The following is a 54287-nucleotide window of genomic DNA, read 5'->3' as shown; positions in this document are numbered from 1 at the left end:
GAGGCGGGCCTGCCGGTACGTCCGGAGGACGAGCGGGAGGCCCGACTGTTCCTCGGTGTGCCGACAGGCCCCCAGGAACCCGGAGACCGAGATCCGGAACACCGAACGGTGGTCGTCCAGCGTCCGCAGCACCTCGGAGAGGACGTCCTCGGCCTCGTCGGAGAGCAGCAGCAGCTCGACGGACTGGGCGAGCTCGCTCTCCAGGGGCCCGGCCTTCTCGGGGTCGTACTGCTTGCGCGCCTGCACGCGAAGAGCGGCGAGCGCCTCCCGGGGGCGTTCGGCCCCCAGCAGGCCCTGGACGCGGATGCCCACCCAGGAGAGCCTCGGATCGCTGTCGGCCGTCCAGCTGTCGGCGATCCGCAGGATGTTCGGAGCCCCCACCCGGTGCGCCAGGGTCAGTGAGCTGACCGCGCCGACCCGCTGCAGGGGATTGCGGGACACCGCCCAAGGCGCGATGACGAGGGCCATCGCGGAGGGCAGGTCGGTGAAGGCGAGCGCCCCCACGGTCGCCGCGGCCCGGGTACGGACGAAGGGCCGGCCGTCGACGATGAGCTCCCCGAGCCAGGCGACCAGGGCGGGCCGGGCCGAAGGGTGACCCGTCCACACCTCGCGCAGCAGGACGAAGGCGGTCCGGCTGTCCAGGAACTCGGCCGTCAGCTGCTCCACCGGACCCCACTCGGTCATCTCCCGGGCGGGATAGGGCCGTGCGCGAGCCGTCCTCAGCCGATGGGCGATGTGGGTGCCGAACACGGGGACGGCCTTGGGCAGATCGGAGTTGGCGGTCGCCTGGAGTTCCTGGAACAGCAGGTCGCTGAGTTCGGCGGTGAGGGCGTAGGGGCCGGCGTCGAATGCGGCGAGAGCGATCAGGAAGGCCTTCTCCCGCAGGTGGAGCGTGTCCTCGTCCGCCTCGAACCACTCGCGCACCTGTTCGTCCAGCAGCTCGGCCGAGGTGTCGCGGAGCGCTTCCTCGCCGATTTCTCCCGAGGCGAAGCGCATCAGCTCGGCGGTGTACGCGACCACCTCGCGCGGCTGGTGGGCACGGGGCAGGAACTCCTGGACCTCGGCCAGCTCCAGCAGCCTGCGGGCCGTGGCCTCGCCGGTCCGGCGCTCCAGGCAGGACCGCAGCAGGACATCCGCACGGGGCGCTTCCCACATCCGGGTGCGGACGTCGTCCTCGATCCACGGCCGCAGACCCGTGGTGATCACGAGGTGGCCGCCGTGCTTCAGGAGGTGGTCCCGGAGCGACAGCAGGTGCGTCTCGCGGAGCGGCTCGTCGCGCGAGGTCATCAGGTCGCACAGCACATGACCGGGGGCCTCGCCCTTCGTGAGCTGCTGGAGCAGTGCGCTCGGGGGCGTCTCACGGTCGATCGCGTGGACCGGGGTCGCCCCCGCCCGTCGCAGCAGCATCAGAGCGGCGGTGCGGCGCCCGGTGAAAGGGACGCCGGTCAGCACCAGGACCCGCTCTTCGCGGAGCCGCTCCAGGAGCTCCTCGAAGGGGGTGCCGTCGGACACGAACGTGAGGGCCAGCCGGTCCAGTTCCGCGGCCGGGACCTCTCCGGAGGTCCGGGTGGGGCCGGAGGCGCCGTAGTAGTGGTGCTCGGTCCTGGTGACGTTGCCGTTGATCTCACCCGCGACCACGCCGTTGTTCCGCCCGGTGAACCGGGCCGAGGCCGGGGCGTGCCGGTCGATGTCACGCAGGGTGTCCCAGGCACGTTGCGGCGGGGCTTCCTCCGGCTGGGCGCTCTTCCCGTCGGAGCCCTGACCGGTGTCGTCCGGGTCTCCGGGCGCGGCCGGCTTGCCCGGGTCCGCCTTGGGGTCGGCCTGGTCGGCCGGGGCGGGAGTGGTCATCGGCGGTCACCCGGGGCCCCGTTGAAGGTGACGCCGCCGTTGATCACCCCGCCCTGGATCATCGGTCCGTCGATCCGGCCCGCGACCACCCCGCTGTTCGTGCCGTGGAACTCGACCGCGCCGCCGCCCTCCGCCGGAGCCCGGCCCTGCTGCTGTGCGGGTGCGGCGTCCCGCGAGGGCGGAGGGGCATCGGCCGCCGCGGGCACCGGGCCGTGGAGCCAGGCCTTCAGCGGACCGTTCTTGCTCTCCACCGTGACCGGGCGGAACGCGTCGGCCGGGATGCCCGTGTGATCGTGGCGCACGATCCCCGCGTGCACGGATTCGGACACGCACAGGGCGATGTCCGAGCTCCCCTGGCGCAGCGAGGCCCGCAGGACGTCGGCGTCCAGGAGGCGGCACGCGTGGTTGAGGTCGGAGCCGACCCAGCCGTCCACGGCGTCGACGCTGACGAAGCCGGTGGCCACCACCGCGCGCAGCCTGATCTGGGCGGCACTCGAAGCCATGCGGTTGACCTCCCTCAGCTGGGCCGGGGCCTCGGTGAGCAGGACGCGGAGCAGGAGGGGCAGTGAGGCGTTCGCGTCGATCATCACCAGTAGCCCGTCACCCCGGTCGGCGCGCAGGTGGAGCGTCTGGTCGATGCCGGCCGACTGCAGGACGCGTTCCACGACGTCGTAGAGCATGCGGCGCAAGTACGCCTGTTCCACGTCGTCGCGGTCGCTGAACTTCTCGATGTCGAGCAGGAGCAGGGTGCGGTTGAGCGGGTGCGTCATGTCTGCCTCTCACGGTCGGGTTCCGGTGCCGCACCAGGTTGAGGGTGGGACGGAGCACGGCGTGAGGGCAGAAGGCGCACTGCGACTGTGACGGTGTGCACTGACCGTTCAGGCGTCCAGGCGGCCGATCCGCCGCAGGACGTCCGGTCGGACGATCACCACCGTGCGGCGTCCTGTGGCGACGACTCCCCGGTCGCGGAAGTCCTTGAGCTGCCGTTGGACCATCTCGCGCGAGGCTCCGACGGCCCCGGCCAGCTCCTGTTTGGTCAGCGGCACGGTGATCTCCACGCCTTCGGCCGTGGTCCGGCCGTGCGTACGGACGAGATCGAGCAGCAGCGTCGCCAGACGTTCACGCACGCTCATCGAGGCGTGTGCCAGCTGGCGCCGGTCGGCCGCGCGGGTGCGGTCGGCGGTCAGCCCGATCAGGGTGAAGGCGACGGCGGGGCAGCGGACCAGGAACTCACGGAACCCACGGTGGTCGATGGCCACGGCCCGGACCCGCTCCAGCGCCGTGACGGTGGCCGACCGCGGGCGGCCCGTGACGGCGGCCGATTCCCCGACGATGTCGCCGGGGCCGCGCAACGCCAGCAGAGCCTGGTATCCCGTTGGGGCCGAGGCGGTGACCTTGGTCCAGCCCGTGAGGATGAGCAGGACGTGCGTCGACGGTTCGTCCTGCTGGATCAGTGGGGTGCGCGGCTCGAAGTGCAGCTCGCGTCCCAGTGCCCGTAACGCCGTGGCGTCCTCGTTCTCCAGGCGGGCCAGGAACGGGACGCGGTCGTCCAGTCCTCCGTCGCCCGGGAGGTATGCCGGATCCATGTGGCCCCCGATCCATCGCGGGCGGTCAATCTACTGACGGGAAGCCCCTCCGGTCTGCGGAAACGGCAGGATTGGCGCCCGGACGCGGGTCCCTCGGGCCGTCAGCCCCGCCCGCGCCGGCGGCGGAGGTGGGTGGTGAGGGGGACTGCGAGGAGGGTGAGGAGGGCCAAGGCGGAGGCGGCGAGGCCCGGGGTGAGGCCCTTTGGGGTGAAGGTGCAGGAGATCTTGTCGGTGCCCGGGGTGAGGGGGACCGCGAGGAGGCCGTGGAAGGGGCGGACCGGGGCGCTGCACTGCCAGCCCGGGACGGCCGTCGTGGCCAGGACCGCGGTGCCGGTGGAGCCCTTGGGGAGGGTGGCCTCGATGGAGTGGCCGCCCGCGGTGACCTTCGTGGCGCCGGTGGCGGTGAGCCGGCCGACCGCCGCGTCCAGGGCGGCGCGGTCCAGGCAGCCGATGGGGTGGGCCCCGGCGGTGGCGCCCCGGGTGTGGGTGTCGACGGTGACCTCCAGGCGGCCGGACGCGGGGACCGGGCCCAGGGGGAGGACGCCGCTCATGCGGTCCTCCAGCTGCCGCCGGGCGGTGCCGGCGTGGAGGGTGCCGTAGAGCTCGGGGGAGTACCAGTAGGCCTCGGAGCCGGGGGTGCACTGGGCCGTGTACGTCTGCGCGGTGTCGGTGCCGCCGCGGGTGACCTCGGGGACCTCGTAGACGGTGGCGCCGAGGACGGTCTCCTGGCGGGCGTAGACGCTGTCCGCGGGGTGGGGGGAGGTGTACGGGGTGGTGGGGCGGACGGTGACCAGGGGAGGGGCCGCGAACTTCGAGCCCGTCCAGGTGCCCGGGGTGCTGCCGGGGCGGACGCGGGCGCCGATGGAGAAGATCGCGTCGAGCACCGGGTTGTCGGCGCCGAAGAAGGTCCGGCCGTCGTTCTTGAAGCCGTAGCCGAGGGGTTCCAGGGCCTGGTACGTGGCCTCCGGCAGGTAGCTGCTGTAGTACTGCGGTCCCTCCGCCCGCAGGGCCAGGCCGTCGTTGTACGAGGTCTGCGGCGCGCCGGAGTCCGTCCGGTAGGCGGGCCAGCCGTCCACGGAGCGGACGGCCTCGAAGTGGTCGGTGATCGACCGGCTGGAGGTGGCGACCGGCTTGGCCCAGCGTTCGCGGGCCCGGCGGGCGTCGGCGTTGGCCGCGGCGACGGTGGACTCGGCGAAGACCACCGCGACCATCAGCGCCGCGGCGACCGGGACGAGCACCCGGCGCCGCTCCCCGAGCGCGAGCAGTGTCAGCGCCAGCAGGGAGACGGCTCCGCCGCCCAGGACCGCCGGCCAGGTCCAGCCGCCGAAGTCGTCGGTGTGGCGCAGCACGAAGGTGGCCGTGACCAGGAGGGCGGCGGCCAGCGCCAGGTGCAGCGGGCGCGGCCGGTTGGCCAGCGCGAGCCAGGCCACGATGACCACCATGCCGCTGAAGACGAAGGCCTCGCGGTACGGATTGCCGTTCGGGACGGCCAGCCCGTGCCACACGTACTGGGTCGGCGGGAACTGGAAGGAGGCGACGACCAGCAGCGTCGCCGCCGCCCACACCAGGCGGGTCTTCTTCGCGATCGCGGTGTTGAAGAGGAAGCTGCCCGCCAGGATCAGCCCCAGCGAGGCCACGTACAGCCGCGGCCGGCCGCCCCACAGGTGGGTGGCCGGGAGCATCCCGGCGAGGAAGACCTCGATGCGGACGGGGTCGAAGGCGGCCGCCTTGGTGGGCTGCGCCGCCCCGCTGGACAGGAACGACGGCAGCAGGAGCGGCAGGGTCAGCAGGATGCCCACCGCCGTCGCGGAGGCGGCCCGCCACAGGGCGCGCAGGCGCTGCGCGCCGGTCAGGTCCAGGGTGATCAGGCGGACGGCCAGCAGCACGCAGGCGGCCATCGTGGCCATCATGGCGGTGTAGAAGTTCCCGAACCACGCGAGGGCGACGAACAGGGCGACGCCCGGCCAGCGCCGTTCCTCCAGGCACCACTCGACGGCGATGCCCAGGAGCGGGAGCGCGACCAGGCCCCACAGCCACATCGGGATGTACGAGGCGTCGCTCAGCGCCCACCCGCACAGCCCGTACACGGCACCGAGCACGCCCCGCTGCCACCAGGGGCCGGGCTGGAGCTTGCCGAGGTAGACGGTCATCAGCGCGGCGGCCGCGCCCATCGTGACCGGCGTGATCGCGAAGACGGCCAGGTCCACGTGTGCGCGCGGGACGAGGACGGCGAGCCAGGAGAAGGGGTTGCCGAGGTAGGTGTAGTAGTCGGACAGGAACTGCTGTCCGAAGCCTCCGCTCCAGCTGAACAGGACGTCGCCGGAGGCCTGGCCGTGGACCAGGTCCCACAGGGCGCGGTGGAAGGGCACGTACTGGTTGGCCTGGTCGTTGATGGCCCGGCCGGTGTTGCCGAAGGGGAAGCTGCCGCGCGCCGCCCAGGCCGCGCAGAAGGCGCCCGAGGTGACGAGGAAGGCCAGCAGGGGCCCGTAGAGGCGGGTCAGGCGCCCGCCGAGGCGTGGTGACCCGGGGGTCCGGCCGCCGTCCGGGGGCGGGGCGTCCGCCGTCGTCGGCTCCGAGGTGACCGTCCCCAATGTCCTGCTCCTGGCGCTCGTGCGTGTTTGTCTGACTCGCTGGGATTCGCTGGCAGTGTAGTTCGCCCCGCTCTACCACGCCGGTGCGAACAGCGCGCGGCCACCCCGGCTCGGGAGCCCGGCGCCCGTGCGGCGCCTGAGCTGTGCGGTCGTACGGGCCGGAGCGGTGCGGCTTATGTTTTGACCGGAGTGGATGCGGTGGGTACGCTCAGACCTTGTGCCTGGGGTGTGCCTGGGCTCCCGTGCGTGTCCATCAACCGCACGCGAGCCGCATCGGCCACCGCGATCCATGCGTTTCCGCGCTTGCGCGGAGGTCCGCCGGATCCGACACACCCGACCGCGTGGGTCGGCAAAGTTCCAGGTTAGCTTCACTACACGGCACACAGAAACCGGAGAAGTAGTGCCTACGATCCAGCAGCTGGTCCGTAAGGGCCGGCAGGACAAGGTCGAGAAGACAAAGACCCCCGCGCTCGAGGCTTCGCCCCAGCGTCGTGGCGTCTGCACGCGTGTGTTCACGACCACCCCGAAGAAGCCGAACTCGGCGCTCCGTAAGGTCGCGCGTGTGCGTCTGACCTCCGGCATCGAGGTCACCGCTTACATTCCGGGTGAGGGACACAACCTGCAGGAGCACTCGATCGTGCTCGTGCGTGGTGGCCGTGTGAAGGACCTGCCGGGTGTTCGTTACAAGATCATCCGCGGTGCGCTTGACACCCAGGCTGTCAAGAACCGCAAGCAGGCCCGCAGCCGCTACGGCGCCAAGAAGGAGAAGTAAGAATGCCTCGTAAGGGCCCCGCCCCGAAGCGCCCGGTCATCATCGACCCGGTCTACGCATCTCCTCTGGTGACCTCGCTCATCAACAAGATCCTCCTGAACGGCAAGCGCTCCACCGCCGAGCGCATCGTCTACGGCGCCATGGAAGGCCTCCGCGAGAAGACCGGCAACGACCCGGTCATCACGCTGAAGCGCGCGCTGGAGAACGTCAAGCCGTCCCTCGAGGTCAAGTCCCGCCGTGTCGGTGGCGCGACCTACCAGGTTCCCGTCGAGGTCAAGCCGGGTCGCCAGTCGACCCTGGCGCTGCGCTGGCTCGTGGGTTACTCCCGCGCCCGCCGCGAGAAGACCATGACCGAGCGCCTGATGAACGAGCTGCTCGACGCCTCGAACGGTCTTGGCGCTGCCGTCAAGAAGCGTGAGGACACGCACAAGATGGCCGAGTCCAACAAGGCCTTCGCGCACTACCGCTGGTAGTCCCAACCCACATCGAGACCGAGAGAAGACTGAGCCGATATGGCTACCACTTCGCTTGACCTGGCCAAGGTGCGCAACATCGGCATCATGGCCCACATCGACGCGGGCAAGACGACCACCACCGAGCGCATCCTGTTCTACACCGGTGTGTCGTACAAGATCGGTGAGGTCCACGACGGCGCTGCCACGATGGACTGGATGGAGCAGGAGCAGGAGCGTGGTATCACCATCACGTCTGCCGCTACCACCTGCCACTGGCCGCTCGAAGATGTTGACCACACCATCAACATCATCGACACCCCGGGTCACGTCGACTTCACCGTCGAGGTGGAGCGTTCGCTCCGCGTCCTCGACGGCGCCGTCACCGTGTTCGACGGTGTGGCCGGCGTCGAGCCGCAGTCCGAGACCGTTTGGCGTCAGGCGGACCGCTACGGCGTCCCGCGCATCTGCTTCGTCAACAAGCTCGACCGCACCGGCGCCGAGTTCCACCGCTGCGTCGAGATGATCAAGGACCGCCTCGGTGCGGTTCCGATCGTCATGCAGCTCCCCATCGGTGCCGAGGCCGACTTCCAGGGTGTCGTCGACCTCGTCACGATGAAGGCGTTCGTCTGGTCCGCCGAGGCGACCAAGGGCGAGATGTACGACATCGTCGACATCCCGGCCACGCACACCGAGGCTGCTGAAGAGTGGCGCGGCAAGCTGGTCGAGACCGTCGCCGAGAACGACGACGAGATCATGGAGCTCTTCCTGAACGGCGACGAGCCGTCCGTGGAGCAGCTGCACGCCGCCGTCCGTCGCATCATCCTCGGCTCCGGCAAGGGCAAGGGCGAGCCCACGATCACCGCGGTGTTCTGTGGCACGGCGTTCAAGAACAAGGGCGTCCAGCCCCTGCTCGACGCCGTCGTCCGCTACCTGCCCTCGCCCCTGGACATCGAGGCCATCGAAGGCCACGACGTCCGGGACCCCGAGGTCGTCGTGAAGCGCAAGCCTTCCGACGAGGAGCCCCTCGCGGCGCTGGCGTTCAAGATCATGAGCGACCCGCACCTCGGCAAGCTCACCTTCGTCCGGGTTTACTCGGGCCGCCTGGAGGCCGGCACTGCGGTGCTGAACTCCGTCAAGGGCAAGAAGGAGCGCATCGGCAAGATCTACCGCATGCACGCGAACAAGCGTGAGGAGATCGACTCGGTGGGCGCCGGCGACATCGTCGCCGTCATGGGCCTGAAGCAGACCACCACCGGTGAGACGCTGTGTGACGACAAGAACCAGGTGATCCTGGAGTCCATGGACTTCCCGGCCCCGGTCATCCAGGTCGCCATCGAGCCCAAGTCCAAGGGTGACCAGGAGAAGCTGGGTGTCGCCATCCAGCGTCTCGCGGAGGAGGACCCCTCCTTCCACGTTCACTCGGACGAGGAGACGGGCCAGACCATCCTCGGCGGTATGGGCGAGCTGCACCTCGAGGTGCTGGTCGACCGTATGAAGCGCGAGTTCAAGGTCGAAGCCAACGTCGGCAAGCCGCAGGTCGCGTACCGCGAGACCATCCGCGGGACCGTCGAGCGTCACGACTACACCCACAAGAAGCAGACCGGTGGTACCGGTCAGTTCGCCAAGGTGCAGATCGCGATCGAGCCCATCACCGAGGCCGACGGTCCGGCGTACGAGTTCGTGAACAAGGTCACCGGTGGCCGCGTGCCGAAGGAGTACATCCCTTCGGTCGACGCCGGTGCGCAGGAGGCCATGCAGTTCGGCATCCTGGCCGGCTACGAGATGACGGGCGTCCGCGTCACGCTTCTCGACGGTGGCTACCACGAGGTCGACTCCTCCGAGCTCGCGTTCAAGATCGCCGGTTCGCAGGCCTTCAAGGAGGCCGCGCGCAAGGCGTCCCCCGTGCTCATGGAGCCGATGATGGCCGTCGAGGTCACCACGCCCGAGGACTACATGGGTGACGTCATCGGCGACATCAACTCCCGCCGTGGCCAGATCCAGGCCATGGAGGAGCGCCACGGCGCTCGCGTCGTCAAGGGCCTCGTGCCCCTCTCGGAGATGTTCGGCTACGTCGGAGACCTCCGCAGCAAGACCTCGGGTCGCGCCAGCTACTCGATGCAGTTCGACTCCTACGCCGAGGTTCCCCGGAACGTCGCTGAGGAGATCATCGCGAAGGCCAAGGGCGAGTAACTCTTCCGAGTACACGTTTTAGGCTTGCCACCGGAGCCTCTGGGGCAACAGGAGCAACCCTCCCGTTGCCCCGGGGGAACCGGCTATCCAGCAAAGATCACCTGGCGCCGATGATTCAAGGCGTACAGAACCACTCTCAGGAGGACCCCGTGGCGAAGGCGAAGTTCGAGCGGACTAAGCCGCACGTCAACATCGGCACCATTGGTCACATTGACCACGGTAAGACGACCCTCACGGCCGCCATTACCAAGGTGCTGCACGACAAGTACCCGGACCTGAACGCGGCCTCGGCGTTCGACCAGATCGACAAGGCTCCCGAAGAGCGCCAGCGCGGTATCACCATCTCCATCGCGCACGTCGAGTACCAGACCGAGGCGCGTCACTACGCCCACGTCGACTGCCCGGGTCACGCTGACTACATCAAGAACATGATCACCGGTGCCGCGCAGATGGACGGCGCCATCCTCGTGGTCGCCGCCACCGACGGCCCGATGCCGCAGACCAAGGAGCACGTGCTCCTGGCCCGCCAGGTCGGCGTTCCGTACATCGTCGTCGCCCTGAACAAGGCCGACATGGTGGACGACGAGGAGATCCTGGAGCTCGTCGAGCTCGAGGTCCGTGAGCTGCTCTCCGAGTACGACTTCCCGGGCGACGACCTGCCGGTCGTCCAGGTCTCCGCGCTCAAGGCGCTCGAGGGCGACAAGGAGTGGGGTGACAAGCTCCTCGGCCTGATGGACGCCGTGGACGAGGCCATCCCGACCCCGCCGCGTGACACCGAGAAGCCGTTCCTGATGCCCGTCGAGGACGTCTTCACGATCACCGGTCGTGGCACCGTCGTCACCGGCCGCATCGAGCGTGGTGTCCTCAAGGTCAACGAGACCGTCGACATCATCGGCATCAAGACCGAGAAGACCACCACCACGGTCACCGGCATCGAGATGTTCCGCAAGCTGCTCGACGAGGGCCAGGCCGGTGAGAACGTCGGTCTGCTCCTCCGTGGCATCAAGCGCGAGGACGTCGAGCGCGGCCAGGTCATCATCAAGCCCGGTTCGGTCACGCCGCACACCGAGTTCGAGGCCGCCGCGTACATCCTGTCGAAGGACGAGGGTGGCCGTCACACCCCGTTCTTCAACAACTACCGCCCGCAGTTCTACTTCCGTACCACGGACGTGACCGGCGTCGTGACCCTCCCCGAGGGCACCGAGATGGTCATGCCGGGCGACAACACCGACATGACGGTCGCGCTGATCCAGCCGGTCGCCATGGAGGAGGGCCTGAAGTTCGCCATCCGTGAGGGTGGTCGTACCGTGGGCGCCGGCCAGGTCACCAAGATCACGAAGTAATTTCGTGCTCTGACCTGGTAGCTCGCGCGAGCGGGCACCATGTTCGGCAGAAGGGCCCCTTCCCCACCGCTCCGGCGGCGGGGGAGGGGCCCTTCTCCGTACCCCGGTAAAGAGCGCATAAAGGCCCTGTGAGAGGCTCACCGGCGGTTCGAGTGGAATCGCACAGGGTGAATCGCACAGGGTGGGGAAGCATGGGGCAGCAGGGCGACGGCAGACCGGAGATCTCCGACGAGGAGTGGGCCCGGTTCGGCGAGCAGGTCGCGCGGGAGTCCGCGGACGCCCCGAGGGAGCCGTCGGCACGGGCGCGGATGGTCACCGAGCGGCTGCGCCGCGAGGAGGCGGAGCGGGCGGCCGGGCAGGGGCGCGGGCGGTTCGGCCGCCGCCGGCCGGTGCGCAACGATCCGCCGGGGTGGCGGACCGGGCCGGCCTGGCAGGAGATGGAAGGCCGGGGGAAGACCCGGCGCAGGCTCAAGGCGACCGCCGCGATCGTCTTCATAGCGGGGCTCGCGCTGGTCGTCGTACGCCCGGAGCTGGTGATCGACAAGCTGACCGGCAAGAGCGAGGCCCGTGAGCGGGCCGCCACGGCCGCGCCGCTGCCGGCCGAGTCCGTACGTCCGACCGCGGCCCCGGAGGCCGTGTACCCCGACCAGCCGACCCTGGAGGAACCCTTCAGGGGTTCTCCGGCCCTCCCGTGGGGAGAGGGCGCCGCCGCCATCGAGGTGCCGGGCGCGACCGCCGTGGCCGGATGGTCGCAGGAGCAGGTCGCGGACGCGCTCGCGAAGGCGAAGGCCTTCCTGGTCGCCGCCAACCTGGACCCCGCGACCCTGCGGGGCGAGCGGCCGGAGGCGGCGCTGGCGCTCCTGGATCCCCGGCAGCCGGAGGTTCCGCAGCGCCTGGAGCGCGCCCTGGCGCAGCCCGGGGCCGAGGACGGTCCCGTCACCCTGTTCACCCGCTTCGACCCGGCCGAGGTCCGGCCCGTCGGGGGCGTGGTCAAGGTGCGCGGCAGCATGCGCGCGGAGGCGGGGGACCCCGGGGAGTTCCGGGTGGTCACCGACTACACCTTCGTGCACCCGATGACGAAGGGGGGCCGGAGCGTGCAGCGGACGATCGTGCGCCGGCAGATCACCTTCGCGGTGCTCGACCCGTCGCGCTGGCAGGCCACCGCGGGGAAGCTGCAGCTGTACCGGTACGACTCGGAGTGGTCGAACGTCCAGTGCGAGGCGACCCGCGGATTCCTGCACCCGGACTTCGCCGACGGGACGCCCCGCGGAACTCGGCCCTCCGGTGCGGTGACGGATCCGTACGACCGCAGCGGGGACGTTCACAGCGACGGGTGCAGGGTCGTGTCCCGGTCCTGACCAGGGAACCCCGTCGCGTGGTGCGGTTTGACGTGATCGCGCGGCGGGGTATTCTCTTCGGCCCGATTGGCCAGGCACGTGTCTCGTATGGCAGACTACTCAAGTTGCTCGGCTGAGTGCCGATGCTGTGCGCCTCCCGCCGGGAGGACCGGAAGCGAGTCCCACAGTACTCGTCGTCCTTAATCTGCCTTTCGGGGCAGCAATGAGGACGGACGTACGGGAATCTTCTGGGAAGTGTCAGCAGGGTGCTCACCAGGCACTCGGTGGGTGTTTCTCCCCCGATGCGCGGTCCGGGACCGCATCCCCTTGGACGAGGGAATTTCCGTATGGGAATTTTCTGTAGAGGGAGTGCGACACGCCCGACCGCGTGGGTCGGAGAGAAGCCGCGGGATCCGTCCCGCAGCCGACCGAGAGCCAGAGCGTTTCCACATACAGACAGGACTACGGAGTAGCCATGGCGGGACAGAAGATCCGCATCCGGCTCAAGGCCTACGACCACGAGGTCATCGACTCCTCGGCGAAGAAGATCGTCGAGACGGTGACCCGCACTGGTGCGTCGGTCGCGGGCCCGGTGCCGCTGCCCACTGAGAAGAACGTGTACTGCGTCATCAAGTCGCCGCACAAGTACAAGGACTCGCGCGAGCACTTCGAGATGCGCACGCACAAGCGCCTGATCGACATCCTCGACCCGACGCCCAAGACCGTTGACTCGCTGATGCGCCTGGACCTTCCGGCCGGCGTTGACATCGAGATCAAGCTCTGAGAGGCGTCGAGAAGATGGCAAAGCAGATCAAGGGCGTCCTGGGCGAGAAGCTCGGCATGACCCAGGTCTGGGACGAGAACAACCGTGTCGTCCCGGTCACCGTGGTCAAGGCCGGACCCTGCGTCGTTACCCAGGTCCGTACGAACGACATCGACGGCTACGAGTCGGTCCAGATCGCCTTCGGCGAGATCGACCCGCGCAAGGTGAACAAGCCCCTCAAGGGCCACTTCGCCAAGGCCGACGTCACCCCCCGCCGCCACCTGGTGGAGCTCCGCACCTCCGACGCCAGCGAGTACACGCTCGGCCAGGAGATCACTGCTGAGGTGTTCGAGTCCGGCGTCAAGGTTGACGTCACGGGCAACAGCAAGGGCAAGGGCTTCGCCGGTGTCATGAAGCGGCACAACTTCCGGGGCCTCGGCGCCGGTCACGGTGTGCAGCGCAAGCACCGCTCCCCCGGTTCGATCGGTGGCTGTGCCACCCCTGGGCGTGTCTTCAAGGGCATGCGCATGGCCGGTCGCATGGGTAACGAGCGCGTCACCACCCAGAACCTGACCATCCACGCGGTTGACGCGGAGAAGGGTCTGCTGCTCATCAAGGGCGCGGTCCCCGGTCCGAACGGCGGCCTCGTCCTGGTCCGTACCGCGGCCAAGGGGGCTTGAGGTAATGAGCACCATTGACATCCTTTCGCCGGCAGGCGACAAGGCCGGTACCGTCGAGCTCCCCGCGGAGATCTTCGACGCCAAGACCAGCGTTCCGCTGATCCACCAGGTCGTTGTCGCTCAGCTGGCTGCTGCCCGTCAGGGCACGCACAAGACCAAGACCCGTGGCGAAGTCCGTGGTGGTGGCCGCAAGCCGTACCGCCAGAAGGGCACCGGCCGCGCCCGTCAGGGTTCGACCCGCGCTCCGCAGTTCGCCGGCGGTGGCGTCGTCCACGGCCCGCAGCCGCGTGACTACTCGCAGCGGACCCCGAAGAAGATGAAGGCCGCCGCCCTCCGCGGTGCCCTCTCGGACCGTGCGCGTCACTCCCGCATCCACGTCGTCACCGGCGTGGTCGAGGGTGCCGCCTCCACGAAGGCCGCCAAGACGCTGTTCGGCAAGATCTCGGAGCGCAAGAACCTGCTCCTGGTCGTCGACCGCAGCGAAGAGGCCGCGTGGCTGTCCGCCCGCAACCTGCCCCAGGTTCACATCCTGGAGCCGGGCCAGCTGAACACGTACGACGTGATCGTCTCTGACGACGTGGTCTTCACCCAGGCCGCTTTCGAGTCCTTCGTGTCTGGCCCCAAGGCCGATGAGACCGAAGGGAACGAGGCCTGATGTCTGAGGCGACCGTTACCAGCAAGACCTTCACTGACCCGCGCGACCTGCTGATCAAGCCGGTTGTCTCGGAGAAGAGCTACGCGCTGCTGGACGAGAACAAGTACACGTTCATCGTCGCGCCCGGCTCCAACAAGACCCAGATCAAGCAGGCCGTCGAGGCGGTCTTCGGGGTCAAGGTCACCGGGGTCAACACGATCAACCGTCAGGGTAAGCGCAAGCGCACCAAGACCGGTTTCGGCAAGCGCGCTGACACCAAGCGCGCCATCGTGACCCTCGCTGAGGGCGACCGTATCGACATCTTCGGCGGCCAGGCCTCCTAACGGAGGTCTAGTCGTCCGGAATCGGACGAGGACTGAGAAATGGGTATCCGCAAGTACAAGCCGACGACCCCGGGCCGTCGTGGCTCCAGCGTCGCCGACTTTGTCGAGATCACGCGGTCCACGCCGGAGAAGTCGCTGGTTCGCCCTCTGCACAGCAAGGGCGGCCGTAACAACACCGGCCGGATCACCGTTCGCCACCAGGGTGGTGGACACAAGCGCGCCTACCGCGTGATCGACTTCCGTCGTCACGACAAGGACGGCGTGCCGGCCAAGGTCGCGCACATCGAGTACGACCCCAACCGCACCGCGCGCATCGCGCTCCTGCACTACGCGGACGGCGAGAAGCGCTACATCATCGCGCCGAAGGCTCTGAAGCAGGGCGACCGGATTGAGAACGGCCCCACGGCCGACATCAAGCCCGGTAACAACCTGGCGCTCCGCAACATCCCGGTCGGTACCACGATCCACGCGATCGAGCTCCGTCCCGGTGGCGGCGCCAAGTTCGCGCGCTCCGCTGGTGCCTCCGTGCAGCTGCTGGCGAAGGAGGGCACGATGGCCCACCTTCGTATGCCGTCCGGTGAGATCCGTCTCGTCGACGCGCGCTGCCGCGCCACGGTCGGCGAGGTCGGCAACGCCGAGCAGTCGAACATCAACTGGGGCAAGGCCGGCCGTATGCGCTGGAAGGGCGTTCGCCCGTCCGTCCGCGGTGTCGCGATGAACCCGGTTGACCACCCGCACGGTGGTGGTGAGGGCAAGACCAGTGGTGGTCGCCACCCGGTCTCCCCGTGGGGTCAGAAGGAGGGTCGTACTCGCTCGCCGAAGAAGGCTTCGAGCAAGTACATCGTCCGCCGCCGCAAGACGAACAAGAAGCGCTAGGAGCGGGTTTAGATGCCGCGCAGTCTCAAGAAGGGGCCCTTCGTCGACGACCACCTCGTAAAGAAGGTGGACGTCCAGAACGAAGCCGGCACCAAGAACGTCATCAAGACCTGGTCCCGTCGCTCGATGATCATCCCCAGCATGCTGGGTCACACCATCGCGGTGCACAACGGCAAGACCCACGTCCCGGTGTTCGTCACCGAGTCGATGGTCGGCCACAAGCTCGGCGAGTTCTCGCCGACTCGCACCTTCCGCGGCCACGTCAAGGACGACCGGAAGTCGAAGCGCCGCTAAAGGCGGGGTGGTTATGACTATGACTTACACCGAAGGGACAACCATGGAAGCCAGGGCCCAGGCGCGGTACATCCGCGTCACGCCCATGAAGGCCCGCCGAGTGGTGGACCTTATCCGTGGCATGGATGCCACGGAGGCTCAGGCGGTCCTGCGTTTCGCCCCGCAGGCCGCGAGCGTGCCGGTCGGCAAGGTGCTGGACAGCGCCATTGCCAACGCCGCACACAACTACAACCACCCGGACGCCTCCACGCTGGTCATCAGCGAGGCGTACGTGGACGAGGGCCCGACCCTGAAGCGGTTCCGTCCGCGTGCCCAGGGCCGTGCCTACCGGATCCGCAAGCGGACCAGCCACATCACCGTGGTCGTCAGCAGCAAGGAAGGTTCCCGGTAATGGGCCAGAAGGTAAACCCGCACGGGTTCCGGCTCGGCATCACCACCGACTTCAAGTCGCGTTGGTACGCCGACAAGCTGTACAAGGACTACGTCAAGGAAGACGTCGCCATCCGTCGGATGATGACGTCCGGCATGGAGCGCGCCGGCATCTCGAAGGTTGAGATCGAGCGCACCCGTGACCGCGTGCGTGTGGACATCCACACCGCTCGTCCGGGCATCGTCATCGGCCGCCGTGGCGCCGAGGCCGACCGCATCCGCGGTGACCTCGAGAAGCTCACGGGCAAGCAGGTCCAGCTGAACATCCTCGAGGTCAAGAACCCCGAGCTTGACGCTCAGCTGGTTGCCCAGGCCGTGGCCGAGCAGCTCTCCTCCCGCGTCTCCTTCCGTCGCGCCATGCGTAAGAGCATGCAGGGCACGATGAAGGCCGGCGCCAAGGGCATCAAGATCCAGTGTGGCGGCCGTCTCGGCGGCGCCGAGATGTCCCGCTCCGAGTTCTACCGCGAAGGCCGTGTGCCGCTGCACACCCTCCGCGCGAACGTGGACTACGGCTTCTTCGAGGCCAAGACCACCTTCGGCCGTATCGGTGTGAAGGTCTGGATCTACAAGGGCGACGTCAAGAACATCGCCGAGGTTCGCGCCGAGAACGCTGCGGCCCGTGCGGGTAACCGCCCGGCCCGTGGCGCGCAGGGCGCTGGCGACCGTCCCGCCGGCCGTGGTGGCCGTGGTGGCGAGCGCGGCGGCCGTGGTGGCCGCAAGCCGCAGCAGGCTGCTGGTGTCGAGGCCCCCAAGGCCGACGCTCCCGCCGCCGCTCCGGCCGAGAGCACCGGAACGGAGGCCTGACCGACATGCTGATCCCTCGTAGGGTCAAGCACCGTAAGCAGCACCACCCGAAGCGCCGCGGTATGGCCAAGGGCGGTACTGAGGTCTCGTTCGGCGAGTACGGTATCCAGGCGCTCACCCCCGCCTATGTCACGAACCGCCAGATCGAGGCGGCTCGTATCGCGATGACCCGCCACATCAAGCGTGGCGGCAAGGTCTGGATCAACATCTACCCGGACCGCCCGCTGACGAAGAAGCCGGCCGAAACCCGCATGGGTTCCGGTAAGGGTTCTCCCGAGTGGTGGATCGCGAACGTGCACCCGGGCCGGGTCATGTTCGAGCTGTCCTACCCGAACGAGAAGATTGCTCGTGAGGCGCTCACCCGCGCTGCTCACAAGCTTCCGATGAAGTGCCGGATTGTTCGGCGCGAGGCAGGTGAGTCGTGATGGCGACGGGAACCAAGGCGTCCGAGCTGCGTGAGCTCGGCAACGAGGAGCTCGTTGGCAAGCTGCGCGAGGCCAAGGAGGAGCTGTTCAAGCTCCGCTTCCAGGCGGCCACGGGTCAGCTGGAGAACAACGGCCGGCTCAAGTCCGTCCGTAAGGACATCGCTCGCATCTACACCCTGATGCACGAGCGTGAGCTCGGTATCGAGACGGTGGAGAGCGCCTGATGAGCGAGAAGAACGTGACTGAGACGAACGAGCGCGGCTTCCGCAAGACCCGTGAGGGTCTCGTCGTCAGCGACAAGATGGACAAGACCGTCGTCGTCGCCGTCGAGGACCGCGTCAAGCACGCGCTGTACGGCAAGGTCATCCGCCGTACGAACAAGCTCAAGGCTCACGACGAGCAGAACGCTGCCGGCGTCGGCGACCGCGTCCTCATCATGGAGACGCGTCCGCTGTCGGCGAGCAAGCGCTGGCGCATCGTCGAGATCCTCGAGAAGGCCAAGTAAGCACCTGAGGGGTTTCCCTTAGGTTCGTTCCGCCAGGCTCGGTGGGGGCGGTAGCTCTTCGGAGTGAGGCCCCCGCCGGGAACCGGCAGACAAACAGGAGATACACGTGATCCAGCAGGAGTCGCGACTGCGTATCGCCGACAACACTGGTGCCAAGGAAATCCTTTGCATCCGTGTTCTCGGTGGTTCCGGTCGCCGCTACGCGGGCATCGGTGACGTCATCGTCGCCACCGTCAAGGATGCGATCCCCGGTGGCAACGTGAAGAAGGGTGACGTCGTCAAGGCGGTCATCGTTCGCACCGTCAAGGAGCGTCGCCGCCAGGACGGCTCGTACATCCGCTTTGACGAGAACGCCGCCGTCATTCTGAAGAACGACGGCGACCCTCGCGGCACCCGTATCTTCGGCCCGGTGGGCCGTGAGCTGCGCGAGAAGAAGTTCATGAAGATCATCTCGCTCGCGCCGGAGGTGCTGTAAGCATGAAGATCAAGAAGGGCGACCTGGTTCAGGTCATCACCGGTAAGGACAAGGGCAAGCAGGGCAAGGTCATCGCGGCCTTCCCCGCCAACGACCGCGTCCTCGTCGAGGGTGTCAACCGGGTCAAGAAGCACACCAAGGCCGGCCAGACCGCTGGTGGCTCGCAGACCGGTGGCATCGTGATCACCGAGGCGCCGATCCACGTCAGCAACGTTCAGCTGGTTGTGGAGAAGGACGGCCAGAAGGTCGTCACCCGCGTCGGTTTCCGCTTCGACGACGAGGGCAACAAGATCCGCGTTGCCAAGCGGACGGGTGAGGACATCTGATGGCTACCACTCCGCGTCTCAAGACGAAGTACCGCGAGGACATCGCGGGCAAGCTGCGTGAGGAGTTCTCCTACGAGAACGTCATGCAGATCCCCGGCCTCGTCAAGATCGTGGTCAACATGGGTGTGGGCGACGCCGCCCGCGACTCCAAGCTGATCGACGGCGCCATCCGCGACCTGACGACGATCACCGGTCAGAAGCCGGCCGTCACGAAGGCCCGCAAGTCCATCGCGCAGTTCAAGCTGCGTGAGGGTCAGCCGATCGGCTGCCACGTCACCCTCCGTGGTGACCGCATGTGGGAGTTCCTGGACCGTACGCTGTCGCTCGCGCTGCCGCGTATCCGTGACTTCCGTGGTCTGTCGCCGAAGCAGTTCGACGGCCGTGGCAACTACACCTTCGGTCTCACGGAGCAGGTCATGTTCCACGAGATCGACCAGGACAAGATCGACCGTACCCGGGGTATGGACATCACCGTGGTCACCACGGCGACCAACGACGCTGAGGGCCGCGCGCTCCTTCGTCACCTCGGCTTCCCCTTCAAGGAGGCGTAAGCGAGATGGCGAAGAAGGCTCTCATCGCGAAGGCTGCCCGCAAGCCCAAGTTCGGTGTGCGTGCGTACACCCGCTGCCAGCGCTGCGGTCGTCCCCACTCCGTGTACCGCAAGTTCGGCCTGTGCCGCGTGTGCCTTCGTGAGATGGCTCACCGTGGCGAGCTGCCGGGCGTGACCAAGAGCTCCTGGTAATTCCCTCTCGTCCGCAAGGACTTGAGGAGTACCAGGCACTCTCGGTAAGCATCTGGACGGCGGGTGCCCGGCCGCGCATGCCTTAGGCTTGTGTGGTTGGGCGTCCGCCGCCCATAACGACTTACTACGCCGTAGGTCCCCGCGCCGCACCCGTCCCGCCTCTGAGTGGGGAGAGGGATGGCGCATACAGGAAACCCCGGCGAGAGAGGCCGAAGGCCACTTCATGACCATGACTGACCCGATCGCAGACATGCTGACCCGTCTGCGTAACGCTAACTCGGCGTACCACGACACCGTGGTGATGCCGCACAGCAAGATCAAGTCGCACATCGCGGAGATCCTCAAGCAGGAGGGTTTCATCACCGGCTGGAAGGTCGAGGACGCCGAGGTCGGCAAGAACCTCGTCCTCGAGCTGAAGTTCGGGCCGAACCGTGAGCGCTCCATCGCGGGCATCAAGCGGATCTCGAAGCCCGGTCTGCGCGTGTACGCAAAGTCCACCAACCTGCCGAAGGTCCTCGGCGGCCTGGGCGTGGCGATCATCTCCACGTCCCACGGTCTCCTGACCGGCCAGCAGGCAGGCAAGAAGGGCGTAGGTGGGGAAGTCCTCGCCTACGTCTGGTAGTCGGGAACGGAGGAAAAGCAATGTCGCGAATCGGCAAGCTCCCCATCCAGGTTCCCGCCGGTGTGGACGTCACCATCGTTGGCCAGACGGTCGCCGTGAAGGGCCCCAAGGGTTCCCTCACGCACACCGTCAAGGCGCCGATCGAGATCGTCAAGGGTGAGGACGGCGTTCTGAACGTCACCCGCCCGAACGACGAGCGTCAGAACAAGGCCCTGCACGGCCTGTCCCGCACGCTGGTGGCGAACATGATCACCGGCGTGACCACGGGTTACGTCAAGGCGCTCGAGATCAGCGGTGTCGGTTACCGCGTCGCCGCGAAGGGCTCCGACCTGGAGTTCCAGCTTGGTTACAGCCACCCGATCCTGATCGAGGCGCCCGAGGGCATCTCCTTCAAGGTCGAGTCGCCCACCAAGTTCTCGGTCGAGGGCATCGACAAGCAGAAGGTCGGCGAGGTCGCCGCCAACATCCGCAAGCTGCGGAAGCCCGACCCGTACAAGGCCAAGGGTGTCAAGTACGCCGGCGAGGTCATCCGCCGCAAGGTCGGAAAGGCTGGTAAGTAGCCATGGCATACGGTGTGAAGATCGCCAAGGGCGACGCGTACAAGCGCGCTGCCAAGGCTCGCCGCCACATCCGCATCCGCAAGAACGTCTCGGGTACGGCGGAGCGTCCGCGCCTCGTCGTGACGCGTTCGAACCGCAACATCGTTGCTCAGGTCATCGACGACCTCCAGGGTCACACCCTGGCGTCCGCGTCGACCCTGGACGCTTCGATCCGCGGTGGCGAAGGCGACAAGAGCGCCCAGGCCCAGGCTGTCGGCGCGCTCGTCGCCGAGCGTGCCAAGGCTGCGGGTGTCGAGACCGTCGTGTTCGACCGCGGTGGCAACCGATACGCCGGGCGCATTGCCGCTCTGGCTGACGCCGCCCGCGAAGCCGGGCTGAAGTTCTAAGCCCCGGTTCCGGGACTCACGGACGTAACAGAGAGAGGTAATCCAATGGCTGGACCCCAGCGCCGCGGAAGCGGTGCCGGTGGCGGCGAGCGGCGGGACCGGAAGGGTCGCGACGGTGGTGCTGCCGTCGAGAAGACCGCTTACGTTGAGCGCGTTGTCGCGATCAACCGTGTCGCCAAGGTTGTCAAGGGTGGTCGTCGCTTCAGCTTCACCGCGCTCGTCGTGGTGGGTGACGGTGACGGCACCGTAGGTGTCGGTTACGGCAAGGCCAAGGAAGTTCCCGCGGCCATCGCCAAGGGTGTCGAGGAAGCCAAGAAGAACTTCTTCAAGGTTCCGCGCATCCAGGGCACCATCCCTCACCCGATCACGGGCGAGCGCGCTGCGGGCGTCGTGCTGCTGAAGCCGGCCGCCCCCGGTACCGGTGTTATCGCCGGTGGCCCGGTGCGCGCCGTTCTGGAGTGCGCCGGCGTTCACGACATCCTGTCGAAGTCGCTCGGCTCCTCCAACGCGATCAACATCGTGCACGCGACCGTGGCGGCCCTCAAGGGCCTGCAGCGTCCCGAGGAGATCGCGGCTCGCCGTGGTCTGCCCCTCGAGGACGTCGCCCCCGCGGCCCTGCTTCGTGCGCGTGCTGGGGCGGGTGTCTAATGGCCCGCCTCAAGATCACGCAGACGAAGTCGTACATCGGCAGCAAGCAGAACCACCGCGACACGCTGCGTTCGCTCGGGCTCAAGCGCCTGAACGACGTCGTCGTCAAGGAGGACCGCCCCGAGTTCCGCGGAATGGTGCACACCGTCCGCCACCTCGTGACGGTTGAGGAGGTTGACTAACATGGCTGAGAGCAGCCCGCTGAAGGCCCACAACCTCCGTCCCGCCCCCGGTGCCAAGACCGCGAAGACCCGTGTCGGTCGTGGTGAGGCGTCGAAGGGTAAGACGGCAGGTCGTGGTACGAAGGGCCAGAAGGCCCGCTACCAGATCCCGCAGCGCTTCGAGGGTGGGCAGATGCCCCTCCACATGCGCCTGCCGAAGCTCAAGGGCTTCAAGAACCCGTTCCGCACCGAGTTCCAGGTTGTCAACCTGGACAAGCTCGGCGCTCTCTACCCCGAGGGTGGAGAGGTCACGGTGGCCGACCTGGTCGCCAAGGGCGCGGTTCGCAAGAACAGCCTCGTCAAGGTCCTGGGCCAGGGCGAGCTCTCCGTGGCGCTGACGGTTTCGGTTGACGCCGTTTCCGCCTCCGCCAAGGAGAAGATTGCCGCTGCCGGCGGCACCGTCACCGAGCTCGTCTAAGACGAAACCTCAGTGACAAATAGCTAGAAACCCGACCGGGGATGCCTCACATATGGGGCATCCCCGGTTGGTCGTTCCACGGGGGGCGCAGACGCCGGTAAGGTGGCCTGCACCTTTGCTCGTACGTATTCGTCGATCCCTCAGACCGTCACCTCTGACGCAGTAGCGCGGGGGTCGCAGGAGGCACCGTGCTCACCGCGTTCGCCCGGGCGTTCAAGACGCCCGACCTGCGCAAGAAGCTGCTCTTCACGCTCGGCATCATCGTGCTGTATCGGCTCGGGTCCCACATCCCGGTTCCCGGCGTGAGCTACAAGAACGTTCAGATCTGTGTCGACTCGATGGGCACCAGCAACAGCCTCTTCGGTCTCGTCAACATGTTCAGCGGCGGTGCGCTGCTGCAGATCACGATCTTCGCGCTCGGCATCATGCCGTACATCACCGCCAGCATCATCCTGCAGCTGCTGACCGTGGTCATCCCGAAGCTGGAGAACCTCAAAAAAGAGGGACAGTCCGGCACGGCGAAGATCACTCAGTACACGCGCTATTTGACGGTCGCGCTCGCGATCCTGCAGGGCACCGGCCTGGTCGCCACCGCGCGCACCGGCGCCCTGTTCGGTAGCTGCCCGGTCGCTCGGGAGATCGTCCCGAACCACTCGATCTTCACCACGGTCGTCATGGTGATCACCATGACCGCCGGTACCTGTGTCGTCATGTGGCTCGGTGAGCTGATCACCGACCGCGGCATCGGCAACGGCATGTCGATCCTCATGTTCATCTCCATCGCCGCCGGTTTCGTCGGCGCGCTGTGGACGATCAAGCTCCAGGGCAAGATCGCTGGAGGCTGGGTCGAGTTCGGCGTGGTCATCCTGGTCGGTCTCGCGATGGTCGCCCTGGTGGTCTTCGTCGAGCAGGCTCAGCGCAGGATCCCTGTTCAGTACGCCAAGCGCATGATCGGCCGCCGGGCTTACGGCGGTACGTCCACCTACATCCCGCTCAAGGTGAACCAGGCCGGTGTCATCCCGGTCATCTTCGCCTCGTCGCTGCTGTACATCCCGGCACTGATCGTGCAGTTCAGCGGCTCGCAGGCCGGCTGGGCGACCTGGATCCAGAAGCACTTCGTCAAGGGCGACCACCCGTACTACATCGCGGCCTACTTCCTCCTGATCGTGTTCTTCGCGTTCTTCTACGTGGCGATCTCGTTCAACCCCGAGGAAGTTGCCGACAACATGAAGAAGTATGGTGGGTTCATCCCGGGCATCCGCGCCGGGCGGCCTACCGCCGAGTACCTGAGCTACGTACTCAACCGGATCACCTGGCCGGGGTCGCTGTACCTGGGTCTGATCGCTCTCGTGCCGACAATGGCGTTGGCGGGCTTCGGAGCGAACCAGAACTTCCCGTTCGGCGGGACGAGCATCCTCATCATCGTGGGTGTGGGTCTGGAAACCGTGAAGCAGATCGAGAGCCAGCTCCAGCAGCGCAACTACGAAGGGTTCCTCCGCTGATGCGAATCGTCCTCGTCGGGCCTCCCGGTGCGGGCAAGGGAACGCAGGCCGCGTTCCTTGCCAAGAACCTGTCGATCCCGCACATCTCCACGGGCGACCTCTTCCGCGCCAACATCAGCCAGAACACGGAGCTGGGCCGGCGCGCGAAGGCGTTCATGGACGCCGGTGACCTCGTCCCCGACGAGATCACCATCGGCATGGCCAAGGACCGCATGGAGCAGGCGGACGCCGCGAACGGCTTCCTGCTCGACGGCTTCCCGCGCAACGTGTCCCAGGCCGAGGCGCTGGACGAGATGCTCACGGGCGCGGGCATGAAGCTCGACGCCGTCCTCGACCTGGAGGTCGAGGAGGACGAGGTCGTCAAGCGCATCGCGGGCCGGCGGATCTGCCGCCTGGACTCCTCGCACGTCTTCCACGTGACGTACGCGGCGCCGAAGGCCGAGGGTGTCTGCGACACCTGCGGCGGCGAGCTGTACCAGCGCGACGACGACTCCGAGGCCACGGTCCGCAACCGGCTGGAGGTCTACCACACGCAGACCGAGCCGATCATCGACTACTACAAGTCGCAGGGCCTCCTGGTGACGATCGCCGCCCTCGGTGAGGTGCACGAGATCACCAAGCGGGCGATGGACGCCCTCAAGAAGTAGTACCCCTGTCGTACAGGTACGGCCGCGGTGTCCCCAGGGCATCGCGGCCGTACTGTTGAGAAGACCCGTTTCGAAGCTGGAAGGCACGCCCCATGGTGCAGATCAAGACCCCCGAGCAGATCGCGAAGATGCGAGAGGCGGGGCTGGTCGTCGCCGCGATCCACGCGGCGACCCGCGAGGCGGCCGTACCGGGCGCCACGACGCGTGATCTGGACATGGTGGCCCGCAAGGTGATCGCGGACGCCGGGGCCAAGTCGAACTTCCTCGGCTACGGCGGCTTCCCCGCGACCATCTGCACCTCGGTGAACGAGGTCGTCGTCCACGGCATCCCGGACGACAAGACGGTCCTCAAGGACGGCGACATCATCTCCATCGACGCCGGGGCGATCGTGGACGGCTGGCACGGCGACGCGGCGTACACGGCCTTCGTGGGCACCGGTCACGCTCCGGAGCTGGTCGAGCTCTCCCGGGTCACCGAGGAGTCCATGTGGGCCGGTATCGCGGCGATGAAGCTCGGCAACCGCCTGGTGGACATCTCGAAGGCGATCGAGGGGTACATCAAGCGCCAGCCGCGGCCGTCCACCGGTGAGCACAGCCTCGGCAAGTTCGGGATCATCGAGGACTACGGCGGCCACGGCATCGGTTCCGAGATGCACATGGACCCGCACCTGCTGAACTACGTCTCGCGCAAGCGGGGCAAGGGCATCAAGCTCGTCCCGGGCCTCTGCCTGGCGATCGAGCCGATGGTCTCCCTGGGCACCGCCCAGACGGAGGTACTGTCGGACGACTGGACGGTCATCACGACGGACGGCACCTGGTCCTCGCACTGGGAGCACTCCATCGCGCTGACCGAGGCCGGTCCCATCGTCCTGACCAGCCCTGACTGTGGCAAGGCGAAGCTGGCGGAGTACGGGGTCACCACGGCTCCCGACCCGCTGGCGTAATGATCTACACTCTGGGGCAAACTTTCCGGATTCGTCTTTCTGGGTGCCCTGACGTAGACTGACTCGTCGGCTCTCGTGCACTTCCATGCCTGCATGGGGCGCGAGGCCGATCAAGGTAGCCGATTCGAAGGGCGAAGCGTGGCCAAGAAGCAAGGTGCCATCGAGATCGAGGGCACCGTGATCGAGTCCCTCCCGAACGCGATGTTCAAGGTGGAACTGCAGAACGGTCACAAGGTCCTCGCGCACATCAGCGGCAAGATGCGTATGCACTACATCCGCATCCTCCCGGATGACCGGGTCGTTGTGGAGCTGTCTCCGTACGACCTGACGCGTGGCCGGATCGTCTACCGATACAAGTAGATCTTGTCCTCACTCCTGCCTGGGCATCCGTCCCGGTGCGGGTGGTGGCACTGACCCGGAGAACCTCACCAACATGAAGGTCAAGCCGAGCGTCAAGAAGATCTGCGACAAGTGCAAGGTGATCCGCCGTCACGGTCGGGTCATGGTCATCTGCGACAACCTGCGCCACAAGCAGCGCCAGGGCTGACGCACGCCGACCGACCTGCCTTCCGCAGTTCTTCGCGCGACGTAAGAAAACGTACATACGCAGAACCCGCCCAGCCCTGAGAAGGGCCGGCGGCACCTCCGGCGGGGGCCGGGGACCCGGACGTACCACCACCCATCAGGGTGGTCGGCGGTCGGGAGTGGTTCTGCGGAAGACCCCCGAACACACAGGAGCCATTTGTGGCACGCGTTTCCGGTGTTGACATCCCGCGCGAAAAGCGCGTGGAGATCGCACTCACCTACGTCTTCGGTATCGGGCGCACCCGGTCCAAGGAGATCCTCGCCTCGACCGGCGTGAACCCGAACACCCGCGTTCGTGACCTGGCCGAAGAGGACCTCGTCAAGATCCGCGAGTACGTGGACGCCAACCTCCGTACCGAGGGTGACCTCCGCCGCGAGATCCAGGGCGACATCCGCCGCAAGATCGAGATCCAGTGCTACCAGGGTATCCGCCACCGTCGCGGCCTCCCGGTGCACGGTCAGCGCACCAGCACGAACGCGCGTACCCGCAAGGGCCCGCGTCGCGCGATCGCCGGTAAGAAGAAGCCGGGCAAGAAGTAGTCCTGTTCAGCGGTCTTGCGCTGTAGGACCGACCACCTCCCGTAGGAGATTTAGATGCCCCCCAAGGGTCGTCAGGGCGCTGCCAAGAAGGTGCGCCGCAAGGAAAAGAAGAACGTCGCTCACGGGCACGCCCACATCAAGAGCACGTTCAACAACACCATCGTCTCGATCACGGACCCCTCGGGCAACGTGATCTCCTGGGCCTCCGCCGGCCACGTCGGCTTCAAGGGCTCGCGCAAGTCCACCCCCTTCGCCGCGCAGATGGCCGCCGAGTCGGCCGCCCGCCGCGCGCAGGAGCACGGCATGCGCAAGGTTGACGTCTTCGTCAAGGGTCCGGGCTCCGGCCGCGAGACCGCGATCCGCTCCCTCCAGGCCACCGGCCTCGAGGTCGGCTCGATCCAGGACGTCACCCCCACCCCGCACAACGGCTGCCGCCCGCCGAAGCGCCGCCGCGTCTGACGCAGCGACGCCTGTGCGTCTTTGAGTGTCCGGGCGGTACGACCCCTTCGGGGGCCGTGCCGCCCGTACCCTTGCAGTACCCAGCAGTAAATGTCGGGCGTCAAATAGTGGGCGTCCACGACTGAAGGAACACAGACATGCTTATCGCTCAGCGTCCTTCGCTGACCGAAGAGGTCGTCGACGAGTACCGCTCGCGGTTCGTGATCGAGCCGCTGGAGCCGGGCTTCGGCTACACCCTCGGCAACTCCCTGCGCCGTACCCTCCTGTCCTCCATCCCGGGTGCCGCTGTCACCAGCATCCGCGTGGACGGCGTCCTGCACGAGTTCACCACCGTGCCGGGCGTCAAGGAAGACGTCACGGACATCATCCTCAACATCAAGCAGCTGGTCGTCTCCTCGGAGCACGACGAGCCGGTCGTGATGTACCTGCGCAAGCAGGGTCCCGGCCTGGTCACCGCTGCCGACATCGCGCCCCCGGCCGGTGTCGAGGTGCACAACCCGGACCTGGTCCTCGCCACGCTCAACGGCAAGGGCAAGCTGGAGATGGAGCTGACCGTCGAGCGCGGTCGCGGCTACGTCTCCGCCGTCCAGAACAAGCAGCTGGGCCAGGAGATCGGTCGCATCCCGATCGACTCCATCTACAGCCCGGTCCTCAAGGTCACCTACAAGGTCGAGGCGACCCGAGTCGAGCAGCGCACCGACTTCGACAAGCTGATCGTCGACGTCGAGACCAAGCAGGCCATGCGCCCGCGCGACGCCATGGCGTCCGCCGGCAAGACCCTGGTCGAGCTGTTCGGTCTGGCGCGCGAGCTCAACATCGACGCCGAGGGCATCGACATGGGCCCGTCCCCGACGGACGCCGCCCTGGCCGCCGACCTGGCGCTGCCGATCGAGGAGCTGGAGCTCACCGTTCGGTCGTACAACTGCCTCAAGCGCGAGGGCATCCACTCCGTGGGTGAGCTCGTCGCCCGCTCCGAGGCCGACCTGCTCGACATCCGCAACTTCGGTGCGAAGTCGATCGACGAGGTCAAGGCGAAGCTGGCCGGCATGGGCCTGGCCCTCAAGGACAGCCCGCCCGGATTCGACCCGACCGCCGCTGCCGACGCCTTCGGCGCCGACGACGACGCGGACGCCGGTTTCGTCGAGACCGAGCAGTACTAAGCAGCACCCGTAGATCTTTCCCGCGGCATCCGCCTCGGGGGAACTGTCACCGGTACCTGACACGGCCGGTGCAGATATGAAGGAGTAACACCATGCCGCGTCCCGCAAAGGGTGCCCGCCTGGGCGGCAGCGCCGCGCACGAGAAGCACCTCCTCGCGAACCTCGCGAAGGCGCTCTTCGAGCACGGCCGCATCACCACCACCGAGGCCAAGGCCCGTCGCCTGCGTCCCTACGCCGAGCGTCTGGTCACCAAGGCCAAGAAGGGCGACATCCACAACCGTCGCCTGGTGCTGCAGACGATCACGGACAAGAGCATCGTGCACACGCTGTTCACCGAGATCGCCCCGCGCTACGAGAACCGCCCCGGTGGTTACACGCGCATCACCAAGATCGGCAACCGTCGTGGCGACAACGCCCCGATGGCGGTCATCGAGCTGGTCGAGGCCCTGACGGTCGCCCAGCAGGCCACCGGTGAGGCCGAGGCCGCCACCAAGCGCGCGGTCAAGGAGGCGGAGGCCGCCGAGGCTCCCGCCGCCGAGGAGACCAAGGAGGCCTGAGGCCCCCTGTCCCCGCATCCGCGGGGGTGTTCCTGAGGCTGAGGCCAAGGCTGAGGCCAGCGACACCTTGCTCCCCGCACTTCGCGGGGATCGACGGGCCCGTCCCTTTCGGGGGGCGGGCCCGTTCTGCATTTCTGAGAGAGGATCTGTCACGTGGGTGACGAGGTGGAGCCCGGTCACGTCCGGGTGCGGCTGGACCTGTCGTACGACGGCAAGGACTTCTCCGGCTGGGCGAAGCAGCGGACGCTGCGGACCGTGCAGGGCGAGCTGGAGAGCGCCCTGCAGACCGTGATGCGCCTCAAGGAGCCCGTCGACCTGACCGTCGCCGGGCGCACCGACGCCGGCGTGCACGCCCGCGGGCAGGTCGCGCAGTTCGACCTGGCCGAGGAGGTGTGGGCGGAGCACCACGACAAGCTGCTGCGCCGCCTCGCGGGCCGGCTGCCGCACGACGTACGCGTCTGGAAGGCCGCGGAGGCCCCCGAGGGCTTCAACGCCCGGTTCTCCGCCATCTGGCGCCGCTACGCCTACCGGGTCGGCGACCATCAGGCGGGCGTGGACCCGCTGCGCCGCGGGCACGTGCTGTGGCACCAGTGGCCGCTGGACGTGGACGCCATGAACGAGGCCGCCGCCGCGCTGCTCGGCGAGCACGACTTCGCCGCGTACTGCAAGAAGCGCGAGGGCGCCACGACGATCCGTACGCTCCAGGAGCTCAGCTGGGTGCGGGACGCGGACGGGATCGTCACCGCTACGGTGCGGGCCGACGCGTTCTGCCACAACATGGTCCGCTCCCTGGTCGGAGCGCTGCTGCACGTGGGCGACGGGCACCGGCCCGTGGAGTGGCCCGGACAGGTGCTGGCCGCCGCCGTACGGGACTCCTCGGTGCACGTGGTGAAGCCGCACGGGCTGACCCTGGAGGAGGTCGGCTACCCGGCGGACGAGCTGCTGGCCGCCCGCAGCAAGGAAGCGCGGAACATGCGGACCCTGCCGGGGGCGGGCGGCGGCTGCGGGGGCTGCTGAGCCCCGGCCCGGCGGCCGCTCACTGGCCCGAGAGGATCGTGAGCGTCTGCGCGTTGTCGGTCGGGTTGCTCTCGCCCGGGGAGCTGATCGTGACGTGGATGGCTCCCGGGCCCGCCGAGGCGACCCGGCCGAGGAAGGGGATCTGCCCCTTGGCGCCGGCGGGCAGGGTGCCGCCGGTGCAGCGGTAGCCGGAGCCCGCCGCCGCGCACTGGAAGCCGTTGAAGGTGCCGGAGTCCGGGGGGCGCCGCATGCTCATGGTGCCGGTGGCCTGCACCTGGAGGGTCACGTCCTTGGCCTCGGTGGTGCCGCGGTTGGCGTAGTTGATCCAGTAGTTGCGGTTCGTGTTGGGGGGCGGGGCCGCCTCGCCGTCGATGGAGCCGACGGAGACGTCGGCGGGGTTGCCGCCGGGCGTCCCGGACGGCTTGGCGCAGATCTCGTTCGACTTGTACGTGGTGACGATGGGGGAGTCGTCCTCCTTGGTGGTGCCCTTCTGGGAGCTGAGGACGCTCTCGATGAGCCCGCAGTAGGCGATGCCCGGCAGGATCTTCGCGTCGAGGGTCTTGGTGAGCACGCGTCCCATCCCCGGCACCAGGGCGCCCTCCCAGTTCACGGAGAGGACCTTGCCGCCGCCGGCGCCCTGCGGGGTGAGGATCAGCGAGTGCCGCACCGCGTACGGCGTGAGGTCGCGGAAGGCGACCGTGATGCTGGGGGCGGCGAGTTCCAGGCGCAGCAGTTCGGCGACCGGAGCCGCCTGGGCCTGGGGGGAGGCGAGCCCGAGGGCCAGGCCGCAGGCCATACCGCCCGCCGCCGCTCCGCGGCAGAGCCACCGCGGCCGTGTTCGGCGTGTCATGGGAGTCCCGTTTCCTCGGGGACGTGGGGTCGGTCTTCCCATCGTCACGCCGGGGGGTGGGCGTGTCCATCGGGGCCCGCGGGCACCGGCTCCGGCGCAAAGCATTTGGGCCGGGCCCCGGTGGCCCGGGAGAATGCCCCGCATGGGACATCTCGAAGCCAGCCACCTGGAGTACTACCTTCCCGACGGGCGGGTCCTGCTCCCCGACGTCTCCTTCCGGGTGGGGGAGGGGTCGGTCGTCGCCCTGGTCGGGGCGAACGGGGCCGGCAAGACCACGCTGCTGAAGCTGATCTCCGGTGAGCTCCAGCCGCACGGCGGCGGGGTGACGATCAGCGGCGGGCTCGGCGTGATGTCGCAGTTCGTGGGCTCGGTACGGGACGAGACGACCGTGCGGGACCTGCTGGTGTCGGTGGCGCAGCCGCGGATCCGGGAGGCGGCGAAGGCCGTGGACCGGGCCGAGCAGCTGATCCTGACGGTGGACGACGAGGCCGCGCAGATGGCGTACGCGCAGGCGCTCAGCGACTGGGCGGACGTGCAGGGCTACGAGGCGGAGACGCTGTGGGACGTCTGCACGATGGCCGCGCTGGCGATCCCGTACGACAGCGCGCAGTTCCGCGAGGTGCGGACGCTGTCGGGCGGTGAGCAGAAGCGCCTGGTCCTGGAGGCGCTGCTGCGCGGGCCGGACGAGGTGCTGCTGCTCGACGAGCCGGACAACTACCTGGACGTCCCGGGCAAGCGGTGGCTGGAGGAGCAGCTGCGGGCGACCCGCAAGACGGTGCTGTTCGTCTCCCACGACCGGGAGCTGCTGACCCAGGCCGCCGAGAAGATCATCAGCCTGGAGGCGAGCCCGACGGGCAGCGACGTGTGGGTGCACGGCGCTGGCTTCGGGACGTACCACGAGGCCCGCAAGGAGCGTTTCGCGCGGTTCGAGGAGCTCAAGCGGCGCTGGGACGAGGAGCACGCCCGGCTGAGGGCGCTGGTGCTGCGGCTGCGCAACCAGGCGGCTTCCAGTCCCGACATGGCCTCGCGCTACCGGGCGATGCAGACGCGCTTCCAGAAGTTCGAGGAGGCCGGCCCGCCGCCGGAGCCGCCGCGCGAGCAGGACATCAAGATGCGGCTGAAGGGCGGGCGGACCGGGGTGCGCGCGCTGACCGTGGAGAACCTGGAGCTGACGGGGCTGATGAAGCCCTTCTCGCTGGAGGTGTTCTACGGGGAGCGCGTCGCGGTGCTCGGTTCGAACGGTTCCGGCAAGTCGCACTTCCTGCGGCTGCTGGCGGGCGAGGACGTCAAGCACACCGGCGACTGGAAGCTGGGCGCGCGTGTGCTGCCGGGCCACTTCGCGCAGACGCACGCGCATCCGGAGCTCTTCGGCCGCACGCTCGTCGACATCCTGTGGACGGAGGCGGCGAAGCCGCTGGGCGCGGCGATGGGCGCCCTGCGCCGCTACGAGCTGGAGCGTCAGGCGGAGCAGCCGTTCGAGAAGCTCTCGGGCGGGCAGCAGGCGCGTTTCCAGATCCTGCTGCTGGAGCTGGCCGGCACCACGGCGCTGCTGCTGGACGAGCCGACGGACAACCTCGACCTGGAGTCGGCGGAGGCCCTGCAGGACGGGCTGGAGTCGTACGACGGCACGGTGCTGTGCGTGACGCACGACCGCTGGTTCGCGCGCACATTTGACCGTTACCTGGTCTTCGGTTCGGACGGTGTTGTGCGGGAGACTCAGGAGCCCGTCTGGGACGAACGTAGGGTCGAGCGCAAGCGGTAGGGGCTGTCGACCCCTGCGGTGCGAGGGGGAGGCGCTGTGGGGCTGCGGCCTGGCATCTGGCTCATGAAGTGGGACCGCCCGTCCGCGGCCGGGCGGCGGACCGCCTGGCTGATGGCGCCGGCGCCGGGGCCTTGGCGGGCCGTCTCGCTGCTGGTCCTGCTGACGGTCTCGGTCTCGACGAGCCTGCGTCCGAACTGGGGCTCCGACAACGCGTTCGTGGTCAAGGCCGCGGACGCGTTGCTGTCGGGGGTCTCGCCGTACGAGGACAAGCGGTTCCTGTACCTGCCCAGCGCCGTGCTGATGGCGGTGCCGGAGGCGATGGTCCCGCGGGAGGCGCTGCGGTGGCTGCTGCCGCTGGGGATGACCGGGCTGGTGGGGGTCGGCTGGTGGGCCTCGCTGCGGCTGTTCGCGGTGCCGCTGTGCTCGCGGTTCGCGGTGGGCGGCCTCGGGCTGCTCGCGCTGGCCTACAAGCCGTACGCGAACCTCGTGCTGATCGGCAACTGGACGGCGATCTCGGCGGCCGCCCTGCCGGTGGCCCTGCTGCTGGCGCACCGGCGCTCGTGGGCCGCGGCGGGGCTGGTGGTGGGGCTGGCGATCGCCTGCAAGCCGATGCTGGTGCCGGTCGGGCTGCTCTTCGTCCTGGCCCGGCAGTGGCGGGGGCTGGCGGGGGCGGTGCTGGTGCCGGTGGGGCTGTCGCTGGTGGGGGCCCTGCTGATGCCGAGCCCGACGCTGTTCTTCACCAAGACCCTGCCGTTCCTCCTCAAGGGGCAGGACGCCTACGCGCTGCCCTGGGACGCCTCGCCGATCGCGGTGCTGCCGAGGCTGGGGCTGCCGGAGGCGGTGGCGGTGGTGCTGGCGGGCGCGGGGGCGCTGGCCGGGCTGTGGGCGGTGTGCGTGCGGTGGCGGCGTTCGCAGGGGGAGACCGACGGGGGTGCGCTGCGGCTGACGGAGACGTCGTGCATGGTGATGCTCGCCGCATTCCTGGTGTCGCGGCCGTCCTTCGACCACTACCTGCTGGTGGTGCTGCCGCCGCTGCTGGCGTCGGGGGTGCGGGAGGGGTCGATGCCGCGCTCGCCCTGGTTCTGGCTGGCCCTGGCGCCCCAGACGGCCCTCGTTCCGTGGCCCTCCGAGCTGGCCCACAAGCGGCGCGCGTTCCGTGACATGGCGGCCCTGTGCGGGCTCGCGGGTCTGCTGCTGCGTCGTGTGCTGCGCCCGGGTCGGGTTACTCTGGGACCCGTAACAACTGCGGGGTCCCCATCCAGGACCGAACCGGAGTGCGCCGCGACGCCAGCTGCATCGGCATCGCGGACCGCGTTTTGACCCGTACGGGTCTGCTTGGGTATCCTGCTGGTTTGTTATGCGTATTGGCTTTCTCATTCTCACGTGAAAGGGCCTCTTACGCCGGTCCACCGGGCCGATGACCAGCGGTTCACACGGGTTGCGTCCCCGATGTGGACAAGCGGCTGTCGTGATCGTCCGTGGTGACCCTGTCAGGACCCTTCCCCCGGGGCTCGTGCCCTATGGGATGACCCACCACTGAAGAAGCGAAGGCATACGCGTGCGTACGTTCAGCCCCAAGCCCGGCGACATCTCGCGCCAGTGGCTCGTCATCGACGCCCAGGACGTTGTCCTCGGCCGTCTGGCGACCCAGGCCGCTGCCCTCCTGCGCGGCAAGCACAAGCCGACTTACGCCCCCCACATGGACATGGGCGACTTCGTCATCATCGTCAACGCCGACAAGGTTCACCTGTCCGGCAACAAGGCGACCCAGAAGATGGCGTACCGCCACTCCGGCTTCCCGGGTGGTCTGCGTTCGGTCCGCTACGACGACCTCCTGGCGAACAACCCGGAGAAGGCCGTCGAGAAGGCCATCAAGGGCATGCTCCCCAAGAACACCCTGGGCCGTCAGATGCTCTCGAAGCTGAAGGTCTACTCGGGCGACCAGCACCCCCACGCTGCCCAGCAGCCGGTGCCGTTCGAGATCACCCAGGTCGCGCAGTAGTTCCGGCCACCCCCTAAGACGTAGAAAATTCTGAGGAGCATCGTGGCCGAGACCACCGCCGAGACCCCCGTCGAAGAGTTCGAGGGCGTCGAGGAGTACACCACCGAGTCCGAAGTCGTCGTCGAGGGCGACTACACCTCCGAGTCGCTTGCCGGTCGCTTCGGTGACCCCCAGCCGGCCGCCGGCCTGGGCCGTCGCAAGAACGCCATCGCCCGCGTCCGGATCGTTCCGGGCACCGGCAAGTGGAAGATCAACGGTCGCACCCTTGAGGACTACTTCCCCAACAAGGTGCACCAGCAGGAAGTCAACGAGCCCTTCAAGCTCCTCGAGCTTGACGGCCGTTACGACGTCATCGCCCGCATCGCGGGTGGCGGCGTCTCCGGTCAGGCCGGTGCCCTGCGCCTCGGCGTTGCCCGTGCGCTGAACGAGGCGGACGTGGACAACAACCGCCCGGCGCTGAAGAAGGCCGGCTTCCTTTCCCGCGACGACCGTGCGGTCGAGCGCAAGAAGGCCGGTCTCAAGAAGGCCCGTAAGGCTCCGCAGTACAGCAAGCGTTAATCTGCGCCTGCTGTTCTGCAACGAAACCGCCCCGGCAGCACTCTCCGTGCTGTCGGGGCGGTTCGTTTACCGCCACAAGCGGCAATACCTGTCACAAGCGGTCACAAAGCGAAGCGTGAACTCGGGAGGACAACAGTGGGACGACTCTTCGGGACGGACGGTGTACGAGGCGTCGCCAACGCGGATCTGACGGCCGAGCTCGCGCTCGGCCTCTCCGTGGCGGCCGCGCACGTACTGGCCGAGGCGGGCACCTTCGCGGGCCACCGGGCCACGGCGGTCGTCGGCCGCGATCCCCGCGCGTCGGGCGAGTTCCTGGAGGCCGCGGTCGTCGCGGGCCTCGCGAGTGCCGGCGTGGACGTCCTGCGCGTCGGTGTGCTGCCCACCCCGGCGGTGGCGTATCTCACCGGTGCGCTGGGCGCCGACCTCGGCGTGATGCTCTCCGCCAGCCACAACGCCATGCCCGACAACGGCATCAAGTTCTTCGCGCGCGGCGGCCACAAGCTCGCCGACGACCTGGAGGACCGGATCGAGTCGGTCTACGAGGAGCACCGCACGGGCGCTCCCTGGGACCGCCCCACCGGTGACGGCGTCGGCCGCGTCTCCGACTACACCGAGGGCTTCGACAAGTACGTCGCCCACCTCATCGGGGTCCTGCCGAACCGGCTCGACGGCCTCAAGGTCGTCCTGGACGAGGCCCACGGCGCGGCCGCCTACGTCTCGCCGGAGGCCTTCACCCGCGCGGGCGCGGAGATCGTCACGATCGGCGCCGAGCCCGACGGCCTCAACATCAACGACGGCTGCGGCTCCACCCACCTGGGACTGCTCAAGGCCGCCGTCGTCGAGCACGGCGCCGACCTCGGCATCGCGCACGACGGCGACGCCGACCGCTGCCTGGCCGTGGACCACACCGGCGCCGAGGTGGACGGCGACCAGATCCTCGCCGTGCTGGCCCTGGCCATGCGCGAGGCGGGCCAGCTGCGCGAGAACACCGTGGTCGGCACCGTCATGTCCAACCTGGGCTTCAAGCTGGCGATGGAGGCCGAGGGCATCCAGGTCGTGCAGACCGGGGTCGGCGACCGCTACGTGCTGGAGTCGATGAAGGAGCACGGCTACGCGCTGGGCGGCGAGCAGTCCGGCCACGTGATCATCCTCGACCACGCGACCACCGGCGACGGCACGCTGACCGGCCTGATGCTGGCGGCGCGCGTCGCCGCCACCGGGCGCGGCCTGGCCGATCTGGCCGGGGTCATGACGCGGCTGCCGCAGATCCTGATCAACGTCCCGGACGTGGACAAGTCCCGGGTCGCGACCTCCGGCGAGCTGGCCGCGGCCGTCGCCGACGCCGAGCGCGAGCTGGGCACCACCGGCCGGGTGCTGCTGCGCCCGTCCGGCACCGAGCCCCTCGTACGGGTGATGGTGGAGGCCGCCGACATCGAGCAGGCCCGCGCGGTCGCCGGGCGGCTGGCGGACGTGGTGAAGTCGGCGCTCGGCTAGCGGCGGTTACTTCGAGGTGTGCCGTGGCGCACCCGGCGGGCGGCGGATCATCCGGCCCTGCTGGGTGCGCCACAGCAGTTTCCAGGCGATGAGGGTGAGGCTCCCGGACAGGACGATGCCCAGCAGGTTCAGCGACAGCTGTATGGCCGAGCCCCACATCTGGCCGAGGTCCCCGTAGGACAGGGCGACGGCGGCGTTGGCGGCCGCGGGGACGGTGGTGACCGAGATGGCCACGCCGACCAGGGCGCCGGACTTCGCCGAGGTCAGCGAGAGCATGCCGACCACGCCGGCGAGCAGGGCCACGACGAAGGAGAACGGGTCGGGCTGCCAGATGAAACTGGTGTTGGGCCGCGGGTCGTCCAGCATGCCCTCGTGGAAGAGCCCGAGCCCGTCCATCACCAGGCTGAACACGGTCGTCGCCACGATCGCGGCGGCGAAGCCGACCAGCAGGGCGAGCGTGGAGCGCGCGGTCAGCCGCGGGGCGCGCTGCACCAGGCCCGTACAGATCCCGGCGAGCGGGCCGAACTCCGGACCGACGGCCATCGCGCCGACGATCAGGACCGCGTTGTCCAGGACCACGCCGCAGGCCGCGATCATCGTGGCGACGATCAGGAACACGCAGTAGGTGATCGTGAGGGTGGACTCCTCGTGGGTGGACTCGGCGAGCTGTTCCCAGATCACCGCGTCCGCGGCCTCGCCCGGAGCCTCGTCCTCCGCCATGTCGGCCCGCCGTGAGATCGACAGGTCGATCTGCTCGACGGCGATGGAGCCCGACTCGTCGATGCCGAGCGCGCGCATCTCCTGCAGCAGCTCGTCGGCGGCCTCGCGGGCCACGTCGCACATCACCACGTCGCCCGCGGGGTCGCGGGCGGCGCCGCTCAGCACGACCAGGTGCGTGGTGCCGACGGTCCGGTGGATCAGGTCCACGACCTGCTCCGTCAGGGGGTGCGGGGTGATCATCCTCAGATGGAGCATGCCCGCACCCTAGCCGCCCGGAGCCCGCGGCCACTCTTCGCCCGCGCGGGCTCAGAGCTTGCGCAGGCTCAGCTTCTGGACCTTGTGGTCGGGGCCCTTGCGCACCACGAGGGTGGCGCGTCCGCGGGTGGGCGCCACGTTCTCCAGCAGGTTGGGCTTGTTGATGGTCCGCCACATCGTCTGCGCGTACTCCAGGGCCTCCTCCTCGGAGACCTGGGTGTACTTGCGGAAGTAGGAGAAGGGGTTCTGGAACGCCGTCTCGCGCAGCTTCCGGAAGCGGTTGAGGTACCAGCGCTCGATGTCCTCGGGCCGCGCGTCCACGTACACGCTGAAGTCGAAGTAGTCGGCCAGGCCGACGCGGGTTCGGCCGTCGTTGCCGGGCAGGGCCGGCTGGAGGACGTTGAGCCCCTCGACGATCAGGATGTCCGGGCGGCGCACGACGAGCCGCTCGTCCGGGACGATGTCGTAGATCAGGTGCGAGTAGACCGGGGCCGTGACCTCGTCCTTGCCCGCCTTGATGTCGGCGACGAAACGGGTCAGCGCCCGGCGGTCGTAGGACTCCGGGAAGCCCTTGCGGGCGGTCAGGCCGCGCCGCTGGAGTTCCTTCATCGGGTACAGGAACCCGTCCGTGGTGACCAGCTCGACGCGGGGGTGCTCGGGCCAGCGCGCCAGGAGGGCCTGGAGGAGGCGGGCCACCGTGGACTTGCCCACGGCGACCGAGCCGGCGACCCCTATGACGAAGGGGGTGCCCTGCTGGGCGCCGTGCCCGTTGCCGGCGTCGCCGAGGAAGGTGTTCAGGGTGCCGCGCAGGTTGCTGGTGGCGCCGACGTAGAGGTTGAGGAGGCGGGAGAGCGGGAGGTAGACGTCGCGCACCTCGTCGAGGTCGATGACGTCGCCGAGACCGCGCAGCCGCTCGACCTCCTCCGCCGTCAGGGGCAGCGGCGTGCGCTCGCGCAGTGCGCTCCACTCCGCGCGGGTGAGGTCGACGTAGGGGGAGGCCTCGTGGCCCCGGCGGCGCGGGGGCTGCGCGGCAGGCTCGGGGTGCGTGGGGTGCTCCGATCCGACGGGGCGCTCCGTTGCGCTGTCCGGCGTGCTTCGTGGCGGCGAAGTGATCACAGGGTCATTGTCGGGGCTCGGGGCCGGTCGTGGGTGGTGGGGTCGGTCACGTGGCCGAAGGGCCCGGCGCGGGCCCCGCCGAAGGCGCAGGTGGTGGGGTTGCGGTGGGGTTGTACGGGTCCGGGTATCGATCGGAACCCCGTCCCGTCTCATGCCGATCACGATTGGTCCCCGGGGCCGGGAACCCGGGCCGGGCGAGCGGACGGGTCGTAGATTGATCGTTACCGCGACGCCGTTCCGTGTGCGTGCGGTGTTCTTTTCCCTGGGGGGATTTCTCGTGCGCAGCACCCTTGTCCGTCGTACCGTCCTGACCGCCTCCGCGGTGTCCCTGGCCCTGCTCGCCACCGCCTGCGGCTCCGACAAGGCCGACACCGAGGGCGACGCCAAGCCCGACCCGCGGCCGTCCGCGCCGTCGGCCGCTCCCGCCGCGAAGGGCAGGACGGACGCGGAGCTGGCCGGTCTGCTGGTCACGCAGGCGGACGTCCCGGACTACGTGGTCAACGCCCAGGCCGCCGCCAAGCTGTCCAAGGTCGACGAGAACCAGCTCACCACCGACAAGGCCGCCTGCAAGGTCCTGGTGCAGACCCAGGCCCTGCAGAAGATCGGCAAGCCGGCCGGCGTCGCCCGTACCGCGCTGGGCGCCAAGCCGAAGGAGCCGGCGGCCGGCGCCTCGCCCGAGGAGAAGCTGGAAGCGGTCAAGAACGCCCTCGGCACCACCGTGACCGCGACCGGGCTGTCCTCCTACGACGGCCAGGGCGCGCAGGAGACCCTGGCGGCCTTCAAGACCGCCGGGCAGATCTGCGCGGGCGGGTTCTCCTCCACCTCGGAGGGCGAGACCACCAAGTACGAGAGCGTGGCCGCGGGCCCGGCCGTCAACGCCGGTGACGAGGCCGTCAGCCTGAGCCTGGCCATCGACCTGGAGGGCGGCGACAAGGGCACCCTGCTCCTCGTCATGGCGCGCAAGGGCGGCACGGTGGCCTCCTTCAGCTCGATCAGCCTCCTGGGCAAGGCCGACTCCCCGACGGCCCTGATCGACGCTCAGGTCAAGAAGCTCGGCTGACCTTCCACGCCCGCACGTCGACCCCGCCCGGTGATCCGCCGGGCGGGGTTTTCGTCTTGTTCGGGTACGGGGCAGACGGCCGACCAGCGCGTACGCTGCGGCCTATGTGCGGAATTGTGGGTTACGTGGGAGCGCAGTCTGCGCTCGATGTGGTCATCGCCGGACTGAAGCGGCTGGAGTACCGCGGCTACGACTCGGCCGGCATCGCGGTCCTCGCCGACGGCGGACTCGCCAGCGCCAAGAAGGCCGGCAAGCTGGTCAACCTGGAGAAGGAGCTGGTCGGGCACCCGCTGCCGGCCGGTTCCACCGGACTCGGGCACACCCGGTGGGCGACCCACGGCGGGCCCACCGACGTCAACGCCCATCCCCACCTGGACAACTCCGGCCGGGTGGCCGTCGTGCACAACGGCATCATCGAGAACTTCGCCGCGCTGCGCGCCGAACTGGCCGAGCGCGGGCACCGGCTGGAGTCCGAGACGGACACCGAGGTGGTCGCGCACCTGCTCGCCGAGCGGTTCTCGGCCACCGGGGGCGGCCTGGCCGAGGCGATGCGGCAGGTGTGCCGGCGCCTGGAGGGCGCGTTCACCCTCGTCGCGGTCCACGCCGACGAGCCGGACGTGGTGGTCGGCGCCCGCCGCAACTCCCCCCTGGTGGTCGGGGTGGGGGAGGGCGAGAACTTCCTCGCCTCGGACGTGGCGGCCTTCATCGCCCACACCCGCTCCGCGATCGAACTGGGCCAGGACCAGGTCGTGGAACTGCGCCGCGAGGCGGTCACGGTGACGGACTTCCACGGGGCGCCCGCGGACGTGCGCGCGTACCACGTGGACTGGGACGCCTCGGCGGCCGAGAAGGGCGGCTACGACTACTTCATGCTCAAGGAGATCGCCGAGCAGCCCAAGGCCGTCGCCGACACCCTCCTCGGCCGGATCGACGCGAGCGGTCTGCTGACCCTGGACGAGGTGCGCATCCCCGCCGCGGTGCTCCGCGAGGTCGACAAGGTCGTGATCGTGGCGTGCGGTACGGCGTACCACGCGGGCATGATCGCGAAGCTGGCCATCGAGCACTGGACCCGCATCCCCTGCGAGACGGAGCTCGCCAGCGAGTTCCGCTACCGCGACCCGATCCTCGACCAGCGGACGCTGGTGATCGCGATCTCGCAGTCCGGCGAGACCATGGACACCCTGATGGCGCTGCGCCACGCCCGCGAGCAGGGGGCCAGGGTGCTGGCCGTCTGCAACACCAACGGATCGACGATCCCGCGCGAGTCGGACGCCGTGCTGTACACGCACGCCGGTCCCGAGGTGGCCGTCGCCTCCACCAAGGCGTTCCTGACGCAGCTGGTCGCCTGCTACCTGGTCGCGCTCTACCTCGGGCAGGTGCGGGGCACCAAGTGGGGCGACGAGATCGAGGTCGTGATCCGGGAGCTGTCGGACATCGCCGGCGCGGTGGACACGGTGCTGGAGACGATGGAGCCGGTACGGAGCCTCGCGCGTTCGCTGGCCGACAAGGACACCGTGCTGTTCCTCGGGCGGCACGTCGGGTACCCGGTGGCGCTGGAGGGCGCGCTCAAGCTCAAGGAGCTGGCGTACATGCACGCCGAGGGCTTCGCGGCGGGCGAGCTCAAGCACGGTCCGATCGCGCTGATCGAGGAGGACCTGCCGGTGGTGGTGGTCGTACCGTCCCCGCGCGGGCGCTCGGTCCTGCACGACAAGATCGTCTCGAACATCCAGGAGATCCGGGCGCGCGGGGCGCGGACGATCGTGATCGCGGAGGAGGGGGACGAGGCGGTGGTCCCGTACGCCGACCACCTGATCCGCATCCCGGCGACCCCGACGCTGCTCCAGCCGCTGGTGGCGACGGTGCCGTTGCAGGTGTTCGCGTGCGAGCTGGCGACGGCGCGGGGCAACGAGGTGGACCAGCCGCGTAATCTCGCCAAGTCCGTGACGGTGGAGTAGTTGGGGTTGTTGTGATCATCGGTGTGGGGATCGACGTTGCGGAGATCGAGCGGTTCGGCGCCGCGCTGGAGCGGACGCCGAACCTGGCCCGGCGGCTCTTCCTCGACTCCGAGCTGACGCTGCCGGGCGGCGAACGGCGGGGGACCGCCTCGCTCGCCGCCCGGTTCGCGGCCAAGGAAGCCCTGGCCAAGGCGCTCGGCGCGCCCGGCGGACTGCTGTGGACCGACGCCGAGGTGTACGTGGAGGAGTCCGGGCAGCCCCGGCTGCGGGTGTCCGGGACGGTGGAGGCGCGGGCGAAGGAGCTCGGTGTGACGTCCTGGCACATCTCGCTGAGCCATGACGCCGGGATCGCGTCCGCCGTGGTGATCGCGGAGAAGTAGGCCTCAGGTCGGGGGACGGGCCCCCGGGTCCGGGTTCGGGTTCGGGTCCGGGCCAGGGTCCGGGTCCGGGTCCGGGTTCCGGCCGGGGCCCCGGACGGCGGCCCCGGGCTGCGGCCCCCCGGCCCGGCCTTCGGGCACGCTGGTGCCATGCGTACTGCTTACAGCGTGGAGACCGTACGGGCCGCCGAGCGCGAGCTGATGGCCCGGCTGCCGGAGGGCGCCCTGATGGCGCGGGCCGCGGCGGGGCTGGCCGCCGTGTGCGCGGGGCTGCTGGGGCGGGTGTACGGCTCCCGCGTCGTGGTGCTGGCCGGCCCGGGGGACAACGGCGGGGACGCCCTGTACGCGGGTGCGCGGCTGGCGCGGCGCGGGGCCCGGGTGACGGCGGTGCCGATGGACCCCGAGCGGATGCACCCCGGCGGGCTCGCCGCGCTGCGGGCCGCCGGGGGCCGGGTCGAGCCGTCCGTCCCGCAGCGGGCGGACCTCGTCCTGGACGGGCTGCTCGGGATCGGCGGCCGGGGCGGGCTGCGCCCGGCGGCGGCGTCGCTGGCGGAGCGGATCCCGGCGGGTGCGCTCGTGGTCGCCGTGGACCTGCCGAGCGGGGTCGACGCGGACACCGGGGAGGTGGCGGGCTCGGCGGTGGCGGCCGACGTGACGGTGACCTTCGGCGCGTACAAGCCGGGGCTGCTGATCGACCCCGGGGCCTCGCGGGTGGGCGCGGTGCGGCTGGTCGACATCGGGCTGGACCTCGCGGACCCCGTGCTGGAAGCCCTCCAGCACGCCGACGCGGCGGCACTGCTGCCGGTGCCGACGGCGTCCAGCGACAAGTACCGGCGGGGCGTGGTCGGGGTCGTCGCCGGGTCGGAGCAGTACCCGGGCGCGGCGGTCCTGGCCGTCGCGGGGGCGCTGCGGGGCGGCGCGGGCGCGGTGCGGTACGTGGGGCCGGCGGCGGACGCCGTGCTCGCGCGCCACCCGGAGGTGCTGGTCGGGCGGGGCCGGGTGCAGGCCTGGGTGGTCGGGCCGGGGATCGGGGCCGGGCGGGCCGCGGAGGTCGCGCGGGCGCTGGCCGACCGGGACGTGCCGGTGCTGGTGGACGCGGACGGGCTGCGGGGACTGGACCCCGACGTGGTGCGGCAGCGCCGGGCCGCGACCCTGCTGACCCCGCACGCGGGCGAGGCGGCGGCGCTCCTGGGGGTGCCGAGGGAGTCGGTGGAGGCCGGGCGGCTGGCCGCCGCGCGGGAGCTGGCGGGGCGGTACGGGGCGGCCGTGCTGCTGAAGGGGTCGACGACGCTGGTCGCCCCCGCCGGGCCCGGCCCGGTCCGGGTGAACCCGACCGGGACCCCGTGGCTGGCCACCGCCGGGAGCGGGGACGTGCTGTCCGGGCTGGCCGGGGCGCTGCTGGCGGGCGGGCTGTCGGGGGCCGACGCCGGGTCGGTGGCGGCGTACCTCCACGGGCTGGCCGGGCGGCTGGCCGCCGACGGGGCGCCGACGGTGGCGCAGGAGGTGGCCGCCGCCCTCCCGGCGGCGTGGCGCGACGTCACGTCCTGACCCGGGGAACCGGCCCCCGGCCCCCACCGGCCGGGGCCGCGGGCGGGGCCGGTCCGGCGCGCGCGGGCGGGTAGAGACGGGGCGGGGCGGGGGTTCTGAGAGACTGTGGGCGATGAACGAGACACCGACGCGCGTGTACGCCGAGATCGATCTTGACGCAGTACGGGAGAACGTGCGCGCCCTGCGCGCACGGGCGCCCCGGGCCCAGCTCATGGCCGTCGTCAAGTCGAACGCCTACGGGCACGGGGCCGTCCCCTGCGCCCGTGCCGCCCAGGAGGCCGGCGCCACCTGGCTCGGAACCGCCACCCCCGAGGAGGCGCTCGCCCTGCGCGCCGCCGGCATCGAGGGACGCGTCATGTGCTGGCTCTGGACCCCCGGCGGGCCCTGGCGGGAGGCCATCGAGGCCGACATCGACGTGTCGGTCAGCGGAATGTGGGCCCTGGACGAGGTGCGGGAGGCCGCCCGCGCGGCCGGCCGCACCGCCCGGATCCAGCTCAAGGCCGACACCGGCCTCGGCCGCAACGGCTGCCAGCCCGCCGACTGGGCGGAGCTCGTCGGCGCGGCCGTCGCCGCGCAGGCGGAGGGAACCGTCCAGGTCACCGGCGTCTGGTCGCACTTCGCCTGCGCCGACGAGCCCGGCCACCCCTCCATCCGGCTCCAGCTCGACGCCTTCCGCGACATGCTCGCCTACGCGGAGAAGGAAGGGGTCGACCCCGAGGTCCGGCACATCGCCAACTCGCCCGCGACCCTCACCCTCCCCGAGAGCCACTACGACCTCGTCCGCACCGGGCTGGCCGTCTACGGCGTCTCGCCCGCCCCCGAGCTCGGCACCCCCGCCCAGCTCGGCCTGCGCCCCGCCATGCGCCTCAAGGCCTCGCTCGCCCTGGTCAAGTCCGTGCCCGCCGGGCACGGCGTGAGCTACGGCCACCACTACGTCACCGAGGCCGAGACGCACCTCGCGCTGGTCCCCGCCGGTTACGCGGACGGCCTGCCGCGCTGCGCCTCCGGCCGCGGGCCGGTGCTCGTCGGCGGCAAGGTCCGGCGGGCCGCGGGCCGGATCGCCATGGACCAGTTCGTCGTCGACCTCGGCGAGGACCTCGCCGAGCCGGGCGACGAGGCCGTCGTCTTCGGCGACGCGGAGCGCGGCGAACCCACCGCCGAGGACTGGGCTCAAGCGGCACACACGATCGCGTATGAGATCGTCACCCGTATCGGAGGTCGGGTGCCCCGGGTGTACCTGGGCGGCTGAGTGAGGACGGCGACGTCGTGAGCGAAAACTGGCGCAAGGCCGGCTGGGCCGGCGCCGCCATCGGTGTCATAGCGGCGGGCGCCGCGGCCGGTGTCGCGGTCGAAAGGATCACCGTGGGACGCGGCATCCGCATGAAGGCCCGCCTGGCGCTCGACGCCGCCGGGGACTACGGCTCCCTGCGCGGGACCGAGGGCGGCTGCCGCGCCGAGGACGGCACCGAGCTCTACTACGAGACCGACGAGCTGCCGCCCGCGCCCCCGGGCAAGAAGCGCCGCCTGCGCCGCTCGTCGCCCGCCGCCGGGACCACCGTCGTCTTCTGCCACGGCTACTGCCTCGGCCAGGACTCCTGGCACTTCCAGCGCGCCGCGCTGCGCGGAGTCGTCCGGGCCGTCTACTGGGACCAGCGCAGCCACGGCCGCAGCGCCCGGGGCCTGGCCCAGGCCGACGGCGAGCCGGTGACCATCGAACAGCTCGGCCGCGACCTCAAGGCCGTCATCGACGCCACCGCGCCCGAGGGCCCGCTGGTCCTCGTCGGCCACTCCATGGGCGGGATGACCGTCATGGCCCTGGCCGAACAGTTCCCGGAGCTGGTGCGCGACCGGGTGCTCGGGGTGGCCCTGATCGGCACCTCCAGCGGGCGGCTCGACCAGGTGACGTACGGGCTGCCCTCCGTGGGGCAGGGCGCGGTGCGCCGGATCCTGCCCGGCGTGCTCAGGGCGCTCGGCTCCCAGGTGGAGCTGGTGGAGAAGGGCCGCCGGGCCACCGCCGACCTCTTCGCCGGGATGATCAAGCTGTACTCGTTCGGGTCCCGGGACGTGGATCCGGGCGTCGCCCGCTTCGCCGAGCGGCTGATCGAGGCGACCCCGATCGACGTGGTCGCCGAGTTCTACCCGGCCTTCCAGGCCCACGACAAGACCGAGGCCCTCCAGCGGTTCGCGGACATCCCCGTCACCGTCATCGCCGGGGACCGGGACATGATCATCCCGGCCGAGCACAGCGTGTCGATCAAGGAAGCGCTGCCCGCCGCCGACCTCGTCGTGCTGGAGAACACCGGGCACCTGATGATGCTGGAGCGCCCGGACATCGTGACCGGGCTGCTGACCGACCTCCTGGCGCGCACCGGAGCCGTCCCCGCACCGACTAACGTTGGGGCGCATGGAAGAAGTACCGCGGGAAGCACCGCGCAGCCCGGCGGCTGAGGCCCTGGCCGAGGCCGCCGCCGAAACCATCGTCACCGTCGACTCGCCCGCCTCCATGCAGGAACTGGGCCGCCGGATCGCGGGGCTGCTGCGCCCCGGCGACCTCGTCCTGCTGACCGGGGAGCTCGGCGCGGGCAAGACCACCCTGACCCGCGGCCTGGGGGAGGGGTTGGGCGTGCGCGGGGCCGTGACCTCGCCGACCTTCGTGATCGCCCGGGTGCACCCGTCCCTGGGCGACGGGCCGCCGCTGGTGCACGTGGACGCGTACCGCCTGGGCGGCGGCCTGGACGAGATGGAGGACCTGGACCTCGACGTCTCGCTGCCCGAGTCCGTGGTCGTCGTGGAATGGGGCGACGGCAAGGTGGAGGAGCTCTCCGACGACCGGCTGCACGTGGTGATCGGCCGGGCCGTGGGCCACGAGGAGGTCCTGGACGACGTGCGCGAGGTCGCGCTGCGCGGCGTCGGGGCGCGCTGGTCCGGCGCGGAGCTCGCGGAACTCACCGGGGCGGCCGGACGGTAGGCGCGCAGCCGTACGCCCTTCCGCGCGGCGCCGTACGCTTTCCCGCCCGGCGCCGTACGCCTTCCCGCGCGCACCGGGCGCCCTCCCGCGTGGCGCCGTACGCCCTCCCGCGTGGCGCCGTACGCCCTTCCGCCCGCGCCGCGCGCCCTCCCGTGCGCCGTTTCGGGCGGGCGGCGCGCCCACAACGTACCGACAGGCCGTCGGGAAGATATTGCGCAGGTGTGGGGCCGCGTGATGACATGGTACCGAGCGCTGGTTAGGTCTACCTAAGTACAGCGTCCCGGGGTCTCAGGAGGCAGCCATGTCGGCAGCAGGAGCAGAGCGAGCGCCCGTCGTGTCCATGCGGGCCCTGCTCGCGGCGGGCGCGGCCGCCACGGCGGTCTCGACGCCGCCCGGGAGGGCGGACCGGGACCCCGCACCGCGGGGCGGTGCGGCCCCCGCCGACCCGCACGCACAACAGGCCGCTCCGGAGTCCGAAGCGGCCTGAGTAACCCGTTCGGGTGAATCCCGAGGTGGGGTCGGCGGGGCGTGGTGCGCGGCGCGCGGCGTCAGGGAACGACGACGACCTTCGAGCTGATCGTCGCGAACGCCCACATCGCGTCACCGTCGGCCCGGGTCATCCGGATGCCGCCCGTCTTCTTCGCGGGGTCCGGCGCCGGCATCGAACCGTCCACGCGCGCGCTGAAGCCGATCGCGATGCCGTCCGTGCTGGCGAACCGGACGACGTGCTCGATCGGCACCCCGTCCGTGCCCGTGACCGTGCCCGAGCGCGAGCCGACCGCGTAACTGCCGGGCGCCGGGTGCACCGTGCTCGGCGTCACCGCGAACGACCTGGGCTCCCGGCCGTCCTCCGCGACCAGCCACACCCGCTTCTGGGACACCGAGTACACGACCCGCATCCCGGTGCCGGAATCGGCGGGCAGCGCGGCGGGCTTCGCCGCGTCCTGCTTGGCCGGGGGCTGCTCCTGCTGCGCGGCCGGAGCCTTGGGAGCCGTCTTCGCGGGGTGCGCGGGCGCGGTCGCCGAGGCCTGCCAGCCGAGGAAGCCGATCGCGGCGAGCGCCGCGACGGTGAGCCCGGCCACGATTCCCGAGCTGCTGCGTGCCACCTTGCTCCACCTCTTTGCGCCTGCGCCGTCGACCCGGGTGGGCCCCCGGTCGTGTCCCCGGTCGAAAGGTAGCAGCCGGGCTCCGCCGTGACCGGCCGCAAGGCCCCGGGGCCCGGGAGTCGTAGGCTGTTCGCGTGCTCTTGCTTGCCGTAGATACCGCCACGCCCGCCGTCACCGTCGCCCTGCACGACGGGGAGACCGTCCTCGCCGAGTCGAACCAGGTCGACGCCCGCCGCCACGGGGAGCTCCTGCTGCCCTCCGTCGACGCGGTCCTCGCCGAGGCCGGGGTGAAGCTCGAAGCCGTCACCGGCATCGTCGTCGGCGTCGGCCCCGGCCCCTACACGGGACTGCGCGTCGGCCTGGTCACCGCCTCCACCTTCGCCTCCGTCCTCGGCGTCCCCGTGCACGGCCTGTGCACCCTCGACGGGCTCGCCTACGCCGCCGGCGCCGCCGGGGTCGAGGGCCCCTTCACCGTCGCCACCGACGCGCGGCGCAAGGAGGTCTACTGGGCGCGCTACGAGGACCCGCGCACCCGGACCGGCGAGCCCGCAGTGGACCGCCCCGCCGACATCGCCGAGCGCGTGGCGGGCCTCCCGGCCGTCGGCCAGGGCGCGCAGCTCTACCCCGAGGTGTTCACCGACGCCCGCGGCCCCGTGCACCAGTCGGCGGCGGCCCTGGCGGGCCTCGCGGCGGAGCGGCTCGCGCGGGGCGGGACGTTCCTGCCGCCGACGCCCCTCTACCTGCGCCGGCCCGACGCGCAGGTCCCCAAGAACTACAAGGTGGTCACCCCGCAGTGACGGCCGTGACCGCGGTGCTCCGGGAGATGCGCTGGTGGGACATCGAGCCGGTGCTGGAGCTGGAGCACGAGCTGTTCCCCGACGACGCCTGGTCCGCCGGGATGTTCTGGTCCGAGCTCACCCACGCGCGCGGACCGCGGGCCACCCGCCGCTACGTCGTCGCGGAAGACCCCGCAAGCGGCCGGATGGTCGGCTACGCGGGGCTCGCGTCCGCCGGAGACCTGGGCGACGTACAGACCATCGCGGCCGCCCGCGACCAGTGGGGCACCGGACTCGGCGCCCGGCTGCTGACCGAACTGCTGCGCGCCGCGACCGACTTCGAGTGCGCCGAGGTGCTGCTGGAGGTCCGGGTGGACAACACCCGCGCCCAGCGGCTCTACGAGCGCTTCGGCTTCGAGCCGATCGGTTTCCGGCGCGGCTACTACCAGCCGGGCAACGTCGACGCGCTCGTGATGCGCCTGACCGACCCCGCACAGACGAAGACCGACCCTGAGCAACCCGAACACCCTGAGAGCAGTGAGACCCATGGCTGACGAACCGCTCGTCCTCGGCATCGAGACCTCTTGCGACGAGACCGGCGTCGGCGTCGTCCGCGGCACCACCCTGCTCGCGGACGCGATCGCGTCGAGCGTCGACGAGCACGCCCGCTTCGGCGGGGTCGTGCCCGAGGTGGCCTCCCGGGCCCACCTGGAGGCGATGGTCCCGACCATCGAACGCGCCCTGAAGGAGGCCGGGGTCAGCGCCCGCGACCTCGACGGCATCGCCGTCACGGCCGGTCCGGGCCTCGCGGGGGCGCTGCTGGTGGGCGTCTCGGCGGCGAAGGCGTACTCGTACGCGCTGGGCAAGCCGCTCTACGGGGTCAACCACCTGGCCTCGCACATCTGCGTCGACCAGCTGGAACACGGGCCGCTGCCGGAGCCGACCATGGCCCTGCTGGTGTCCGGCGGGCACTCCTCGCTGCTGCTCGCCCCCGACATCACCAGCGACGTCCGGCCGCTCGGCGCGACCATCGACGACGCGGCGGGCGAGGCCTTCGACAAGATCGCCCGGGTGCTCCAGCTGGGCTTCCCCGGCGGTCCGGTCATCGACCGGCTCGCGCGCGAGGGCGACCCCAAGGCGATCAACTTCCCGCGCGGGCTGACGGGGCCGCGCGACGCGGCGTACGACTTCTCCTTCTCCGGCCTCAAGACCGCCGTGGCCCGCTGGATCGAGGCCAAGCGCAAGGCGGGCGAGGAGGTGCCGGTGCGCGACGTCGCGGCGTCCTTCCAGGAGGCCGTGGTGGACGTGCTGACGCGCAAGGCGATCCGCGCGTGCAAGGACGAGGGCGTGGACCACCTGATGATCGGCGGCGGCGTGGCCGCCAACTCGCGGCTGCGCTCGCTCGCCCAGGAACGCTGCGACGACGCCGGGATCATCCTGCGGGTGCCGCGGCCGAAGCTGTGCACGGACAACGGCGCGATGGTCGCGGCGCTGGGCGCGGAGATGGTCAAGCGGAACCGGCCGGCCTCCGACTGGGACCTGTCCGCCGACTCCTCCCTGCCGGTGACGGACCCGCACGTGCCGGGGACGTCCCACGGGCACGAGCAGGAGCACGAGCACGAGCACGAGCACGACGGCGGACACGCTCACGGCGGCGGCGGTCACAGCCACGGCCACGGCCATGATCACGACCACGTGCACGAGCTGAGCAAGGACAACCTGTACTCGTGAGCACCGTCGCCCTGATGTGGGAGGCCCGGGCCGCCGACGGCCGCGGCAACGAGCTGCTGGAGTGGGCCCGCGCCCAGGTCCTGGCCCGGGAGCCGGTGCGCCGCGAGATCCTGCGGGCCCCCCAGGACCGGGTCCTCGTCATCACCTGGTGGGAGGCCCCCGAGGGGGTCGCGGCGGAGCTGCCCGAACTGCCCGAGCCGGCCGCGGACCTGATCACCCGGGCCGTGCACCGCTGGCGGTTCGAGTCGGTCGAGGTCAGCGGCGGCTGAGGCGGGCGTCGAGCGGGGCTGGAGCGGCCGGGTCTACGGTCATGCGCATGCCTAGCCGTGAGCTCCCGCCCCCGCCGCCGCCCGCGCACCTGCGCGAGTGGCTGGACGAGACCGTCGTACGGTCCGACCGCGCGCGCTTCCTCGCCGACCTGAGCCGGCGCGGCCTGGGCCTGGGGCGGCTGGCCTTGCTCTGGGCGGTGGCGGCGGCCTTCGCGCTCGGCTGGGCGTTCGTCGGCCTGGCCGTGACCTCCTTCGAGGCCGCCGACCCCGTGGAGTCCCTGTTCGGGGCCGTCTTCACCGCGACCGCGGTGGGCGTGCTGGTGCCCGCCGGGATCTGGTTCGTACGGGGTGCCCGGCGGGAGCGGCGCGAGCACGAGCTGCTGTGCGGCTGGATCGAGGCCGGCCGCGAGCCCGTCGTCGACCCCGCGCTGCGGGCGCCGGTACGGAGCCTGGTGTGGCTGGCCGCCTCCCTGGCCCTGGGCGCCTGCGGGCTCTGGACCGCCTTCGCGGCGGCGGCCGGGGCGCGGCCCGGCGCGACGGCCTACGGGGAGGTCGTCGGCTTCGTGGGGCTCGGCATGATCCTGTGGATCACCGGGCTGCTGGGCGCGGCCAAGGCGGCCACCCACCGCCGCTGGGCGGCCCGCGCCGCCCGCCCCGCCCCGGCGGCGGCCCGCCGCCGGGCGGTCCTGTCGGAGGTGGCGGGCTAGCGGGCCGACTGTCCGGCCGACTGTCCGGCGGGTGACCCGATCAGCATCGACGGCGCGCCGTCCACCCGGGTGAGGAAGACCGTCGCCGCGTTCGGCCCCTGGGGCTTCACCTTCTTGCGGAGCTCCTCCGGCTCGATCGCCGAGCCGCGCTTCTTCACCGTCAGGATCCCGACCCCGCGCTCGCGCAGCAGCGCCTTCAGCTTCTTCAGCCCGAAGGGCAGCACGTCCGTGATCTCGTACGCGGTCGCGTACGGCGTCGGGCGCAGCTCGTCGGCGGTGACGTAGGCGATGGTCGGGTCGATGAGCCGGCCGTCCAGCTCCGCGGCCACCTCGGCGACGAGGTGCGCGCGGATCACGGCCCCGTCGGGCTCGTACAGGTAGCGGCCCACCGGGCCCGCCTGCGGATCCGGCAGCGGATCGGCGGTCAGCAGTTCGCGGGGCCCGGGCAGCAGGGTGGCGCGGACCGTGCCCGGGGCGGTGCCGAACCACAGCACGGCCTCCTTCACGTCCCCGTGGTCGGAGATCCACTCGGCCTCGGCCTCCGCCGGAACCGCCTCGTGCGGGATCCCGGGGGCGATCTTGATGGCGGCGTGCTTCGCGCCCCGGGCGGTCTCCACGGCCCAGGACAGCGGGGGCGAGTACGACTCCGGGTCGAAGATCCGGCCGCGCCCGCCGCGCCGGGCCGGGTCGATGAAGACGGCCTCGTACGAGGACACGTCCACCTCCGTCACGTCCGCCTCGCGCACCTCGATCAGGTCCGCCAGCCCCAGCGCCTCGGCGTTGGCCCGGGCGACGGCCACCGTCAGCGGGTCGAGGTCCACCGCCAGCACCCGGATCCCGAGCCGGGCCAGCGCCAGGGCGTCCCCGCCGATCCCGCAGCACAGGTCCGCGACGCTCCGTACGCCCAGCGCCGCGAGCCGCCCGGCGCGGTACGAGGCCACCGACGCGCGGGTGGCCATCTCGCCGCCGCCGGGCGTGAAGTACATCCGGTACGCGTCCTCGGCCCCGAACTTCGCCACCGCCCGCTGCCGCAGACGGGCCTGCCCGAGCGCCGCCGACACCAGCGGGGCGGGGTGCTCGCGGCGCAGCCGGGTGGCGACGGCGAGCTCCTGCCCGGGGTCGTAGTCGCGGAGGGAGTCGAGGAGCGCGCGGCCCTCGGGGGTGAGCAGTGCGGCGAAGTCTTCGGGGGTCACCGTCCCATTGTCGGCCAGCCGGGGGAAGGGCGGCCTCCGGCCGTGGTGTCGGCTGCCGGGCGGGGCTGCGCGGTGTAAGGATCCGCTGCTATGCAGCTAGTACGACAAAAGGGAAATACTGCGCAGTATGGTCACCGGTCCGCGGCCCGCCCGCGCGGCCGGTACGGGGTGGCGGTGGCCGCGCTGCTCGTCGCCGCCCTCGGCACGGGCTGCGGGGCCGCGGACCGGGAGGCGCCGGCCAAGACCAAGGCCGGCGAAGCGGGCTCCGGGGCGGCGGGCGCCCTCGCCAACTCCGCGGAACAGCTCAAGGCCGCCCAGCAGGCCCGGATCGCCGCCGCGAAGAAGTGGGGCCTGCTCAAGACGCCGCTCATGGCCCCGGCCGCGCCGAAGGTGAAGCCCGAGATCACCACCCGGGAGGGCTTCGAGGTCGAGGACCAGGACGAGCTCCCGCCGGTCTTCACCACCGTCCCGACGGAGGACAAGGTCGTCTTCCTGACCATCGACGACGGCGCGGAGAAGGACCCCGAGTTCGTCAAGATGATGCAGGAGCTGAAGATCCCGTACACGGCGTTCCTCAGCGACTACCTCGTCCGCGACAACTACCCCTACTTCAAGGGGATGCAGGACGCGGGCGTCACCCTGAACAACCACACCCTGAACCACCGCTACATGCCCGCGCTCTCCTACGAGAAGCAGCGCGAGGAGATCTGCGGCCAACAGGACACCATCCAGAAGCAGTTCGGCAAGCGCCCGACCCTCTTCCGGCCGCCGTACGGCAACTACAACCAGGACACCCTGCGCGCGGCCAAGTCCTGCGGCATCAAGGCGGTTCCGCTCTGGAACGCGGAAGCCTTCGTGAACCGGATGGACTACCGCGAATGGGACCGGGACCTCCACCCCGGGGACATCATCCTGTCCCATTTCCGGGGTCGGGAGGACTGGAAGGGCACGATGCCTGACATGATCCGTCATGTCATGAAGACCGTCACGGACAAGGGGTACGCCGTGGCTCGCCTGGAGGATTACCTGTGATGTACGCGCGCCGGCTGGTAGCCGGGACGCTGACGGCCGGCGCGCTCGCGCTGTCCCTGACGGGGTGCGGGAACAGCGTGGATCCCATCGAGAGACTGGGACGCAAGACCACGACGGAGACGGGGAAGGCCTCGGCCTCCCCGTCCGGGCGGCCCTCCGCGGCCCCCGGGGCCTCCGCCTCGGCGGGGACGCCCGCGGACGAGGCGTACAAGAAGTGGGGTCTGACCGCCCCCCTCCAGTACGCCCCCAAGCCCGCGCAGAAGCCCCAACTCCCCAAGGCCGCACCGGGGAAGCCGGTCGTCCTGGACCGAATACCCGTCCCGGCGACGGACAAGGTCGTCTTCCTGACCTTCGACGACGGTGCGGAGAAGGACCCCGAGTTCCTGAAGATGGCGGCCGATCTGAAGCTGCCGATCAGCATGTTCCTGACCGACAACATCGCGTCGGCGGACTACTCGTACTTCGAGAAGCTCCGCGACAACGGCTCGGGCAGCACGATCAACAACCACACGCTGACCCACCCGAACCTGCGCACGCTGCCCTTCGCGGCGCAGAAGAAGGAGATCTGCGGGCAGCAGGACCGCCTGGAGAAGCGCTTCGGCAAGCGCCCGACCGCCTTCCGGCCGCCGTACGGCAACTACAACGACGACACCCTCAAGGCAGCCTCCGAGTGCGGGATCACCTCGGTCTTCCTGTGGCGTGAGTCGATGCAGATCAACGACTTCCAGTACAGCGAAGGCTCCGCCTTCAAGCCGGGCGACATCATCCTGGCCCACTTCCGCGGCCCGTCGGAACTCAAGGGCACGACGGAAACCCAGATGACGACGCGGATGCTCCAGCACATCCAGCAGCAGGGCTACAAGATCGCCCGCCTGGAGGACTACGTCTAACGGGGGCGCTCTCCGTCGCGACGACGACGGGACCACGAGGGCGAGCGGGAACGGGCAGGCCCCTCACCCGGGGCGGGGGATGGTCCCGGCCCGGGGCCCGGGGGCGGCGGGACCCAGCGGGCCCGGATCAGAGCGGGGCTGGGGGCTTCCCGCCAGTCCATCGTCCTTCCGCGCCGGTCCGGTCCCTCAAGGGCGCTCCCTTCGGTCGCGTCGCTTCGCGATGGCCTTCGGCC

General features: G+C 70.1%; 65 protein-coding genes (1 of these 65 running past the window's edge). 56 read left to right on the top strand and 9 right to left on the bottom strand.

Translation table 11 applies throughout. The features are described from left to right. From ABZW32_RS21425 to ABZW32_RS21410, 4 genes are all read right to left on the bottom strand, one after another. Nucleotides 1–1848: the 5' portion of a hypothetical protein gene (locus tag ABZW32_RS21425; RefSeq protein ID WP_356218056.1), read on the bottom strand. 282 nt of this gene lie to the left of the window's left edge; 1848 of the gene's 2130 nt are visible here — the first part of the coding sequence; its start codon is at nucleotides 1846–1848; its stop codon lies beyond the left edge, outside the window. Further along, a complete protein-coding gene (locus ABZW32_RS21420; RefSeq protein ID WP_356218054.1) occupies nucleotides 1845–2618 on the bottom strand; it encodes a hypothetical protein in 774 nt (257 codons plus the stop codon). Before ABZW32_RS21420 ends, ABZW32_RS21425 begins: the two co-directional genes overlap by 4 nt. Nucleotides 2619–2726: 108 nt before the next feature. Beyond that, entirely contained in the window at nucleotides 2727–3434 is a 708-nt protein-coding gene (locus ABZW32_RS21415) for a Crp/Fnr family transcriptional regulator (RefSeq protein WP_356218052.1), read from the bottom strand. A 101-nt stretch (nucleotides 3435–3535) separates the two neighbouring features. Then, on the bottom strand, nucleotides 3536–6025 hold the full coding sequence (locus tag ABZW32_RS21410) for a YfhO family protein (protein ID WP_356218050.1): 2490 nt from the start codon (nucleotides 6023–6025) through the stop codon (nucleotides 3536–3538). 400 nt (nucleotides 6026–6425) lie between these two features. On the opposite strand from ABZW32_RS21410, the gene rpsL reads away from it, so the two are divergent. From rpsL to truA, 36 genes are all read left to right on the top strand, one after another. After that, entirely contained in the window at nucleotides 6426–6797 is a 372-nt protein-coding gene (gene rpsL, locus ABZW32_RS21405) for a 30S ribosomal protein S12 (RefSeq protein WP_007265893.1), read from the top strand. Between the two features lie 2 nt (nucleotides 6798–6799). Further along, on the top strand, nucleotides 6800–7270 hold the full coding sequence (gene rpsG, locus ABZW32_RS21400; protein WP_007265894.1) for a 30S ribosomal protein S7: 471 nt from the start codon (nucleotides 6800–6802) through the stop codon (nucleotides 7268–7270). Between the two features lie 39 nt (nucleotides 7271–7309). Next, nucleotides 7310–9442: an elongation factor G gene (gene fusA / locus ABZW32_RS21395; protein WP_030230624.1), complete on the top strand. Its 2133-nt coding sequence runs from the start codon at nucleotides 7310–7312 to the stop codon at nucleotides 9440–9442. 149 nt (nucleotides 9443–9591) lie between these two features. Next, nucleotides 9592–10785 carry an elongation factor Tu gene (gene tuf / locus ABZW32_RS21390; protein WP_266841135.1) on the top strand — a complete coding sequence of 398 codons (1194 nt, stop codon included), beginning with the start codon at nucleotides 9592–9594 and terminating at the stop codon, nucleotides 10783–10785. A 191-nt stretch (nucleotides 10786–10976) separates the two neighbouring features. Then, nucleotides 10977–12143 (top strand): hypothetical protein, encoded by a 1167-nt coding sequence (locus tag ABZW32_RS21385; RefSeq protein WP_356218048.1) that lies wholly within the window; start codon nucleotides 10977–10979, stop codon nucleotides 12141–12143. Between the two features lie 454 nt (nucleotides 12144–12597). Further along, the gene (gene rpsJ, locus ABZW32_RS21380) at nucleotides 12598–12906 is read left to right on the top strand and encodes a 30S ribosomal protein S10 (RefSeq protein ID WP_003948644.1); all 309 of its coding nucleotides are present in this window, start codon (nucleotides 12598–12600) and stop codon (nucleotides 12904–12906) included. 14 nt (nucleotides 12907–12920) lie between these two features. Beyond that, entirely contained in the window at nucleotides 12921–13565 is a 645-nt protein-coding gene (rplC, locus tag ABZW32_RS21375) for a 50S ribosomal protein L3 (RefSeq protein WP_007265899.1), read from the top strand. 4 nt (nucleotides 13566–13569) lie between these two features. Continuing rightward, complete coding sequence (rplD, locus tag ABZW32_RS21370) at nucleotides 13570–14220, top strand: 50S ribosomal protein L4 (protein WP_030230635.1); 651 nt, start codon at nucleotides 13570–13572, stop codon at nucleotides 14218–14220. Beyond that, nucleotides 14220–14543 (top strand): 50S ribosomal protein L23, encoded by a 324-nt coding sequence (gene rplW, locus ABZW32_RS21365; RefSeq protein WP_030154694.1) that lies wholly within the window; start codon nucleotides 14220–14222, stop codon nucleotides 14541–14543. Before rplD ends, rplW begins: the two co-directional genes overlap by 1 nt. Nucleotides 14544–14582: 39 nt before the next feature. After that, entirely contained in the window at nucleotides 14583–15419 is an 837-nt protein-coding gene (rplB, locus tag ABZW32_RS21360; RefSeq protein ID WP_008739715.1) for a 50S ribosomal protein L2, read from the top strand. A 12-nt stretch (nucleotides 15420–15431) separates the two neighbouring features. Next, a complete protein-coding gene (gene rpsS, locus ABZW32_RS21355; RefSeq protein WP_008739713.1) occupies nucleotides 15432–15713 on the top strand; it encodes a 30S ribosomal protein S19 in 282 nt (93 codons plus the stop codon). 43 nt (nucleotides 15714–15756) lie between these two features. Continuing rightward, nucleotides 15757–16104: a 50S ribosomal protein L22 gene (rplV, locus tag ABZW32_RS21350; RefSeq protein WP_007265904.1), complete on the top strand. Its 348-nt coding sequence runs from the start codon at nucleotides 15757–15759 to the stop codon at nucleotides 16102–16104. Next, nucleotides 16104–16946 carry a 30S ribosomal protein S3 gene (rpsC, locus tag ABZW32_RS21345; protein ID WP_030230639.1) on the top strand — a complete coding sequence of 281 codons (843 nt, stop codon included), beginning with the start codon at nucleotides 16104–16106 and terminating at the stop codon, nucleotides 16944–16946. The genes rplV and rpsC overlap by 1 nt, the downstream gene beginning before the upstream one ends. Before the next feature lie 5 nt (nucleotides 16947–16951). Further along, complete coding sequence (gene rplP, locus ABZW32_RS21340; protein ID WP_030026326.1) at nucleotides 16952–17371, top strand: 50S ribosomal protein L16; 420 nt, start codon at nucleotides 16952–16954, stop codon at nucleotides 17369–17371. Then, on the top strand, nucleotides 17371–17595 hold the full coding sequence (gene rpmC / locus ABZW32_RS21335; protein ID WP_008739703.1) for a 50S ribosomal protein L29: 225 nt from the start codon (nucleotides 17371–17373) through the stop codon (nucleotides 17593–17595). Before rplP ends, rpmC begins: the two co-directional genes overlap by 1 nt. Continuing rightward, entirely contained in the window at nucleotides 17595–17876 is a 282-nt protein-coding gene (gene rpsQ / locus ABZW32_RS21330) for a 30S ribosomal protein S17 (RefSeq protein WP_030026328.1), read from the top strand. Before rpmC ends, rpsQ begins: the two co-directional genes overlap by 1 nt. 106 nt (nucleotides 17877–17982) lie before the next feature. Continuing rightward, entirely contained in the window at nucleotides 17983–18351 is a 369-nt protein-coding gene (rplN, locus tag ABZW32_RS21325; protein ID WP_008739701.1) for a 50S ribosomal protein L14, read from the top strand. Nucleotides 18352–18353: 2 nt separating this feature from the next. Then, nucleotides 18354–18677, top strand: a complete 324-nt coding sequence (rplX, locus tag ABZW32_RS21320; RefSeq protein ID WP_030230645.1) for a 50S ribosomal protein L24 — start codon at nucleotides 18354–18356, stop codon at nucleotides 18675–18677. Continuing rightward, nucleotides 18677–19228: a 50S ribosomal protein L5 gene (gene rplE, locus ABZW32_RS21315; protein WP_030154702.1), complete on the top strand. Its 552-nt coding sequence runs from the start codon at nucleotides 18677–18679 to the stop codon at nucleotides 19226–19228. The genes rplX and rplE overlap by 1 nt, the downstream gene beginning before the upstream one ends. Nucleotides 19229–19233: 5 nt before the next feature. Next, on the top strand, nucleotides 19234–19419 hold the full coding sequence (locus tag ABZW32_RS21310) for a type Z 30S ribosomal protein S14 (protein WP_003956452.1): 186 nt from the start codon (nucleotides 19234–19236) through the stop codon (nucleotides 19417–19419). A gap of 223 nt (nucleotides 19420–19642) precedes the next feature. Next, the gene (gene rpsH / locus ABZW32_RS21305; RefSeq protein WP_007265911.1) at nucleotides 19643–20041 is read left to right on the top strand and encodes a 30S ribosomal protein S8; all 399 of its coding nucleotides are present in this window, start codon (nucleotides 19643–19645) and stop codon (nucleotides 20039–20041) included. 20 nt (nucleotides 20042–20061) lie between these two features. Continuing rightward, nucleotides 20062–20601, top strand: coding sequence for a 50S ribosomal protein L6 (gene rplF, locus ABZW32_RS21300; protein WP_266841143.1), 540 nt, complete (start codon nucleotides 20062–20064; stop codon nucleotides 20599–20601). 2 nt (nucleotides 20602–20603) lie between these two features. Beyond that, entirely contained in the window at nucleotides 20604–20987 is a 384-nt protein-coding gene (gene rplR / locus ABZW32_RS21295) for a 50S ribosomal protein L18 (RefSeq protein WP_030026334.1), read from the top strand. Between the two features lie 45 nt (nucleotides 20988–21032). After that, the gene (gene rpsE, locus ABZW32_RS21290; protein WP_030230653.1) at nucleotides 21033–21635 is read left to right on the top strand and encodes a 30S ribosomal protein S5; all 603 of its coding nucleotides are present in this window, start codon (nucleotides 21033–21035) and stop codon (nucleotides 21633–21635) included. Further along, a complete protein-coding gene (gene rpmD / locus ABZW32_RS21285; RefSeq protein ID WP_005313525.1) occupies nucleotides 21635–21817 on the top strand; it encodes a 50S ribosomal protein L30 in 183 nt (60 codons plus the stop codon). Before rpsE ends, rpmD begins: the two co-directional genes overlap by 1 nt. A 1-nt stretch (nucleotide 21818) precedes the next feature. Further along, nucleotides 21819–22274 carry a 50S ribosomal protein L15 gene (gene rplO, locus ABZW32_RS21280; protein ID WP_356218040.1) on the top strand — a complete coding sequence of 152 codons (456 nt, stop codon included), beginning with the start codon at nucleotides 21819–21821 and terminating at the stop codon, nucleotides 22272–22274. A gap of 188 nt (nucleotides 22275–22462) precedes the next feature. After that, complete coding sequence (secY, locus tag ABZW32_RS21275) at nucleotides 22463–23776, top strand: preprotein translocase subunit SecY (RefSeq protein WP_030230660.1); 1314 nt, start codon at nucleotides 22463–22465, stop codon at nucleotides 23774–23776. Continuing rightward, complete coding sequence (locus ABZW32_RS21270) at nucleotides 23776–24423, top strand: adenylate kinase (RefSeq protein ID WP_356218038.1); 648 nt, start codon at nucleotides 23776–23778, stop codon at nucleotides 24421–24423. The genes secY and ABZW32_RS21270 overlap by 1 nt, the downstream gene beginning before the upstream one ends. Nucleotides 24424–24515: 92 nt before the next feature. Next, nucleotides 24516–25367 (top strand): type I methionyl aminopeptidase, encoded by an 852-nt coding sequence (map, locus tag ABZW32_RS21265; protein WP_280917082.1) that lies wholly within the window; start codon nucleotides 24516–24518, stop codon nucleotides 25365–25367. Between the two features lie 138 nt (nucleotides 25368–25505). Further along, nucleotides 25506–25727: a translation initiation factor IF-1 gene (gene infA, locus ABZW32_RS21260; protein WP_003956442.1), complete on the top strand. Its 222-nt coding sequence runs from the start codon at nucleotides 25506–25508 to the stop codon at nucleotides 25725–25727. A gap of 73 nt (nucleotides 25728–25800) precedes the next feature. Next, nucleotides 25801–25914, top strand: coding sequence for a 50S ribosomal protein L36 (rpmJ, locus tag ABZW32_RS21255; protein ID WP_003956441.1), 114 nt, complete (start codon nucleotides 25801–25803; stop codon nucleotides 25912–25914). Nucleotides 25915–26111: 197 nt separating this feature from the next. Then, nucleotides 26112–26492 (top strand): 30S ribosomal protein S13, encoded by a 381-nt coding sequence (gene rpsM / locus ABZW32_RS21250; RefSeq protein ID WP_007265919.1) that lies wholly within the window; start codon nucleotides 26112–26114, stop codon nucleotides 26490–26492. Nucleotides 26493–26546: 54 nt separating this feature from the next. Continuing rightward, on the top strand, nucleotides 26547–26951 hold the full coding sequence (gene rpsK, locus ABZW32_RS21245; protein ID WP_003956432.1) for a 30S ribosomal protein S11: 405 nt from the start codon (nucleotides 26547–26549) through the stop codon (nucleotides 26949–26951). Nucleotides 26952–27088: 137 nt separating this feature from the next. Continuing rightward, a complete protein-coding gene (locus ABZW32_RS21240; protein WP_008739666.1) occupies nucleotides 27089–28111 on the top strand; it encodes a DNA-directed RNA polymerase subunit alpha in 1023 nt (340 codons plus the stop codon). 92 nt (nucleotides 28112–28203) lie between these two features. Continuing rightward, nucleotides 28204–28668 (top strand): 50S ribosomal protein L17, encoded by a 465-nt coding sequence (gene rplQ / locus ABZW32_RS21235; RefSeq protein WP_215023458.1) that lies wholly within the window; start codon nucleotides 28204–28206, stop codon nucleotides 28666–28668. A gap of 153 nt (nucleotides 28669–28821) precedes the next feature. Next, nucleotides 28822–29685, top strand: coding sequence for a tRNA pseudouridine(38-40) synthase TruA (truA, locus tag ABZW32_RS21230; RefSeq protein ID WP_356218034.1), 864 nt, complete (start codon nucleotides 28822–28824; stop codon nucleotides 29683–29685). Nucleotides 29686–29704: 19 nt separating this feature from the next. Here truA and ABZW32_RS21225 read toward each other — a convergent pair whose 3' ends face one another. Further along, entirely contained in the window at nucleotides 29705–30535 is an 831-nt protein-coding gene (locus tag ABZW32_RS21225; RefSeq protein WP_356218032.1) for a hypothetical protein, read from the bottom strand. Nucleotides 30536–30668: 133 nt separating this feature from the next. Between ABZW32_RS21225 and ABZW32_RS21220 the strand changes: the two genes are divergently transcribed. The 5 genes from ABZW32_RS21220 to glmM all read left to right on the top strand — a co-directional run bounded on the left by ABZW32_RS21220 (nucleotide 30669) and on the right by glmM (nucleotide 36351). After that, on the top strand, nucleotides 30669–32297 hold the full coding sequence (locus ABZW32_RS21220; RefSeq protein ID WP_356218030.1) for an ATP-binding cassette domain-containing protein: 1629 nt from the start codon (nucleotides 30669–30671) through the stop codon (nucleotides 32295–32297). A gap of 63 nt (nucleotides 32298–32360) precedes the next feature. Further along, on the top strand, nucleotides 32361–33617 hold the full coding sequence (locus ABZW32_RS21215; RefSeq protein WP_356218028.1) for a glycosyltransferase family 87 protein: 1257 nt from the start codon (nucleotides 32361–32363) through the stop codon (nucleotides 33615–33617). A gap of 238 nt (nucleotides 33618–33855) precedes the next feature. Beyond that, nucleotides 33856–34299: a 50S ribosomal protein L13 gene (rplM, locus tag ABZW32_RS21210; RefSeq protein WP_030230678.1), complete on the top strand. Its 444-nt coding sequence runs from the start codon at nucleotides 33856–33858 to the stop codon at nucleotides 34297–34299. Between the two features lie 42 nt (nucleotides 34300–34341). Beyond that, the gene (gene rpsI, locus ABZW32_RS21205; RefSeq protein WP_030230680.1) at nucleotides 34342–34857 is read left to right on the top strand and encodes a 30S ribosomal protein S9; all 516 of its coding nucleotides are present in this window, start codon (nucleotides 34342–34344) and stop codon (nucleotides 34855–34857) included. A 135-nt stretch (nucleotides 34858–34992) separates the two neighbouring features. Continuing rightward, nucleotides 34993–36351 (top strand): phosphoglucosamine mutase, encoded by a 1359-nt coding sequence (glmM, locus tag ABZW32_RS21200; protein ID WP_356218026.1) that lies wholly within the window; start codon nucleotides 34993–34995, stop codon nucleotides 36349–36351. A 6-nt stretch (nucleotides 36352–36357) separates the two neighbouring features. On the opposite strand, the gene ABZW32_RS21195 is transcribed toward glmM, so the two are convergent. Together ABZW32_RS21195 and coaA are read right to left on the bottom strand one after the other, a co-directional pair. Then, the gene (locus ABZW32_RS21195) at nucleotides 36358–37326 is read right to left on the bottom strand and encodes a DUF389 domain-containing protein (RefSeq protein ID WP_356218024.1); all 969 of its coding nucleotides are present in this window, start codon (nucleotides 37324–37326) and stop codon (nucleotides 36358–36360) included. 51 nt (nucleotides 37327–37377) lie between these two features. Then, on the bottom strand, nucleotides 37378–38442 hold the full coding sequence (gene coaA, locus ABZW32_RS21190; protein WP_356218022.1) for a type I pantothenate kinase: 1065 nt from the start codon (nucleotides 38440–38442) through the stop codon (nucleotides 37378–37380). Nucleotides 38443–38719: 277 nt separating this feature from the next. Between coaA and ABZW32_RS21185 the strand changes: the two genes are divergently transcribed. The 8 genes from ABZW32_RS21185 (at nucleotide 38720) to ABZW32_RS21150 (ending at nucleotide 46837) form a co-directional block, all read left to right on the top strand. Further along, nucleotides 38720–39502, top strand: coding sequence for a hypothetical protein (locus ABZW32_RS21185; RefSeq protein ID WP_356218020.1), 783 nt, complete (start codon nucleotides 38720–38722; stop codon nucleotides 39500–39502). Nucleotides 39503–39606: 104 nt separating this feature from the next. Further along, a complete protein-coding gene (glmS, locus tag ABZW32_RS21180; protein ID WP_356218018.1) occupies nucleotides 39607–41457 on the top strand; it encodes a glutamine--fructose-6-phosphate transaminase (isomerizing) in 1851 nt (616 codons plus the stop codon). Between the two features lie 11 nt (nucleotides 41458–41468). Then, the gene (locus ABZW32_RS21175) at nucleotides 41469–41837 is read left to right on the top strand and encodes a holo-ACP synthase (RefSeq protein WP_356218016.1); all 369 of its coding nucleotides are present in this window, start codon (nucleotides 41469–41471) and stop codon (nucleotides 41835–41837) included. 147 nt (nucleotides 41838–41984) lie between these two features. Beyond that, nucleotides 41985–43382 carry an NAD(P)H-hydrate dehydratase gene (locus ABZW32_RS21170; RefSeq protein ID WP_356218014.1) on the top strand — a complete coding sequence of 466 codons (1398 nt, stop codon included), beginning with the start codon at nucleotides 41985–41987 and terminating at the stop codon, nucleotides 43380–43382. 112 nt (nucleotides 43383–43494) lie between these two features. After that, complete coding sequence (gene alr, locus ABZW32_RS21165) at nucleotides 43495–44631, top strand: alanine racemase (protein WP_356218012.1); 1137 nt, start codon at nucleotides 43495–43497, stop codon at nucleotides 44629–44631. A gap of 17 nt (nucleotides 44632–44648) precedes the next feature. Continuing rightward, nucleotides 44649–45830 carry an alpha/beta hydrolase gene (locus ABZW32_RS21160; protein ID WP_356218010.1) on the top strand — a complete coding sequence of 394 codons (1182 nt, stop codon included), beginning with the start codon at nucleotides 44649–44651 and terminating at the stop codon, nucleotides 45828–45830. Next, the gene (tsaE, locus tag ABZW32_RS21155) at nucleotides 45787–46350 is read left to right on the top strand and encodes a tRNA (adenosine(37)-N6)-threonylcarbamoyltransferase complex ATPase subunit type 1 TsaE (protein WP_356218008.1); all 564 of its coding nucleotides are present in this window, start codon (nucleotides 45787–45789) and stop codon (nucleotides 46348–46350) included. The genes ABZW32_RS21160 and tsaE overlap by 44 nt, the downstream gene beginning before the upstream one ends. Nucleotides 46351–46651: 301 nt before the next feature. Continuing rightward, complete coding sequence (locus tag ABZW32_RS21150; protein WP_356218006.1) at nucleotides 46652–46837, top strand: hypothetical protein; 186 nt, start codon at nucleotides 46652–46654, stop codon at nucleotides 46835–46837. Between the two features lie 61 nt (nucleotides 46838–46898). On the opposite strand, the gene ABZW32_RS21145 is transcribed toward ABZW32_RS21150, so the two are convergent. Next, nucleotides 46899–47456, bottom strand: coding sequence for a hypothetical protein (locus ABZW32_RS21145; RefSeq protein WP_356218004.1), 558 nt, complete (start codon nucleotides 47454–47456; stop codon nucleotides 46899–46901). Between the two features lie 134 nt (nucleotides 47457–47590). On the opposite strand from ABZW32_RS21145, the gene tsaB reads away from it, so the two are divergent. From tsaB to ABZW32_RS21120, 5 genes are read left to right on the top strand one after another with little or no spacing between them, the layout of a single operon-like run. Then, nucleotides 47591–48253 (top strand): tRNA (adenosine(37)-N6)-threonylcarbamoyltransferase complex dimerization subunit type 1 TsaB, encoded by a 663-nt coding sequence (gene tsaB, locus ABZW32_RS21140; RefSeq protein ID WP_356218002.1) that lies wholly within the window; start codon nucleotides 47591–47593, stop codon nucleotides 48251–48253. Next, nucleotides 48250–48786, top strand: coding sequence for a ribosomal protein S18-alanine N-acetyltransferase (rimI, locus tag ABZW32_RS21135; protein ID WP_356218000.1), 537 nt, complete (start codon nucleotides 48250–48252; stop codon nucleotides 48784–48786). The genes tsaB and rimI overlap by 4 nt, the downstream gene beginning before the upstream one ends. Beyond that, entirely contained in the window at nucleotides 48779–49963 is a 1185-nt protein-coding gene (gene tsaD, locus ABZW32_RS21130) for a tRNA (adenosine(37)-N6)-threonylcarbamoyltransferase complex transferase subunit TsaD (RefSeq protein WP_356217998.1), read from the top strand. Before rimI ends, tsaD begins: the two co-directional genes overlap by 8 nt. Further along, entirely contained in the window at nucleotides 49960–50232 is a 273-nt protein-coding gene (locus ABZW32_RS21125) for a hypothetical protein (RefSeq protein WP_356217996.1), read from the top strand. Before tsaD ends, ABZW32_RS21125 begins: the two co-directional genes overlap by 4 nt. A gap of 47 nt (nucleotides 50233–50279) precedes the next feature. Next, nucleotides 50280–50939, top strand: a complete 660-nt coding sequence (locus ABZW32_RS21120; protein WP_356217995.1) for a hypothetical protein — start codon at nucleotides 50280–50282, stop codon at nucleotides 50937–50939. On the opposite strand, the gene ABZW32_RS21115 is transcribed toward ABZW32_RS21120, so the two are convergent. Beyond that, nucleotides 50936–52132 (bottom strand): methyltransferase domain-containing protein, encoded by a 1197-nt coding sequence (locus ABZW32_RS21115; RefSeq protein ID WP_356217993.1) that lies wholly within the window; start codon nucleotides 52130–52132, stop codon nucleotides 50936–50938. The two genes, ABZW32_RS21120 and ABZW32_RS21115, sit on opposite strands and share 4 nt — an antisense overlap. 168 nt (nucleotides 52133–52300) lie before the next feature. On the opposite strand from ABZW32_RS21115, the gene ABZW32_RS21110 reads away from it, so the two are divergent. Both ABZW32_RS21110 and ABZW32_RS21105 read left to right on the top strand, forming a co-directional pair. Further along, the gene (locus tag ABZW32_RS21110; RefSeq protein ID WP_356217991.1) at nucleotides 52301–53164 is read left to right on the top strand and encodes a polysaccharide deacetylase family protein; all 864 of its coding nucleotides are present in this window, start codon (nucleotides 52301–52303) and stop codon (nucleotides 53162–53164) included. Further along, entirely contained in the window at nucleotides 53164–54054 is an 891-nt protein-coding gene (locus tag ABZW32_RS21105; RefSeq protein WP_356217989.1) for a polysaccharide deacetylase family protein, read from the top strand. Before ABZW32_RS21110 ends, ABZW32_RS21105 begins: the two co-directional genes overlap by 1 nt. The last annotated feature ends 233 nt before the right edge of the window (nucleotides 54055–54287 follow it).

It is taken from the genome of Streptomyces sp. NPDC004667 (assembly GCF_040609475.1).
In the GTDB taxonomy this organism is placed as follows: domain Bacteria; phylum Actinomycetota; class Actinomycetes; order Streptomycetales; family Streptomycetaceae; genus Streptomyces.
The sequence above is the reverse complement of the archived record's forward strand: the minus strand, read 5'-3'. Positions and strand labels throughout refer to the sequence as shown.

Coding starts and splice junctions, on each gene's coding strand:
- ABZW32_RS21420 (WP_356218054.1), bottom strand. CDS start 2,618: ATGACGCACCCGCTCAACCGCACCCTGCTCCTGCTCGACATCGAGAAG.
- ABZW32_RS21415 (WP_356218052.1), bottom strand. CDS start 3,434: ATGGATCCGGCATACCTCCCGGGCGACGGAGGACTGGACGACCGCGTC.
- rpsG (WP_007265894.1), top strand. CDS start 6,800: ATGCCTCGTAAGGGCCCCGCCCCGAAGCGCCCGGTCATCATCGACCCG.
- fusA (WP_030230624.1), top strand. CDS start 7,310: ATGGCTACCACTTCGCTTGACCTGGCCAAGGTGCGCAACATCGGCATC.
- ABZW32_RS21385 (WP_356218048.1), top strand. CDS start 10,977: ATGGGGCAGCAGGGCGACGGCAGACCGGAGATCTCCGACGAGGAGTGG.
- rpsJ (WP_003948644.1), top strand. CDS start 12,598: ATGGCGGGACAGAAGATCCGCATCCGGCTCAAGGCCTACGACCACGAG.
- rplC (WP_007265899.1), top strand. CDS start 12,921: ATGGCAAAGCAGATCAAGGGCGTCCTGGGCGAGAAGCTCGGCATGACC.
- rplD (WP_030230635.1), top strand. CDS start 13,570: ATGAGCACCATTGACATCCTTTCGCCGGCAGGCGACAAGGCCGGTACC.
- rplW (WP_030154694.1), top strand. CDS start 14,220: ATGTCTGAGGCGACCGTTACCAGCAAGACCTTCACTGACCCGCGCGAC.
- rplB (WP_008739715.1), top strand. CDS start 14,583: ATGGGTATCCGCAAGTACAAGCCGACGACCCCGGGCCGTCGTGGCTCC.
- rpsS (WP_008739713.1), top strand. CDS start 15,432: ATGCCGCGCAGTCTCAAGAAGGGGCCCTTCGTCGACGACCACCTCGTA.
- rplV (WP_007265904.1), top strand. CDS start 15,757: ATGGAAGCCAGGGCCCAGGCGCGGTACATCCGCGTCACGCCCATGAAG.
- rpsC (WP_030230639.1), top strand. CDS start 16,104: ATGGGCCAGAAGGTAAACCCGCACGGGTTCCGGCTCGGCATCACCACC.
- rplP (WP_030026326.1), top strand. CDS start 16,952: ATGCTGATCCCTCGTAGGGTCAAGCACCGTAAGCAGCACCACCCGAAG.
- rpmC (WP_008739703.1), top strand. CDS start 17,371: ATGGCGACGGGAACCAAGGCGTCCGAGCTGCGTGAGCTCGGCAACGAG.
- rpsQ (WP_030026328.1), top strand. CDS start 17,595: ATGAGCGAGAAGAACGTGACTGAGACGAACGAGCGCGGCTTCCGCAAG.
- rplX (WP_030230645.1), top strand. CDS start 18,354: ATGAAGATCAAGAAGGGCGACCTGGTTCAGGTCATCACCGGTAAGGAC.
- rplE (WP_030154702.1), top strand. CDS start 18,677: ATGGCTACCACTCCGCGTCTCAAGACGAAGTACCGCGAGGACATCGCG.
- ABZW32_RS21310 (WP_003956452.1), top strand. CDS start 19,234: ATGGCGAAGAAGGCTCTCATCGCGAAGGCTGCCCGCAAGCCCAAGTTC.
- rpsH (WP_007265911.1), top strand. CDS start 19,643: ATGACCATGACTGACCCGATCGCAGACATGCTGACCCGTCTGCGTAAC.
- rplF (WP_266841143.1), top strand. CDS start 20,062: ATGTCGCGAATCGGCAAGCTCCCCATCCAGGTTCCCGCCGGTGTGGAC.
- rplR (WP_030026334.1), top strand. CDS start 20,604: ATGGCATACGGTGTGAAGATCGCCAAGGGCGACGCGTACAAGCGCGCT.
- rpsE (WP_030230653.1), top strand. CDS start 21,033: ATGGCTGGACCCCAGCGCCGCGGAAGCGGTGCCGGTGGCGGCGAGCGG.
- rpmD (WP_005313525.1), top strand. CDS start 21,635: ATGGCCCGCCTCAAGATCACGCAGACGAAGTCGTACATCGGCAGCAAG.
- rplO (WP_356218040.1), top strand. CDS start 21,819: ATGGCTGAGAGCAGCCCGCTGAAGGCCCACAACCTCCGTCCCGCCCCC.
- ABZW32_RS21270 (WP_356218038.1), top strand. CDS start 23,776: ATGCGAATCGTCCTCGTCGGGCCTCCCGGTGCGGGCAAGGGAACGCAG.
- map (WP_280917082.1), top strand. CDS start 24,516: ATGGTGCAGATCAAGACCCCCGAGCAGATCGCGAAGATGCGAGAGGCG.
- rpmJ (WP_003956441.1), top strand. CDS start 25,801: ATGAAGGTCAAGCCGAGCGTCAAGAAGATCTGCGACAAGTGCAAGGTG.
- rpsK (WP_003956432.1), top strand. CDS start 26,547: ATGCCCCCCAAGGGTCGTCAGGGCGCTGCCAAGAAGGTGCGCCGCAAG.
- ABZW32_RS21240 (WP_008739666.1), top strand. CDS start 27,089: ATGCTTATCGCTCAGCGTCCTTCGCTGACCGAAGAGGTCGTCGACGAG.
- rplQ (WP_215023458.1), top strand. CDS start 28,204: ATGCCGCGTCCCGCAAAGGGTGCCCGCCTGGGCGGCAGCGCCGCGCAC.
- ABZW32_RS21225 (WP_356218032.1), bottom strand. CDS start 30,535: ATGACACGCCGAACACGGCCGCGGTGGCTCTGCCGCGGAGCGGCGGCG.
- ABZW32_RS21220 (WP_356218030.1), top strand. CDS start 30,669: ATGCCCCGCATGGGACATCTCGAAGCCAGCCACCTGGAGTACTACCTT.
- ABZW32_RS21215 (WP_356218028.1), top strand. CDS start 32,361: ATGAAGTGGGACCGCCCGTCCGCGGCCGGGCGGCGGACCGCCTGGCTG.
- ABZW32_RS21195 (WP_356218024.1), bottom strand. CDS start 37,326: ATGCTCCATCTGAGGATGATCACCCCGCACCCCCTGACGGAGCAGGTC.
- glmS (WP_356218018.1), top strand. CDS start 39,607: ATGTGCGGAATTGTGGGTTACGTGGGAGCGCAGTCTGCGCTCGATGTG.
- ABZW32_RS21170 (WP_356218014.1), top strand. CDS start 41,985: ATGCGTACTGCTTACAGCGTGGAGACCGTACGGGCCGCCGAGCGCGAG.
- alr (WP_356218012.1), top strand. CDS start 43,495: ATGAACGAGACACCGACGCGCGTGTACGCCGAGATCGATCTTGACGCA.
- tsaE (WP_356218008.1), top strand. CDS start 45,787: ATGGAAGAAGTACCGCGGGAAGCACCGCGCAGCCCGGCGGCTGAGGCC.
- ABZW32_RS21150 (WP_356218006.1), top strand. CDS start 46,652: ATGTCGGCAGCAGGAGCAGAGCGAGCGCCCGTCGTGTCCATGCGGGCC.
- tsaD (WP_356217998.1), top strand. CDS start 48,779: ATGGCTGACGAACCGCTCGTCCTCGGCATCGAGACCTCTTGCGACGAG.
- ABZW32_RS21120 (WP_356217995.1), top strand. CDS start 50,280: ATGCCTAGCCGTGAGCTCCCGCCCCCGCCGCCGCCCGCGCACCTGCGC.
- ABZW32_RS21105 (WP_356217989.1), top strand. CDS start 53,164: ATGTACGCGCGCCGGCTGGTAGCCGGGACGCTGACGGCCGGCGCGCTC.